The organism is Jiella sp. M17.18 (genome assembly GCF_041027365.1).
GTDB lineage: Bacteria > Pseudomonadota > Alphaproteobacteria > Rhizobiales > Rhizobiaceae > VKMB-3413.
The window spans coordinates 1-56,693 of record NZ_JBFTEH010000009.1 but is presented as its reverse complement, the minus strand read 5'-3'; the positions used below and the strand labels follow the sequence as shown (position 1 = coordinate 56,693).

At 68.4% G+C, this 56,693-nt stretch carries 45 protein-coding genes, 1 tRNA gene and 1 pseudogene (1 of these 47 running past the window's edge); 22 read left to right on the top strand and 25 right to left on the bottom strand.

Annotated features, from left to right (window positions below):
- Together AB5S17_RS16750 and AB5S17_RS16745 are read right to left on the bottom strand one after the other, a co-directional pair.
- Positions 1-1,531: the 5' portion of an ABC transporter permease gene (locus tag AB5S17_RS16750; protein WP_369241428.1), read on the bottom strand. It extends 176 nt beyond the left edge of the window; only the first 1,531 of its 1,707 coding nucleotides appear in the window; its start codon is at positions 1,529-1,531; its stop codon lies off the left edge, out of view.
- 10 nt (positions 1,532-1,541) lie between these two features.
- A complete protein-coding gene (locus AB5S17_RS16745) occupies positions 1,542-2,531 on the bottom strand; it encodes an ABC transporter substrate-binding protein (protein WP_369241426.1) in 990 nt (329 codons plus the stop codon).
- Positions 2,532-2,823: 292 nt separating this feature from the next.
- Here AB5S17_RS16745 and AB5S17_RS16740 point away from each other — a divergent pair, with 292 nt between their 5' ends.
- The 3 genes from AB5S17_RS16740 (at position 2,824) to AB5S17_RS16730 (ending at position 7,803) form a co-directional block, all read left to right on the top strand.
- The gene (locus AB5S17_RS16740) at positions 2,824-4,431 is read left to right on the top strand and encodes an EAL domain-containing protein (RefSeq protein WP_369241424.1); all 1,608 of its coding nucleotides are present in this window, start codon (positions 2,824-2,826) and stop codon (positions 4,429-4,431) included.
- A 261-nt stretch (positions 4,432-4,692) separates the two neighbouring features.
- On the top strand, positions 4,693-6,882 hold the full coding sequence (locus tag AB5S17_RS16735; protein ID WP_369241422.1) for an anthranilate synthase: 2,190 nt from the start codon (positions 4,693-4,695) through the stop codon (positions 6,880-6,882).
- 18 nt (positions 6,883-6,900) lie between these two features.
- The gene (locus AB5S17_RS16730; protein WP_369241420.1) at positions 6,901-7,803 is read left to right on the top strand and encodes a cation diffusion facilitator family transporter; all 903 of its coding nucleotides are present in this window, start codon (positions 6,901-6,903) and stop codon (positions 7,801-7,803) included.
- Between the two features lie 10 nt (positions 7,804-7,813).
- Here the strand turns inward: AB5S17_RS16730 and AB5S17_RS16725 are convergent, their stop codons facing one another.
- Positions 7,814-9,898 (bottom strand): diguanylate cyclase, encoded by a 2,085-nt coding sequence (locus tag AB5S17_RS16725; RefSeq protein WP_369241418.1) that lies wholly within the window; start codon positions 9,896-9,898, stop codon positions 7,814-7,816.
- 704 nt (positions 9,899-10,602) lie between these two features.
- Here AB5S17_RS16725 and leuA point away from each other — a divergent pair.
- The gene (gene leuA, locus AB5S17_RS16720; RefSeq protein WP_369241662.1) at positions 10,603-12,270 is read left to right on the top strand and encodes a 2-isopropylmalate synthase; all 1,668 of its coding nucleotides are present in this window, start codon (positions 10,603-10,605) and stop codon (positions 12,268-12,270) included.
- A 163-nt stretch (positions 12,271-12,433) separates the two neighbouring features.
- Complete coding sequence (locus tag AB5S17_RS16715; protein ID WP_369241416.1) at positions 12,434-13,054, top strand: hypothetical protein; 621 nt, start codon at positions 12,434-12,436, stop codon at positions 13,052-13,054.
- Positions 13,055-13,170: 116 nt separating this feature from the next.
- On the opposite strand, the gene AB5S17_RS16710 is transcribed toward AB5S17_RS16715, so the two are convergent.
- On the bottom strand, positions 13,171-14,133 hold the full coding sequence (locus tag AB5S17_RS16710; protein ID WP_369241414.1) for a metallophosphoesterase: 963 nt from the start codon (positions 14,131-14,133) through the stop codon (positions 13,171-13,173).
- 159 nt (positions 14,134-14,292) lie between these two features.
- On the opposite strand from AB5S17_RS16710, the gene AB5S17_RS16705 reads away from it, so the two are divergent.
- A complete protein-coding gene (locus AB5S17_RS16705) occupies positions 14,293-14,754 on the top strand; it encodes an NUDIX domain-containing protein (RefSeq protein ID WP_369241412.1) in 462 nt (153 codons plus the stop codon).
- Between the two features lie 515 nt (positions 14,755-15,269).
- Here AB5S17_RS16705 and AB5S17_RS16700 read toward each other — a convergent pair.
- Entirely contained in the window at positions 15,270-16,256 is a 987-nt protein-coding gene (locus AB5S17_RS16700) for a glutathione S-transferase family protein (protein WP_369241410.1), read from the bottom strand.
- 302 nt (positions 16,257-16,558) lie between these two features.
- Here AB5S17_RS16700 and AB5S17_RS16695 point away from each other — a divergent pair, with 302 nt between their 5' ends.
- The 3 genes from AB5S17_RS16695 to AB5S17_RS16685 all read left to right on the top strand — a co-directional run bounded on the left by AB5S17_RS16695 (position 16,559) and on the right by AB5S17_RS16685 (position 17,872).
- On the top strand, positions 16,559-17,074 hold the full coding sequence (locus AB5S17_RS16695; protein WP_369241408.1) for a GNAT family N-acetyltransferase: 516 nt from the start codon (positions 16,559-16,561) through the stop codon (positions 17,072-17,074).
- A gap of 123 nt (positions 17,075-17,197) precedes the next feature.
- Positions 17,198-17,443: a type II toxin-antitoxin system VapB family antitoxin gene (locus tag AB5S17_RS16690; protein ID WP_369241406.1), complete on the top strand. Its 246-nt coding sequence runs from the start codon at positions 17,198-17,200 to the stop codon at positions 17,441-17,443.
- Positions 17,444-17,872: a type II toxin-antitoxin system VapC family toxin gene (locus AB5S17_RS16685; RefSeq protein WP_369241404.1), complete on the top strand. Its 429-nt coding sequence runs from the start codon at positions 17,444-17,446 to the stop codon at positions 17,870-17,872.
- A gap of 5 nt (positions 17,873-17,877) precedes the next feature.
- Here AB5S17_RS16685 and AB5S17_RS16680 read toward each other — a convergent pair whose 3' ends face one another.
- Genes AB5S17_RS16680 through AB5S17_RS16665 form a run of 4 tightly spaced genes read right to left on the bottom strand, consistent with a single transcriptional unit; the run spans position 17,878 to position 24,779 of the window.
- Positions 17,878-19,959 carry a hypothetical protein gene (locus AB5S17_RS16680; RefSeq protein ID WP_369241402.1) on the bottom strand — a complete coding sequence of 694 codons (2,082 nt, stop codon included), beginning with the start codon at positions 19,957-19,959 and terminating at the stop codon, positions 17,878-17,880.
- Entirely contained in the window at positions 19,959-22,814 is a 2,856-nt protein-coding gene (locus AB5S17_RS16675; RefSeq protein ID WP_369241400.1) for a DUF4159 domain-containing protein, read from the bottom strand. The genes AB5S17_RS16680 and AB5S17_RS16675 overlap by 1 nt, the downstream gene beginning before the upstream one ends.
- On the bottom strand, positions 22,811-23,722 hold the full coding sequence (locus AB5S17_RS16670; RefSeq protein WP_369241399.1) for a DUF58 domain-containing protein: 912 nt from the start codon (positions 23,720-23,722) through the stop codon (positions 22,811-22,813). The genes AB5S17_RS16675 and AB5S17_RS16670 overlap by 4 nt, the downstream gene beginning before the upstream one ends.
- Before the next feature lie 46 nt (positions 23,723-23,768).
- Positions 23,769-24,779 (bottom strand): AAA family ATPase, encoded by a 1,011-nt coding sequence (locus AB5S17_RS16665; RefSeq protein ID WP_369241397.1) that lies wholly within the window; start codon positions 24,777-24,779, stop codon positions 23,769-23,771.
- A gap of 206 nt (positions 24,780-24,985) precedes the next feature.
- Between AB5S17_RS16665 and AB5S17_RS16660 the strand changes: the two genes are divergently transcribed.
- From AB5S17_RS16660 to AB5S17_RS16650, 3 genes are read left to right on the top strand one after another with little or no spacing between them, the layout of a single operon-like run.
- Positions 24,986-25,558 (top strand): DUF1285 domain-containing protein, encoded by a 573-nt coding sequence (locus tag AB5S17_RS16660; protein ID WP_369241395.1) that lies wholly within the window; start codon positions 24,986-24,988, stop codon positions 25,556-25,558.
- Between the two features lie 8 nt (positions 25,559-25,566).
- Entirely contained in the window at positions 25,567-26,196 is a 630-nt protein-coding gene (locus AB5S17_RS16655) for a CoA pyrophosphatase (RefSeq protein ID WP_369241393.1), read from the top strand.
- Positions 26,193-27,443, top strand: a complete 1,251-nt coding sequence (locus tag AB5S17_RS16650) for a CCA tRNA nucleotidyltransferase (RefSeq protein WP_369241391.1) — start codon at positions 26,193-26,195, stop codon at positions 27,441-27,443. The genes AB5S17_RS16655 and AB5S17_RS16650 overlap by 4 nt, the downstream gene beginning before the upstream one ends.
- A 124-nt stretch (positions 27,444-27,567) precedes the next feature.
- Here the strand turns inward: AB5S17_RS16650 and AB5S17_RS16645 are convergent, their stop codons facing one another.
- Both AB5S17_RS16645 and hemF read right to left on the bottom strand, forming a co-directional pair.
- Positions 27,568-27,747, bottom strand: coding sequence for a DUF1059 domain-containing protein (locus AB5S17_RS16645; RefSeq protein WP_369241389.1), 180 nt, complete (start codon positions 27,745-27,747; stop codon positions 27,568-27,570).
- 113 nt (positions 27,748-27,860) lie between these two features.
- Positions 27,861-28,769: an oxygen-dependent coproporphyrinogen oxidase gene (gene hemF, locus AB5S17_RS16640; protein ID WP_369241387.1), complete on the bottom strand. Its 909-nt coding sequence runs from the start codon at positions 28,767-28,769 to the stop codon at positions 27,861-27,863.
- Between the two features lie 288 nt (positions 28,770-29,057).
- Between hemF and AB5S17_RS16635 the strand changes: the two genes are divergently transcribed.
- Entirely contained in the window at positions 29,058-29,312 is a 255-nt protein-coding gene (locus tag AB5S17_RS16635; RefSeq protein WP_369241385.1) for a hypothetical protein, read from the top strand.
- Between the two features lie 225 nt (positions 29,313-29,537).
- The gene (locus tag AB5S17_RS16630; protein WP_369241383.1) at positions 29,538-30,260 is read left to right on the top strand and encodes a cytochrome c; all 723 of its coding nucleotides are present in this window, start codon (positions 29,538-29,540) and stop codon (positions 30,258-30,260) included.
- A gap of 67 nt (positions 30,261-30,327) precedes the next feature.
- Here the strand turns inward: AB5S17_RS16630 and AB5S17_RS16625 are convergent, their stop codons facing one another.
- The 6 genes from AB5S17_RS16625 to AB5S17_RS16600 form a co-directional block, all read right to left on the bottom strand.
- On the bottom strand, positions 30,328-30,828 hold the full coding sequence (locus AB5S17_RS16625) for a tRNA (cytidine(34)-2'-O)-methyltransferase (RefSeq protein ID WP_369241381.1): 501 nt from the start codon (positions 30,826-30,828) through the stop codon (positions 30,328-30,330).
- A 152-nt stretch (positions 30,829-30,980) separates the two neighbouring features.
- On the bottom strand, positions 30,981-32,900 hold the full coding sequence (locus tag AB5S17_RS16620) for a methyl-accepting chemotaxis protein (protein WP_369241379.1): 1,920 nt from the start codon (positions 32,898-32,900) through the stop codon (positions 30,981-30,983).
- A 446-nt stretch (positions 32,901-33,346) separates the two neighbouring features.
- Entirely contained in the window at positions 33,347-34,372 is a 1,026-nt protein-coding gene (locus AB5S17_RS16615) for a hypothetical protein (RefSeq protein WP_369241378.1), read from the bottom strand.
- A 238-nt stretch (positions 34,373-34,610) separates the two neighbouring features.
- Entirely contained in the window at positions 34,611-35,240 is a 630-nt protein-coding gene (locus AB5S17_RS16610) for a hypothetical protein (protein WP_369241376.1), read from the bottom strand.
- Positions 35,233-35,817 carry a DUF1214 domain-containing protein gene (locus AB5S17_RS16605; protein WP_369241374.1) on the bottom strand — a complete coding sequence of 195 codons (585 nt, stop codon included), beginning with the start codon at positions 35,815-35,817 and terminating at the stop codon, positions 35,233-35,235. The genes AB5S17_RS16610 and AB5S17_RS16605 overlap by 8 nt, the downstream gene beginning before the upstream one ends.
- 37 nt (positions 35,818-35,854) lie before the next feature.
- Complete coding sequence (locus tag AB5S17_RS16600; protein ID WP_369241372.1) at positions 35,855-38,011, bottom strand: transglycosylase domain-containing protein; 2,157 nt, start codon at positions 38,009-38,011, stop codon at positions 35,855-35,857.
- Positions 38,012-38,152: 141 nt separating this feature from the next.
- On the opposite strand from AB5S17_RS16600, the gene AB5S17_RS16595 reads away from it, so the two are divergent.
- Positions 38,153-38,650 carry a YcgN family cysteine cluster protein gene (locus AB5S17_RS16595; RefSeq protein ID WP_369241370.1) on the top strand — a complete coding sequence of 166 codons (498 nt, stop codon included), beginning with the start codon at positions 38,153-38,155 and terminating at the stop codon, positions 38,648-38,650.
- An 84-nt stretch (positions 38,651-38,734) separates the two neighbouring features.
- Positions 38,735-39,928, top strand: a complete 1,194-nt coding sequence (locus AB5S17_RS16590; RefSeq protein ID WP_369241368.1) for an imelysin family protein — start codon at positions 38,735-38,737, stop codon at positions 39,926-39,928.
- On the opposite strand, the gene AB5S17_RS16585 is transcribed toward AB5S17_RS16590, so the two are convergent.
- Positions 39,925-40,260 (bottom strand): hypothetical protein, encoded by a 336-nt coding sequence (locus AB5S17_RS16585; RefSeq protein ID WP_369241366.1) that lies wholly within the window; start codon positions 40,258-40,260, stop codon positions 39,925-39,927. The two genes, AB5S17_RS16590 and AB5S17_RS16585, sit on opposite strands and share 4 nt — an antisense overlap.
- A 124-nt stretch (positions 40,261-40,384) precedes the next feature.
- Between AB5S17_RS16585 and AB5S17_RS16580 the strand changes: the two genes are divergently transcribed.
- The 3 genes from AB5S17_RS16580 to AB5S17_RS16570 all read left to right on the top strand — a co-directional run bounded on the left by AB5S17_RS16580 (position 40,385) and on the right by AB5S17_RS16570 (position 45,380).
- Positions 40,385-41,827, top strand: coding sequence for an efflux RND transporter periplasmic adaptor subunit (locus AB5S17_RS16580; protein ID WP_369241364.1), 1,443 nt, complete (start codon positions 40,385-40,387; stop codon positions 41,825-41,827).
- Positions 41,824-44,949 carry an efflux RND transporter permease subunit gene (locus AB5S17_RS16575; RefSeq protein ID WP_369241362.1) on the top strand — a complete coding sequence of 1,042 codons (3,126 nt, stop codon included), beginning with the start codon at positions 41,824-41,826 and terminating at the stop codon, positions 44,947-44,949. The genes AB5S17_RS16580 and AB5S17_RS16575 overlap by 4 nt, the downstream gene beginning before the upstream one ends.
- Before the next feature lie 134 nt (positions 44,950-45,083).
- The gene (locus tag AB5S17_RS16570; protein ID WP_369241360.1) at positions 45,084-45,380 is read left to right on the top strand and encodes a hypothetical protein; all 297 of its coding nucleotides are present in this window, start codon (positions 45,084-45,086) and stop codon (positions 45,378-45,380) included.
- A gap of 62 nt (positions 45,381-45,442) precedes the next feature.
- On the opposite strand, the gene AB5S17_RS16565 is transcribed toward AB5S17_RS16570, so the two are convergent.
- The 6 genes from AB5S17_RS16565 to AB5S17_RS16540 all read right to left on the bottom strand — a co-directional run bounded on the left by AB5S17_RS16565 (position 45,443) and on the right by AB5S17_RS16540 (position 51,893).
- Entirely contained in the window at positions 45,443-46,288 is an 846-nt protein-coding gene (locus AB5S17_RS16565) for a delta-class carbonic anhydrase (protein WP_369241358.1), read from the bottom strand.
- A gap of 329 nt (positions 46,289-46,617) precedes the next feature.
- Positions 46,618-47,397, bottom strand: coding sequence for an ABC transporter ATP-binding protein (locus AB5S17_RS16560; RefSeq protein WP_369241356.1), 780 nt, complete (start codon positions 47,395-47,397; stop codon positions 46,618-46,620).
- Positions 47,394-48,149, bottom strand: a complete 756-nt coding sequence (locus AB5S17_RS16555) for an ABC transporter ATP-binding protein (protein ID WP_369241354.1) — start codon at positions 48,147-48,149, stop codon at positions 47,394-47,396. The genes AB5S17_RS16560 and AB5S17_RS16555 overlap by 4 nt, the downstream gene beginning before the upstream one ends.
- An 18-nt stretch (positions 48,150-48,167) precedes the next feature.
- Positions 48,168-49,412 carry a branched-chain amino acid ABC transporter permease gene (locus tag AB5S17_RS16550; protein ID WP_369241352.1) on the bottom strand — a complete coding sequence of 415 codons (1,245 nt, stop codon included), beginning with the start codon at positions 49,410-49,412 and terminating at the stop codon, positions 48,168-48,170.
- 4 nt (positions 49,413-49,416) lie between these two features.
- Positions 49,417-50,430 carry a branched-chain amino acid ABC transporter permease gene (locus AB5S17_RS16545; RefSeq protein ID WP_369241350.1) on the bottom strand — a complete coding sequence of 338 codons (1,014 nt, stop codon included), beginning with the start codon at positions 50,428-50,430 and terminating at the stop codon, positions 49,417-49,419.
- Positions 50,431-50,528: 98 nt separating this feature from the next.
- Positions 50,529-51,893, bottom strand: coding sequence for a substrate-binding protein (locus AB5S17_RS16540; protein WP_369241348.1), 1,365 nt, complete (start codon positions 51,891-51,893; stop codon positions 50,529-50,531).
- 638 nt (positions 51,894-52,531) lie between these two features.
- On the opposite strand from AB5S17_RS16540, the gene AB5S17_RS16535 reads away from it, so the two are divergent.
- Positions 52,532-52,608: transfer RNA gene (locus AB5S17_RS16535), tRNA-Pro, on the top strand.
- Between the two features lie 96 nt (positions 52,609-52,704).
- On the opposite strand, the pseudogene AB5S17_RS16530 reads toward AB5S17_RS16535, so the two are convergent.
- Positions 52,705-53,007: pseudogene (locus AB5S17_RS16530) on the bottom strand (transposase family protein); the annotation flags it as partial.
- A gap of 392 nt (positions 53,008-53,399) precedes the next feature.
- Between AB5S17_RS16530 and AB5S17_RS16525 the strand changes: the two are divergent.
- Positions 53,400-55,460 (top strand): hypothetical protein, encoded by a 2,061-nt coding sequence (locus AB5S17_RS16525; protein WP_369241346.1) that lies wholly within the window; start codon positions 53,400-53,402, stop codon positions 55,458-55,460.
- 43 nt (positions 55,461-55,503) lie between these two features.
- Complete coding sequence (gene galU / locus AB5S17_RS16520) at positions 55,504-56,406, top strand: UTP--glucose-1-phosphate uridylyltransferase GalU (RefSeq protein ID WP_369241344.1); 903 nt, start codon at positions 55,504-55,506, stop codon at positions 56,404-56,406.
- Positions 56,407-56,693: the final 287 nt, after the last annotated feature.

Here is a 56,693-nt window from a genome sequence, read left to right as displayed (position 1 = left end):
AGAGCAGCGCCGAGACCGTCAGCTCGTTGAAGCTCGTCATGAAGGTGAGGATCGCGCCGGCCGCGGCCGCCGGCGCCAGCAGCGGAAAGAGGATGGTGCGCAGCCGGAAGAGATAGCTGGCGCCGGTCATCCGCGCGGCCTCTTCCAGCGCCCTGTCGGTCTGCTGCACGGCGCCGACGACCGGGCGCAGCGACAGCGTCAGGAAGCGGGCGAGATAGGCGAAGAAGATGATCCAGATCGTGTTGTAGAGGCTGATCCCGAAGACGGGCAGCGGCCGGATGAAGATCAGGATCGCGGCGATGCCGAGGACGATGCCGGGCAGGGCGTAGGGCACTTCGGCGAGCGCCGCGAGACCGCGCAGCAGCCGGTTCGGCCGCCAGACGACGAAGGCCGCGAAGGGCACGGCGATGATCATCAGGAGGGCCGAGGCGCCGCAGGCGAGGAAGAAGGAGTTGCGGAAGGCCCGCACCGTCGCGTCCTGACGGAACAGCACCTCGGCATAGTTCGACAGCGTCACCGTCTTCTCCGACAGCGCGACGCCGTATGCGCTGACCAGCGATGTCGCGACGAGGGCGAGGAGCGGGACGACGAGGATCAGGACGATGATCGCCCAGGCTCCCGCCTCGACCAGCGGCCGGGCGCGGCCGAGCGGATAGCTGAGGGCCTGCGACGGTGCGCCGACGGTGCGATAGTCGCGCCGGCCGGTGATGAGCGACTGGACCGCGAAGCCGAGGACGGCGAGCACGCCGACGAGGATCGACAGCACCGCGACGTCGGAGATGATCGACGGCCCGAAGCTCGCCAGCCGCTCGTAGATCAGCGTCGGCAGGACCGTGTAGCCGGCCGGGATGCCGAGGAGGGCGGGAATGCCGAAATTGCCGACCGAGGAGACATAGGCGAGCGCCGCCCCGGCGACGAGCGGCGGCGTCATCATCGGCAGGACGATGGTGAAGAGGACGGAAAGGCGCCTGGCGCCGCAGGAGCGGGCCGCCTCGATCATCTCGCGCGGCAGCGACCGCAGGCCCGCCCGAACCGTCAGGAAGACCAGCGGCGCCTGCTGGATGCCCAGCAAGAGGATGATGCCCTCGCGGCTGTAGATCGGGTTCGGGCTCCCGAGCGGCGGGGCGAGGCCGAGGGTGATCAGGAGCGGGCTCGCCGGCCCGAAGAGCTGCGCCCAGGAGAGCGCCGTGACCTGCGGCGGGATCATCAGCGGCAACAGGAAGCAGAACACCAGCGCCGCCTTGCCGCGCATGTCGGTCAAGGCGACGAGGAGGGCGAAGAGCGTGCCGAGGACGAGCGAGATCGCCGTGCCGAAACCGGCGGTGACGAGGGAATGCCAGGCCGCGGTCCAGGTCGAGCCGGCCGACAGCACCGAGGCGATGACGGAAAGGTCGAACCGTCCCCCGGGCGCAAAGGCTTCGAGGATAAGCCGGCCGACGGGCAGGGCGCTGACGGCGGCGACGAAGACGAGGAGGACGGCGAGGGTCGCGCCCTCGCCGTCCAGCCGGATTCTGGAACGTGTTGCGGACAAGGGCGCGCGATCAGCCGCCGAAGATCTCGGCGAAGCGCTTCTTGTTGGCGTGCTCGTTCTTCAGGGCTTCGTCCGGATCGAACTTCATCAGCTTGATCTTGTCGCGCGAGGGGAAGCCGGCCGGCGGTGCGATGCCCTCGCGGGCCGGCAGATAGCCCATGTCGGAGGCGAGCTTCTGGCCGTCCTTGGACAGGAGGAAATCAACGAAGGCCTTGGCGGCTTCGACGTTCTTGGCGGTCTTCAGGATCGCCACCGGCTCGGTGACGGCCGAGACGCCCTCGGTCGGGAAGACGAAGTTCACCGGCGAGCCCTTGGCCGCCTCGCGGATCGGCAGATAGTCGACGACGACGCCGTAGGCCTTCTCGCCGCCCGCGACCGACTTGAAGACGGCGCCGTTGCCGCCGGACGCCGTCGCGCCGTTCTTCGCGAGCGCTTCGATGTAGTCCCAGCCGAAGTCCGGGTTCTGGACGAGGGTCGCGAGATGGACGAGGGCCGCACCGGAGGTCAGCGGGCTCGGCATCGTCACCTGGCCCTTGGCCTCGGGCTTGGTCAGATCCTTCCACGAGGTCGGCACCATCTGCGAACGGGTGTTGTTCATGATGCCGGTGGTGATCAGCTTGGTCGAGAACCAGGTCTTGTCCTTGTCGTAGAGACCCTTGTCGAAGCCGGTGGTGTCGGCCTTCTCGTAAGGCATCAGCCGGCCGTCGCGCTTCAGGCCGGCCATGGTCACGCTGTCGGCGATGAGCAGCACGTCGGGCTGCGGATTGCCCGCGGCGAACTCGGCCTGGAGCTTGGCCATGACCTTGGTCGTGCCGTCGCGCACCCATTCGACATGGACGTTCGGATAGGCCTTCTCGAAGGTGTCGACGGTCCGCTGCGCATCCGCGTTGGGCTGGCTGGTGTAGAGGACGAGCTTGCCGGAAGGCTGCGCCATGGCCGGAGCGGCAAGAAGCGCTGCGGCGAGGGAGGCGGCGGCGAACAGGCCGGAAGAGCGGATCATCGGGCATTCTCCTGCGTTTTTCGGACGTCTTCCGCGCCGGCGGCACGGAAGTCTCGCCGGGGACTAGCGGCTGGGCGATGACAGGACGATGACGCTCGCCGCGGCTGCCCTGCGGCGCGGAGGGTCCCCGAAAGGCCGCGCCGGTCGCCGCGCCGAAACTCTCGCATATCGAAGGCCCTCCGGTCGATCCGTTACCGCGGGCTGAACGATCCGGCCGGTTTCGCAGCCACCCACTTAATCAATCCTCAAAACGTTTCCGGTCTCACTGCCTTGCAATCGGCAAGAGCGTGGCATGGCAAAACTTGTCAGTCTTCTCATCTCCGCCCGACGGCAACGCGTCATCGAACTCGTGCTGGGCGTGGCGACCTTCCTGGTCCTCGTCTCTCTCGCTGCCTTCCTGGGCGTCGAGCACGTCAAGGACACGATGCGGCTGGAAGAGCGGGAACTGCTGCGGCCTTACGAGCAGATTTCTCGCAACCTGCGTTCGACCTTCGCCGCGATCGGCCGACAGGTCACCGCGGCTCCATGTTCGCCGGCGTTCCACCGACAGTTCCAGCGGGTGGCCTACCTGCCCGACGGCTTCAACGAGTTCGTCTATGCCCCCGGCGGAGTGATCCGATGCACCGCGCATGCGCCGACGCTCGCGCAGCCGGTCGATCTCGGGCCGCCCGACGTGGAGCGGGTGACGGCTCATTTCACCTCGCGGATGTGGATCGACAGCTACCTCAAGACCGGCGGGCTGGACGGGCTGATCGGCACGATCGTTCTCCACGACGACATCGGCATCGTCGTGCCGCGCGAGACCGAAAACGTTTCGCCGCCTGACTGGATGCGCTGGGAGACTTCCTTCATCGGCACGGCGGGGCAGACCTGGCACCGCGGCGGTCAGCTCGGCGTCGTCCGGCGCGGCCGTGCGCCCGGGGCCGGCCTCCGGATGTCCGATCTCACGATCCGCGACGTGACCTGCATCGAGGGCGACTATGTCTGCGCCGGCATGGCGGCATCACCGCTGGCGGTCGTGCTCGCCCACAAGCCGCATGTCGCGGGGGCCCTGGTCCTTGCGGCACTGCTGTCGATCTGCCTCGCCGGGCGCGGCCGCGCGCTGATCGTCCGCTACTGGTCGCTGGAAGCGCGGTTCCGGCGCCATCTCGACGCGGATTCGGTTGTCTGCGCCTATCAGCCGATCCTGGACGTGACGACCGGGCGGGTCGCGGCCTGCGAGGTGCTGGCGCGCTGGCGCGACGTCGACGACACGATCGTCTATCCCGACCGCTTCATCCCGCTGGTGGAGCGTCACGGGCTGACGCTGGCGTTCACGCGGATGGTGGTGCGGCGCGCCTTCGCGGAACTCTCGCAGGCGACGCCGGTCGACCATCCGCTGGCCGTCACCTTCAACATCTTTCCGCGCGATCTCGATTGCACGGCCTTGCAAGAAATCTTCGAGCCGTTCCTGGCCATGCCGGAACGCTTCTCCGTCATCATCGAACTGGTGGAGAGCGACGCGGTGGACGTGGACGAGGCGCAGCGCCAGATCCAGGCGCTTCGCGCCGTCGGTGTGCGCACCTATATCGACGACTTCGGCAGCGGCTATTCGAACATCCAGAACCTCGCCGCACTGTCGGTCGACGGCGTGAAGCTCGACCGCAGCTTCGCCATGGCGCCGGACGACAGCCTGATGGCGCGCATGCTGGTGCTGGCGATCGAGATGATCCACACCTCCGGCCGCGTCATCGTGGTGGAGGGGATCGAGACCGAGGCGCGGCTCGACATGCTGCGACAGGTCCAGCCACCCGTGGATTTCGTGCAAGGCTACCACATCTCGCGTCCGCTCGACATTGCGCGATTCGTGCAATTCCTGGAGAAGCGGCGGGCCGAAGACCGGCTGAGGCTCGCGGCCTGAGGCCGGCGACGATCGCCCGCGCTTGCTGCAGCCGGGCCCGGAGGCTGCGCTCCCTCGCTTTTGTCGTTGCCCTTCGCCGGCAGGTCCGCTATCGCTTTGGGCATGAGACACGCGACGATCGCAGCGAAGAATTGGTGGTGGACGCTCTGACAGCGGCCGTACCGTCACATCTGTGATCACGAACGAAGGCCGCCTCCATCATCCGGGCGGCCTTTTTGCATGGCGCGCCCGGAGGGGGCACTTTCCGACCCGGAGGGAACCATGGTGAGCGAACATCTGGACAGCGGGCGCGAGCGCTATGTCACGGCCGGCGGCGTCACCGTCACCCGGACCCGCCGGGCGGTGGCCTACGAGGGCGCCATCGAGCCCTATTTCGACCAGCTGGATACCCGGCGCGGCGCGATCCTGTTCTCCAACTACGAATATCCCGGCCGCTATACCCGGCAGGACGTCGCCTTCGTCGACCCGCCGCTGGTTGTCTCGTCCCGCGGGCGGGAGATGTGGATCGAGGCGCTGAACCCGCGAGGCGCTGTGCTCCTCGCCATCGTCGCCGATGCCCTCGACGGTCTCTCCGATCTCGAGCGGTTCGAGCGGCAAGGGGCGCGGCTCGACCTCGTCGTGAAGCAGCCGGGCGGCGCGGTGACGGAGGAGGAGCGCTCGCGCGTTCCCACCGTCTTCTCGGTGCTGCGGGCGATCGTCTCGCTGTTCCGCACCGATGAGGATCGCGACCTCGGGCTCTACGGCGCCTTCGGCTACGATCTCGCCTATCAATTCGACCCGGTGCCGGAGGTGCTGGAGCGCGATCCGCAGCGGCGCGACCTCGTGCTCTATCTGCCGGACGAGCTGCTGGAGGTCGACCACTACTCGGCCGCGGCCTTCGTCACCGCCTACGACTTCGAGGCGGGCGACCGCTCGACGGCCGGCCTCGCGGGCGGGGGCGCGCCGGCGCCCTTCGCCGCGGCGGACCGGATCCCGCCGCGCGGCGACCATCAGCCCGGCGAATATGCCGAGCTCGTGCGCGCCGCGAAGGAGAAGTTCGTCCGCGGCGACCTGTTCGAGGTCGTTCCCGGCCAGGTGTTCTACGAGCGCGCCGAGCATCGCCCGTCGGAGATCTCGCGACGGCTGAAGGCGGTGAACCCGTCGCCCTATTCCTTCTTCATCAATCTCGGGCAGAACGAGTTCCTGATCGGCGCCTCGCCTGAAATGTTCGTGCGGGTCAACGGCCGGCGGGTCGAGACCTGCCCGATCTCCGGCACGATCAAGCGCGGCGAGGACGCGATCTCGGACTCCGAGCAGATCCTGAAGCTTCTGAACTCCAAGAAGGACGAATCCGAGCTCACCATGTGTTCGGACGTCGACCGCAACGACAAGAGCCGGGTCTGCGATCCCGGCTCCGTCAGGGTGATCGGTCGGCGGCAGATCGAGATGTATTCGCGGCTGATCCACACGGTGGATCACATCGAGGGGCGCCTGCGCGACGGCATGGACGCCTTCGACGCCTTCCTTTCCCACGCCTGGGCGGTGACCGTGACCGGCGCGCCGAAGCTCTGGGCCATGCGCTTCATCGAGGGCCACGAGAAGAGCCCGCGCGCCTGGTACGGCGGCGCCGTCGGCATGGTGCACTTCAACGGCGACCTCAACACCGGCCTGACTCTCAGGACCATCCGGCTGAAGGACGGCATCGCGGAAGTGCGGGCCGGGGCGACCCTCCTCTATGATTCCAATCCTGAAGAAGAAGAGGCCGAGACCGAGCTGAAAGCCTCCGCTCTGCTCGGCGCGATCCGGGAGGCCGGCGTCTCCAACGCCGGCGCCGGCAAGCGCGCGGCGGCGCGGGTGGGCGAGGGTCTGCGGATCCTGCTCGTCGACCACGAGGACAGCTTCGTCCATACCCTCGCCAACTATTTCCGCCAGACCGGCGCGACGGTCTCGACGGTGCGCACGCCGGTTCCGGCGGAGATCTTCGAGCGGCTGGATCCGGACCTCGTCGTCCTGTCGCCGGGGCCGGGCAACCCGTCCGACTTCGACTGCAAGGGCACCATCGCCGCGGCCCGCAAGCATGGCGCGGCGATCTTCGGCGTGTGCCTCGGCCTGCAGGCGCTGGCGGAGGCCTATGGCGGAACGCTCCGCACGCTGCACGTGCCGGTCCACGGCAAGCCCTCGCGCATCCGCATCGCCAAGCCCGGCATCATCTTCTCCGGCCTGCCGGGCGAGGTGACGGTCGGGCGCTACCACTCGATCTTCGCCGATCCGGTGCGGCTGCCGAGGGATTTCGAGGTGACAGCCGAGACCGAGGACGGCATCGTCATGGCCTTCGAGCACCGCTCCGAGCCGGTCGCGGCCGTGCAGTTCCATCCGGAGAGCATCATGTCGCTCGGCGGCGAGGCCGGCATGCGGATGATCGAGAACATCGTCGCGCATCTGCCGCGGCGAGCCCGCGAGAAGGCCGCCTGACGGGCGGCCGCAGTGATCATGCCGGAGAACTCTGCGAACCTCGCCAAGCGGATCGCGGCGATGTCGATCGGCGTCGCCGTGGCGGTGCTTGCAATCAAGTACGTCGCCTATGAGCTGACGGGCTCCGTCGCGCTGTTCTCGGACGCGCTGGAATCGATCGTCAACGTGGTTGCCGGCGCGGTGGCGCTGTGGGCGGTGACGGTCAGCTACAAGCCGGCCGACAGCGACCATCCCTTCGGCCACACCAAGGCCGAGTATTTCTCGGCCGTCGTCGAGGGCGTGCTGATCGTCGTCGCGGCGCTCCTGATCCTGAAGGAGGCCTGGGACGCGTTCCTGGTGCCCCGGACGCTGGAGACGCCGCTGCTCGGCATCGCCGTCAACGGCATCGCGACCGTCATCAATTTCGCCTGGGGCTGGTTCCTGATCCGGCGCGGCCGCACGCACCGCTCGCCGGCGCTCGCGGCGGACGGGCGGCACATGATGGCGGACGTCGTCACCTCCGTCGGCGTGCTGATCGGCCTCGTCGTCGCCACCTGGACCGGCTGGGAGGTGCTCGACCCCGCCATGGCGGCGCTGGTCGCACTGAACATCCTGCGGGAGGGCTACAAGGTCGTCACCTCCTCGCTGTCCGGCCTGATGGATCAGGCGATCGACTCGCAGGAGGAAGCGCAGGTGCGCGACCTGATCTCGTCGAACGCCGACGGCGCGATCGAGGTGCACGACCTGAAGACGCGGCTGGCCGGCCGGGCGATGTTCATCGAGTTCCACCTCGTCGTCCCCGGCGAGATGAGCGTGGGTGCGGCGCACGACATCTGCGACCGGATCGAGGACGCGTTGCAGGAGGCCTTCGTCGGCGTCCGCGTGTCGATCCACGTGGAGCCCGAGGGCGAGGCCAAGCAGACCGGCGTACCGGTGCTCTGAAAGCCGAACGTCAGGCCGACGCGCTGCGCCTGGTCGCCGTCTCGATCTCGTCGTGGAAGGCCGCCCGTCCGCCGCCGTCGCGCTTGGCCGCGTACATGGCCGCGTCGGCCCGGTCGAGCAGCACCCCGATCGGCGTGACGGTGTTGTCGAGGAAGGCGATGCCGATGCTGGGCGTGACGGTGAGGCCGGTGCCGGCAAGGCTCTCCAGCGCGCGGCAGGCGGCCACCAGCCGCACCGCGAGAAGCGTCGCCGCCTCGCGGTCGGCGAGATCGCCGAGCGCCATGACGAACTCGTCGCCGCCGAGCCGGCAGAGCAGATCGTCGGGCTTCAGCAGAGCGCCGATGCGCCGGGCGATTTCCACGAGCAGCCGGTCGCCGACTTCGTGGCCGCACCGGTCGTTCACAGACTTGAAGCCGTCTAGGTCGACATAGAAGATCGCCAGCCTGCCGGGACTGGTCGCCGCCATCCGTATCTTGGTGCTGACCGCATCGAAGAATCCGTGCCGGTTGAGGGCGCCGGTCAGCGTGTCATGCGTTGCCGCATGGCGCAGCCGTTCCTGCGTCCGGCAGTTCTCGATGACGATTCCGGCAAGGCGCGCGGCGTCGCGCGCAAGCTCGATGTCGAACGGCTGGGCGGACGGACCGGCGACCGCCCGGATCGCCAGCAGCGCTTCGCCGCTCTCGCGCCCGAGCGGGATCGGCTCGAAGTGCATCTGCCCCGCCGGCACCACCGTCTCCTCGCCCCGAATGCGGAAGGCGTGCGCCGCACGCCGCTGCAGGGCCGCCACCGGCGAACGGCTCGGTGCCGATACGGCACCGTTGCGGAGCTGCTCCGGCAGGCGTGCGAAGGCTGCATCCTCGCGATTGCCGCCGAGAATGCACCATCCCCCCTCGGCCGTCGCCACCAGGATCGCCGCATCCCATGACGGCTGGGACCTGTGGAGTTCTTCCACCATGCTTTCGGCGATGTCGCCGAGGTCGCGGCCGGTGGCCAGCATCTCCATGATGACGCTGTGACCGCGAATGATGGCGGCGGTCCGCCGGCCGGCGGTGATCTCCGCCTGCAGCCGGCGGTTCGTCTTGTGAAGCTCCGCGGTGCGCTCCTCGATCAGCGTGTCGAGGCCGTCGACGAGAGCGCGGAGCTTGCCCTGCAAGGCCAGCCGCTCCGCATTGGCCGCCGCCAGCAGCAGGCCGGTCAGGCTGATCGCGATGATGAAGCCCTCGACGAGGAAGAGGCTCTGGGGCGGCGCTGCGGCGGTGGCGAAGGGACCATGGCCGGCGGCCGTCGCGGCGCAGACGGTGACGACGATCGCCGCGACGAGGCAGGCGGTCTCCAGCGGTCGCTGCCGCAGGCCGGACCACACGACGAGCGGAAACAGAACGAAGCCGACCGGCAGAATCGAGAAGCCGGTATGGCTCGCGACGTCCGAGAAGACGACCGCCGGAAGGAGGAAGCCGAGCGAAAGGACGAGGAAGGGTGACACCCCGGCTTCGCCCGGCGGAGCGGATCTTCCCTGAAGAGCGAGATGCAGCGGCGGCGTCACCACCAGGACGGCGGCAAGATCGGCCAACCCCCAGCGGCATGCGTCTTCGGCCCAGCCGGCGAGCGTCACCGCGTTGCCTGCGAAGGCAAGGACCATCCCGCCGATCGGCGCGCTGAACAGACAGATGACGGCGAGCGATGCGGTGACGAAGCGGAACGCGTCCGCCGGTTTGACGAACAGGTCGGCCGGCTTCAGGCCGCCGCGCTTCAGCAGCCAGAGGATCAGGAGCGGCTCGCCGGCGTGGACGGTGGCGACGAGGAAGCTCGACGGCCCGAACAGCCCCATCGACAGGTCGGCCGCCACCGACCCGATCCAGGCGCCGGGAAGGATGGCCGCGCCGTAGCGCAGGCTGAGGCCGAGCGCGATACCGGCCGGAAACCAGATCGGAACCCACCATGCCCATTGCGCGTCCGGCGGCATCAGCAGGGTGAAGCCGAACGCGGCCCGGAACGCGAGGAAGTAGGAGAGACAGCACAAGAGATTGCGCGCGAGCAGCCGAACGAGGCCGCGCCGAGGCGTCGGCTGCCCTGCTCGCGTCTCCCCCTCGGCCATTCCTGTCCCCGATTCCGCCCTTACGTTAGGGGAGTATGTTGCGGGATCAGCCGTAAAGCCCGCGTAAATGCCAGAGGCTTCAGAGTGTTTGGAGAGACTGCCCGTGACAGTTGTGAAGCCGGGCAAGCTTTTTCGTCCGGGGTTCCGTGAAGTCCTTGATCAGCAACGGGAATAGTCGCGTGAGCTTATCGTTGCGGACCCGGAAGAGGACGCATCACAAGGCGGTGATGCGCCGGTGAACCGTGGTCTCCTACCGAAGTTTCCGGCTCGGACCGCCCGCGGAGGCAACGTCGCGAAGATCCTGCCGGCCCAGGCTTGCATTACGCGCGTGATCGGCTACCCTCGCGCTCATGAAGACGGAAGCCACCTTCTCGACGACCGCGATGCGCGCAAGCTGCGCCACGCCGTCGCTCGGTCTGCTTCCGCTCCTTACGCTTCTTAGCGGCGGCCGTCGGACCCGTTGATCGAGGGGGCGTCCGGCGGTCGAGCCGGCGCGGTCCCGAACTTGCTCCGCCCACTGCCCCGTCGAACCTCACAATCTTCCGTATGCATTCGGACGCGTTCGATCTAGAAGGCGGCACCAAGGCCCCTCGCGCACCCGTCCCGAGCGATCAAGGTTCACACCGATGTCAGTCAGTCCCGCCACGCCGTCCGCCGACCAAGCCGCGCGCGCCGAAGCCGCCGGCCGCCCCGTACCGCGCACCATGCCGATGGCAGCACGCAAGTACCAGCCCTACGGACAGGTCGACCTTCCCGACCGGACCTGGCCGGGCAAGACGATCGACGCTCCGCCGATCTGGTGTTCGGTCGACCTCCGGGACGGCAACCAGGCGCTGGTCGATCCGATGGGGCACGAGCGCAAGGAGCGCTTCTTCAAGCTGCTGCTCGCGATGAACTTCAAGGAGATCGAGATCGGCTTCCCCTCGGCCTCGCAGACCGATTTCGACTTCGCCCGCTGGTGCATCGAGCATGGCGGCACGCCGGACGACGTCTCGCTGCAGGTGCTGGTGCAGTGCCGGCCGGAGCTGATCCAGAAGACGTTCGAATCCCTCGAGGGCTCGGTCCGGCCGATCGTCCACTTCTACAATTCCACCAGCGAACTGCAGCGGCGCGTCGTGTTCCAGAAGGACCGGGCGGGGATCAAGCAGATCGCGGTCGACGCGGCGAAGATGATCACCGACATGGCGGCCAAAGCCGGCGGCGGCTACCGCTTCGAATACTCGCCCGAGAGCTTCACCGGCACCGAACTCGAATTCGCCGCCGAGATCTGCAATGCGGTCGCGGAGATCGTCCGGCCGACGCCGGACAACAAGCTCATCGTCAATCTGCCGGCCACCGTCGAGATGTCGACGCCGAACGTCCATGCCGACCAGATCGAATGGATGTGCCGCAATCTCGACAACCGTGAGAACCTGATCGTCTCGCTGCATCCGCACAACGACCGCGGCACGGCGGTCGCGGCGACCGAGCTCGGCCTGATGGCCGGCGCCGACCGCGTCGAGGGCACGCTCTTCGGCAATGGCGAGCGCACCGGCAATGTCGATCTCGTCACCCTGGCGCTGAACATGTTCACGCAAGGGATCGATCCCGGCCTCGACGTCTCCGACATCAACCGGATCAAGGACGTCTACGAATACTGCAACAAGCTCGTCATCCCGGAGCGCCACCCTTATGTCGGCGAACTCGTCTACACCGCCTTTTCCGGCTCGCACCAGGACGCGATCAACAAGGGCATGAAGGCGGTCCGCGCGGCAAACAAGGAACTTTGGGAAGTCCCGTATCTGCCGATCGATCCGAAGGATGTCGGGCGCAGCTACGAAGCGATCATCCGGATCAACTCGCAGTCCGGCAAGGGCGGCATCGCCTATGTCCTGCAGGCCGATTACGGGCTCAACCTGCCGCGCAACCTGCAGATCGAGTTCCGCGAGGACATCCAGAAGATCACCGACGAAGAGGGCGTGGAGCTTCCGGCGAGGCGCATCTACGAGCGCTTCCTCGAATGCTATGTCGAGCAGCCGGGCGGCCGGTTCAAATATGTGGAGCACACGACGCGGCCGAACCCGACGATCAAGGGCGAGCGCATCGTCGAGGCGACGGTTCTCGACAATGGTGAAGAAGTGGCGGTCCAGGGCCTCGGCACAGGCCCGATCGACGGCTTCGTCGACGCGTTGCGCCGGCACATCGGCATCGACGTCTCGGTCTTCGACTACTCCGAGCATTCGCTGGGGGCGGGCTCCGACGCCCGCGCGATCTCCTACGTGGAGATGCAGCATCCGGGCGGCCGGCTGTTCGGCGCCGGCATCGACAAGAACGTCACGGCCGCCTCGCTGGAGGCGATCGTTTCGGCGGTGAACCGGATCGTCGCCGGCTGACGCCTGACCGCATCTCCGATCGGCGGCGCGAAACGTTGCCGATCGGACGCATCTGCGGGCAAGCTTCGCCCCCACGGGCAACTTCAGGTCCGACAGTTTATTCCGGCCGGCGACCCGCTATGGTAAAGCGATTCTGAAGGACATGGTGCGAGGCAGCGAATCGATGGGCGAAGGCAAGGACAATGTCGCATCCCTGATGGGGACGAAGCGTCTCGCCGATGCCGTGCGGCAGGCCAAGATCGCGGCGGCGCAGCGCTCGGACGTCATCGTCGACATCCGCGAGGCGGACCGTGCTCGCCTGGAGATCCTCGCCGAGGAGCTGCAGCCGGTCATCGACGACCTGCCGGCGGGCGACGACTTCTTCGACTTCACGATCACCGGCGGCATTCATCCGCGGCTGTGGATCGACGGCACTGCCAACGTCCTGATGGCGCGCGACCGGCGCACCTACCGCTTCGTGCGCGAGACGCGGCTCGGCCGGCTGACGCTCGCCGAATCCACCGAGCCACGCCAGATCGCCGATCACGTGACCGACTATGTCGCCGAGCGGATCGTCGAGCGCGAGCGCGCCTTCGCCGCCGAGGACATGGTCGAGGCGCGCGGTGTCGTCGCCCCGCGGCAGAAGGCGGTGAAGGATGCCGATGCGGAGCCGCTGCGCGAGCCGGAGCGCCGCTCCAAGGGCGCGGATTTCGTCATCGCCCTCGTCTGGCTGATGATCGGGGCGGTGCTCGGGGCCGGCCTGCTCCTCGCCATCGCCTCCTATCAGGGCGTCGCCGTCGGCTGAGCCGGCGCGCGCCGTAAGATCGCGGTGGCGCCTCTCCCCCGATCGTCCGCGACCCGAAAGCGGCCGGCCCGGCTGCCGCAGCGCGAACGCCATGCGCCCTCGGCATGCTCGTGCCGTTACTTCGGAACCTCCTCGGCGGGACGCGCATCCTCGCGCGGGCGGGCGTCGATCGCTCGTCCGTCCGCCAGAAGCTCGCGCTCACGGATCCAGTCGACGCCCGGAGCGTGCTCGCGCGCGCCCCGTTCGCGCTGGATCAGCGTCCATTTGCCCGGCCCGCCCTCGATCTCGAAGAGGTTGTAGCGCGAGGCGGGCGTCTCGCCGCCCGGCGCCTGGCTGGCCGACGGCACGCCGACGACCGGAATCTGCTTGTCCGGTCCGTTCAGCCAGTGCAGCGTGTCGAGATGGGTATGGCCGTGCAGCACGAGTTCGGCGCCGACCTCCCGCATCACCTTGGAGAAGAACTGCTTGCCGATCAGCCGCTTGTGCCACGAGGTAGCGCCGGAGATCGGCGGGTGGTGGATCAGGACGACGCGGAACAGGCCGAGCGCGCGCGTGGTCTCCAGCAGCCGCGCCAGCCGCAAGGCCTGGCCCCGCTTGAAGGTTCCGGTGGCGAAGAAGGGCGCCGTCGCCTCCGCCGTCGACACGCCGAGGATCGCCACCGGCCCGCGCACCCTGAGATAGGGAAAGGCGCTGCCGTCGGAGTTGAGCGGGTCGTCGCCGGTCATGTACGGGAACCACTCGCGATAGGACCGCTTCAGCGCGCCGGGCACGTAGGCGTCGTGATTTCCGGGCACGAGCGAGACGCTCTGCGGCGTGCCGAGATCGCGCAGCCAGAGCCCCGAGGCCACCGTCTCCTTCTTGGTGGCGAGATTGACGAGATCGCCGGTGACCGCGATGTGGTCGGGGTCTTCCGTCTTCAGGTCCTGGACCAGATCGCTCAGCGTGTCGCCGAACATCGCCCGGCGCCGGTTGCGCTGCCAGTTGTACCAGCCGGTCACCCGCTTCGAGGCGAGCTCGCGCAGCGAGAGCTGCGGCAGCGGACCGAGATGGACATCCGACAGATGGGCGAGGCGAAACATCGACGACTTCCTGTTAGAGCACGAGATCCGATTCCGGAGATCGGGTCTCGTGCCCCAAGATCTGGATCGCATCGGACGGCCCGAAGAGCGGGTCTCACGTGTCCGTCCGATGCTCTAAAGCCCTTGGGATTGTAGGCCGCGGGCAGGCGAGAGGAACCGATGCGCTTCGAGAAATTGCTGATCCGCGCCATGCACGGCGTGCATCTCGTCGCCCGGCCGGTGACGCTCGGCGTGCGCGCCGCGGTGTTCGACGGGGACGGCCGGATCTTCCTCGTGCGCCACACCTACGTCTCCGGCTGGTACATGCCCGGCGGCGGCGTCGACCCCGGCGAGAGCGCCGAGGCGGCGATCCGCCGGGAACTCGTCGAGGAGGCGAACATCGAACTCGAAGACCCTCCGGCTCTCTTCGCCGTCTACTTCAACCGCAAGGCCTCGGACCGCGACCACGTGCTGCTCTATCGCTGCGGCGCATTCCACCAGAGCACGCCGAAACAGCCGGACCGGGAGATCGCCGAGACCGGCTTCTTCCCGGTCGACGCGCTGCCCGGCGGAACGACGGACGCTACCCGCCGGCGGATCGCGGAACTCGCCGGCGAGCGCGCGCCGGACCCCGATTGGTGAACTTCGGTCAAGCAAGCGCCGGCAGCTGGCATTCTCGCATATATTCAGCTGTTTACAACGATGTTCCCTTAGGTCAATTTGGGGATGGAAGCGGGCGAGCTAATGCTTCCTCTGAGGGAAGACGCCATGCAGCAGCGCAGCCGGATCCCCAACACCATGCTCTTGCGAGGCGGAGTTCTGTCGGCCGTCGTTGCAGGTTTCACCCTGTTCGGCGGCCCTCGCCGAAGCCGGCGCACGCAGCCGTCTACTGCAAGACCGTTGGCGTTCCCATAGGATGTGTCGCACGGCCGAAGGTGGTCTATTGCACCGGAGTCGGCGTCCCCCACGGATGCGTCGCCCGTGCGCCGGCAAAGGTCGGCCTCGGAGCCCCCGGCGTCGGCATCCGCGCGGGAACCCCGATGAATCGCGGCGGCCCGGTAAACCGGATCGGCCGCCGCTGAGGGAAAGCCCCCGGCCTTCGATTTGGCGCGGGGCACGGCCTGTACCGAGGGCCACCTCGCGAGACGGGCCCGTACTCAGGCCTTCAGCCGGTCGCGGTTGTGCGGGCGCGTCAGGTCCTGGTCGGGCCCGAGCGGCACGATGCCGGTCGGGTTGATGGTCTTGTGGCTCGAATAGTAGTGGCCCTTGATGTGCTCGAAGTTCACCGTCTCGGCGACGCCCGGCCACTGGTAGAGTTCCAGCATATAGCCGAAGAGGTTGGGATAGTCGGCGATCTGCCTGAGATTGCACTTGAAATGGCCGTGATAGACGGCGTCGAAGCGGATCAGCGTGGTGAAGAGGCGCCAGTCCGCCTCGGTCGGGGCGGAGGAGGGGACGAGATAGCGCTGCGCCGACAGCCGCTCCTCCAGGTCGTCCAGCGTCTCGAACAGCGGGTGGAACGCCGCCTCGTAGGCCCGCTGCGTCGTCGCGAAGCCGGCCTTGTAGACGCCGTTGTTGACGGTGTCGTAGATGCGCACGTTGATCGCGTCGATCTTCGGGAGCAGCGCCTCCGGCGTTACGTCGACGGACGCATCGCCGAAGGCGTTGAAGCCCGTGTTGAGGATGCGGATGATCTCGGCCGACTCGTTGTTGACGATCGTGCCGGTCTCCTTGTCCCAGAGGACGGGCACGGTGACGCGGCCGGTGTAGTGCGGGTCGGCTTCGAGATAGACCTCGTAGAGCCGCTTCTTGCCGAGGACGCTGTCGGGGATCGCGCCGGGCCGCTCGGAGAAGACCCAGCCTTCCTCGCCCATGTGATAGTCGACGATCGAGAGCGAGATCGCGTCCTCCAGCCTCTTCAGCTTGCGGGTGATCAGCGTGCGGTGAGCCCACGGGCAGGCGAGCGAGACATAGAGGTGGTATCGTCCCGCTTCGGCCGGATAGGCCTTCCGCCCGTCCGGTCCCGGCGCGCCGTCCGCCGTGATCCAGTCTCGGAAGGTCGTCGTGCTGCGCTTGAACTTTCCGCCGGTGGAAGCGGTGTCGTACCACTTGTCCTGCCACTTGCCGTCGACCAGCAGTCCCATCGTCTCGCTCCTGTGCTTTGCCCGTCTCGCCCGATGCTAACAGGAGATGGTGACGCCCGTTCCGCCGGGCAGGGCGACGGAGCGTCAATCGCGGCGAGCCGTCCGCGCATGCGGCGCTTTACGCCCGCCCGCAGGGGTGCTACCGGGCGGAACCCGAGATGGAGCCCTGCCGGATGATCCAGCGCCGACGACGAATGGAAGGCCGCGCCGAACGGCGCTGACCCTCGTCGCCCCGTCCTTTGCCCGACCCCGGCAAAGGACCGGCGCCTTTGCTCCTGCACGATCGTCCGGAAACTTCCCCGATGTTCTCTCTCGCCGATGTCCGGTTCCTGCCGGAACAGCCGCATCATGCCGCCGCGATCGAAGCGATCGCCGACGAGGCCTTCGGGCCCGGCCGCTTTTCCCGCGCCGCCGAGCGGGTGCGCGAGATGGCGCCGCACGACCCTTCGCTCTCCTTCGTCGCCGAACTGGAGGGCGTGGTGATCGGCTCGGTCCGCCTGACGCCGATCCGGATCGGGACGACGCCGGCGCTGATGCTGGGGCCGCTCGCGGTCCGGCCGGCCTACAAGAACAAGGGCGCCGGCAAGGCGCTGATGCGGCTCGCGGCCGACGCCGCGCGGGACACGGGCGAGCGGCTGATCGTCCTCGTCGGCGACCCGCCCTATTACGCCCCCCTCGGCTACCGCTCGCTGCCGCCGGGGAGCGTGATCATGCCGGGACCGGTCGACCCGCGGCGGCTGCTCGGGCTGGAGCTTCAGGAGGGCGCGCTCGAAGGTATCGGCGGAGCGGTGAAAGCGCGGCGGCGAGGCTTGCCTTAGCCTTCAGCCGTTTCCGTCTCTTGGGGAGTGCCCGAACCGTTGCAACGACTCCGTGACGAACAAAGGTGGAATCCACGCCGAGTTCGCGCTTGTGCTATAGCGATATCCGAAGGAGGATGTCGGATGGCGCTGATTATCCGTGATGCCGCGGTCGACGCCTTGGCGGAAGAGGTCCGTCGGCTGATCAAGGCGAAGACGAAGACGCAAGCGGTGCGCTTGGCGCTCGAGCGGCAGATCGATGAAGTGCGGAAGATGCGTCCGCTCGAGGATCGGCTCGCGCGGTCCATGGCGCTCGCCGATGCGATGGGACCGAACGATCCCGATTTCGACATGAAGGCCTTCGCCGACGCGATGTGGGACGGCGCGTAGATGTTCGTCGATGCGTCCGCCATCGTTGCGATCCTCGGCCGCGAGGCCGGCCACGAGGCGATCCAGCTGCAGATGGCGACTGCCGCGGGACCCTTCTTCGTCTCGCCGCTGGCGGTCTTCGAAGCCGTTCTTGCTCTGGCGCGAAAGAAGGCACCGGCGACACGTGGAGGCGACCGCCCCTCGCCCGATCTCGTGCGGCAGGCGCAGGCCGCCGTCCAAGCCTTCGTCGAAGACATCGGCGCCACGAACCTTTTGGTCACGCCCGACATTGGCCAGCGAGCACTTGAGACCGCGGCCACCTACGGCAAGATCGTCGGCCATCCCGCCGATCTCAACTTCGGCGACTGCTTCGCTTACGCCTGTGCAAAGGCGAGTGGCGTGCCCCCACTCTACAAGGGCGACGACTTCAGCCAGACCGATCTCGGCTGAACCTCTCAACGCCCTTCGCGGTACCAGGTCGCCGAGAGCACCAGGAGCAGGACGGCGAGGCCGAGGAAGCCGGCGAAGAGCGGGGTGCGGTCGACGCCGCGCAGCACCGTCTCGTCGGTCGTCTTCAGCCCGATCCAGTCGCGCCCGTCGGCGTTCGCCCGGCCGCTGACCGGCACGATCCGCGGGATGTCGAGCGTTCCGGAGGCGTCGGCTATGCGGCGGACGCTGCCGTGCGTGGCGTCGGCGATCGGCTGCAGCTTGGCCGTCGTCGAGATCGCCTCGCGGTATTCCCGCGGGTTGACCGGTCCGACATTGGCGAGCGCCCGGAGATCGCCGTTGGCCGCCTGGAAGAGCCCGAGCTCGTCGGTCTTCAGCGTGCCCTGCCAGCGGCCGGCATCGACCTTCTTCAGCGGCAGGGTGACCGCCTTGCCGGATGGGGTCAGCACCGTCGCCGGGCCGGGATCGTCGCCGATCGTCTGGCGGGTCACGGTGAGGTCGGAGCCGTGCGCCTCGGCATCCAGCGCTTCCTCCTCGAGGTCCGGCTCCTTCATCAGCCAGTGCGCGAGGCGCCGGAACAGGGCGACATGCGGGCCGCCGCCCTCGAAGCCGCGCGACCACAGCCATTCCTGGTCCGACAAGAGGAGAGCGATGCGGCCGTCGCCGACCCGGTTGAGGACGAGGAGCGGGCGCTTGTCGGCGCCGGTCATCACCGTCTCGCCCTCGGTCTTGCCGACCTCGATGGTGCGGAACCACTGGCTCCAGTTCGGCGGCTCGGTCTTCGAGCCCGGCAGGTCGCGCGTCACCGGATGCTTGGCGCCGAGGGCTGAGATCTGCGGGAAGAACGGCTTCTCGTCGACTTGGCCGGTCGGCAAAGCCGGCAGGATCTGCTGCAGCGGCGTCATCGCGATGCTCTCGTCGCCGGCATATTCGGGCCCGGCCGCCACCAGCATTGCGCCGCCCTGCTTCACGTACTGGGCGATGTAGTCGAAATAGAGCGAGGGCAGCACGCCGCGCTCCTGATAGCGGTCGAAGATGATCAGGTCGAAGTCCTTGATCTTCTCGACGAACAGCTCGCGTGTCGGGAAGGCGATCAGCGACAGCTCGTTGATCGGCGTGCCGTCCTGCTTTTCCGGCGGCCGCAGGATGGTGAAGTGGACGAGGTCGACCGAGGCGTCGGACTTCAACAGGTTGCGCCAGGTGCGCTCGCCGGCATGCGGCTCGCCGGAGACGAGGAGCACGCGCAGGTTCTCGCGGATGCCGTCGACGATGGCGATGGCGCGGTTGTTGACCGCGGTGATCTCGCGGCCGTCGTGGGCAACGGAGAGCTGGACGATGTTCTTGCCGGCCCGCGGCAGGTGGAACGTGACCGAGGCGTCGCTGCCGGGACGGGCCTGTTGCCGCGCGATCAGGTCGCCGTTGAGGAAGACCTGCACCTCGACCGGGTCGGTGGAGGCGCCCTTGCCCTGCTCGATCACCCGGTAGTTGATCGTCTGGTCGTCCTTGACGAGGCCGAAGCGGGGGGCGGTGGTGATCTCGATACGGCGGTCGAACTCGTCGGGACGCCCGGTGATCAGGCCGTGGACCGGCGCGTCGAAGCCGAGCGCCTCGGCCTTGGCCGGAATGTCGTGCACCTGCCCGTCGGTGAGCATAATGGCGCCGGCGACGCGGCCGGGCGAGACGTCCTTCAGCGCGCCGGACAGCGCGCCGAAGAGGGCGGTCGTCGCGTCGTCGCCGGGCGAGCCGGAGGTCTTCGCCTCGACCGTGCGCACCTCGAACTGCGGGAAGCGGGCGAGGCTCTTCTTCAGCGCTGCCTCGGCTTCGTCCGTCTGCTTCGTGCGGTCGCCGATGGTCTGGCTCTGGCTGCGGTCGACGACGAGGGCGACGACGCTCTTCAGGGGGTCGCGCTGTTCGCGCAGCACCACCGGGTTCATCAGGGCGAGCAGCAGGGCGGCGATGGCGACGATGCGGATCGCCGCGCCGCGGGTGCGCGCGGCGAAGAGCGCCAGCGACAGCAGGACCGCCGGCACGGCGAGGATGGCGATGACCGTCCAGGAGAAGAACGGCGCGAAGTCGACCGACCAGGTCATTATTGTCCGAGCCTTTCGAGCAGCGCCGGCACGTGCACCTGGTCGGCCTTGTAGTTGCCGGTGAGCACGTACATCACGATGTTCACGCCGGCGCGGTAGGCGTTCTCGCGCTGCGCCGGGTCGCTGGAGTCGGTCGGGTAGAGGAACATGCCCTGGTCGTCGACGGCCCAGGCGCCGGCGAAGTCGTTCGAGGTGATCATGATCGAGGAGACGCCGTCACCGCCGCGGGCCGGTCGCCGCGCGCCCGAGGCGTCCGGCACCAGCGACTCCACCCACAGGTCGGAGCCGGTGTGCAGGCCGGGGAAGTCGTTCATCAGGTAGAAGGCCTTGGTCAGCACGTGGTCGTGCGGAACCGGCTCCAGCGGCGGTATGTCGAGGTTCGCAAGGATGGCGCGCAGGCGGCGCTGGCCCGGCGAGACGTTTCCGGACAGCAAGGAGAGCGTGTCGTCGGCGACGTCGAAGAGGACGGTGCCGCCTTCCTTCATATAGGCGTCGATGCGGCTGATCGCGTCCGCGCTCGGCATCTTGTCCTCGGCATGGATCGGCCAGTAGAGGATCGGGTAGAAGGCGAGCTCGTCCTTGGCGATGTCGACGCCCATCGGATCACCGGGCTCCAGCGCCGTCTTCGCCGCGATGTACTGCGACAGGCCCTTGAGCCCCGCGCGCGACCGGTCGTCCACCGCCTGGTCGCCGGTCTCGACATAGGCGAGATGGGTGGCGCTGGTCGCCTCCATCGCCTTCTGCATGTCGATCGTCTTGGCGATGCGCGCCGCCTCCGACTGGGCGAAGGCGGGATGCGGCGTGGCGACGGCCAGCGCGAGGCCGAGGCCGAGGCCGAGGAGGGCGATCGCCGGAACGGCCGACGAGCGGCCGCGGCCGAACGCGCCGCCGAGCCGCGCGAACGTGCCGCCGAGCCAGAGAAGCGCCAGCGCGTCGAGCGCGAAGAGGATCAGCGCCGCGGCGAAGAGCCAGGGCCGCAGATCGACGGAGTCCTTGTTGCCATAGGACCGCGTCTCGACCGTCGTGCCGAGGTCGAGCGCGGGAAGCGGCTTCAGCGTGGTTCCCGCCGGCAGGAGATTGTGCGCGACATAGCCCTCCTGCGTGCCGTAGAGGCCGGGCGGATTGGCGCGCGTCACCGGGCGCGGGGCCGGCTTCGTCAGGTCGAGCGGCTGCACGTCCGCCCCCGCGCCCGTCAGGCGGCCGCTGCCGTCGAGGACGCGGTAGGGCGGCAGGCTGTCGGCGCTCGTGCGCCCGTCCGGGGCAGCGGCATTGGCGCGCGACAGCGTCACGACCCGCCGCAGCATGTCGACGAAGGCGCCGGAGATCGGCAGGTTCGACCAGGTTGCCTCGGCGGTCACGTGGAACAGCACGATCGTGCCGGCGCCGCGCTTCTCGGCGGTGACGAGCGGCGTGCCGTCGGCAAGGCTCGCCCAGGTCTTGCTGGCGAGATCGGCCGAGGGTTCGGCGAGGATCTGGCGCGACACCGTGATGTCGTCCGGCACCTTGATACCGGCGAACGGGCTGTCCTTGGCCATCGGCGCGATCTTCTGCGGTTCCGACCAGGACATCGCGCCGCCGAGCTGGCGTTCGCCCTGGCGCAGCCGCACCGGGACGAGCGGGTCCTCGCCCGTGGCCGCAGCCAGACGCGGACCGGCAAAGCGCACGAGATAGCCGCCGTCCTGAACGAATTTCTCCAGCGCCGTGCGCGCCTCGTCCGGCAGGTTGCCGATATCCGCGAGCACCATGACCGAGGGCTTCTCCCGCAGGAGTTCCGGGATCGCCTTCGAGAGGTCGGCGCTGTCCGGCCGCACGAGATCGGCAAAGGGCTGCAGCGCCCGGCTGATGTAGTAGAGCGGCGAGAGCAGCGGCTGGGCGAGGTCCGAGGATTCGCCGGAGACGAGCGCCACCCGCCGGCGCCGGAAGGAATCGTCGAGCAGGCGGACGCCGCCGGCGTTCCGCGCGTTCTCCACCTCGATGCGGGCGATGTCGTTGCGCAGCTCGACCGGGATGGCGAAGCGCGCCTCGCCGGTGCCGCCGCTAAAGCTCATCGGGGTGCGGCCGACCTCGCGGCTCTGCTGGTCGAGCGCGACGAGCGTCGTGGCGCCGGACGCGCCGGCGCCGGCCGCGCGCACCCCCTTGACCACCAGCGCGTCGGTGGAATTGTCCGCGCCGGTGAGGCCGACGAGCCCGGTGACGTCCGGAGCGTAGACGATCGCCTGCGACGGGGACAGCGCCGCGAGCCGCTTCGCCGCAGCCTGTGCGTCGGCGCTGTCGAGGCCGTCGGAGAGGAAGACCAGCGAGCCCGGGGTCTGGCCGGCGAGCCCGTTGGCGAGGCGTTCGGCGGCGCCCGCGCGGTCGGTCGGGATCGGCTGGGGCGAGGCGGCCGCGAGCCGGTCCAGCGCCGTCGTCGCCTCGACCGGAGCCGCGTCGTTCGCGGCGCCGTCGGCCGTGAAGGCGAGGGCGACCGGCCGCCCGGCATCGCCCGCCCGGCGGATCAGCGTCTCGGCCGCCGAGCGTCGCTGCTCCCAGTCGCCGCCGCTCGCCCAGCCGTTGTCGACGAGCAGCGCCAGCGGACCGGAGCCCGACAGCACGCTCTGGCTCGGATTGAGCGTCGGAGCGGCGAGTGCGAAGATCACCAGCGCGGCGAGCAGCAGGCGCAGCAGCGTCAGCCACCACGGGCTCTTCGCCGGCGTCTCCTCGCTCTTCAGGACGCGCTGCAGGATGCGCAGCGGCGGGAAGGTCTCGGTCTGCGGGCGCGGCGGCGTCAGCTTCAGGAGCCACCAGATCACCGGCAGGGCGAGAAGGCCGACGAGGACGAAGGGCGCGCCGAAGGAGAGGGCGAGGCCGCCGATCATGAACGGGGTCCGAGGGATTGCGGCACGCCGGACAGGCGGCCATGGATGGCGACGAGCGCCTCGGAGGCGAGATGGTCGGTGCGATGCACTACGAAGCTCCAGCCGAGCCGCCGGCAATGCTCGCCGATGACGTCGCGACGTGCGGCGTAGAGCCTGCGATACTCCTCGCGCAGCGTCTCGGCACGACCGGCCGTCAGCTTGGCACCGGTCTCCGGATCGCGGAACTCGGTGCGCCCGGCATAGGGGAAGGCCTCTTCGGCCGGATCGGCGATCATGATGAGATGGCCGCGGATGCCGCGCCGGCCGATGCGATCGATGCGTGCGACGATGTCGTCGACATCGTCCAGAAAATCGCTGACGAGAACGAGCTCGGAGAAGCGCTTCAGCTTTTCGTCCGGCGGAAAGCCGTGATCGGGCCGCCCGCCGAGCAGAGCGGCGGCGATCCGTTCGGCGGCATTGCGCGAGGAGACGGGGTCGAGCACGCCGGGATAGCCGATCCGTTCGCCGGATCGCGACAGGATCTCGGCGAGCGCCAGCACCAGGACGAGCGCGCGCGACTCCTTCGAGACCGGCGCGGCCTTCGACTGGAAGCGCATCGAGGGCGACGGATCGGCCCAGAGCCAGACGGTGTGCGCCGCCTCCCACTCCCGATCCCTCAGATAGAGGTGATCGTCGCGGGCCGAGCGGCGCCAGTCGATGCGCGAGACCTGCTCGCCCTCGACGAAGGGGCGGAACTGCCAGAAGTTCTCGCCGACGCCGCGGCGGCGGCGTCCGTGCCAGCCGGCGATGACGGTCGCGACGACGCGCCGTGCCTCGACCAGGAGGTCCGGCATCAGCGCCGCGCGCTGCCGCGCCCGGACGAGGGCGTCCGGAGCGGATGTGAGTTCGACGGACGAACCGATCGGCATCAGGCGGTCTCTGGCGTCATCGCGGGGCGCCGCATCGCGTGCGGCCTCAAGCGGCGCTGCGCTTCAGCGCGGCGATCACGTCGCGCACGCTGATGCCTTCGGCCCGCGCGGCGAAATTGAGCGCCATGCGGTGCTGCAGGATCGGCTCGGCGAGCGCCATGACGTCGTCCACCGAGGGGGCCAGGCGCCCGTCATAGAGCGCGCGGGCGCGCACGCAGGTCATCAGCGCCTGGCTGGCGCGGGGCCCCGGGCCCCAGGCGATGTGGGTGTCGGCCTCGCTGTGGCCGTTGCCCGGGCGGGCCGAGCGCACCAGCGTCAGGATCGCCTCGACGACGCTTTCGGCGACCGGCATGCGGCGCACCAGCGCCTGGATCTCGCGCAGCCGCTCCGCGGTCATCACCGGCGTCGCCCTCTGCTCGGTTCCGCCGGTGGTCTCGAGCAGGATGCGCCGCTCGGCCGCGAGATCGGGATAGGCGACGTCGACCTGCATCAGGAAGCGGTCGAGCTGCGCCTCGGGCAGGGGATAGGTGCCCTCCTGCTCCAGCGGGTTCTGCGTCGCCAGCACGTGGAACGGCTTCGGCAGGTCGTGGCGCTCGCCGGCGACGGTGACGTGGTACTCCTGCATCGACTGGAGCAGCGCCGACTGCGTGCGCGGCGAGGCGCGGTTGATCTCGTCGGCCATCAGCAGCTGGGCGAAGACCGGACCGCGGACGTAGCGGAACGAGCGCCGGCCGTGCTCGTCCTGGTCCATCACTTCGGTGCCGATGATGTCGGAGGGCATCAGGTCCGGCGTGAACTGGATGCGCCGCGCGTCGAGGCCGAGCGCGATGCCGAGCGTGTCGACGAGCTTGGTCTTGGCAAGGCCCGGCACGCCGACGAGCAGGGCGTGGCCGCCGGCGAGGATGGCGATCATCGTCTGCTCGACCACATCCTCCTGGCCGAAGATGACCGTGCCGACCGAGCGCCTCACCTCGGCGATGTCGGCCAGCGCCGACTCCGCCATGCCGACGATCGCGTCATCGCTGAGCGTTGCCTCTTTCGGCGCGAGCATCGTCATCGAGGATTCTCCGTAGAAAAGGCGGTCGTCCCGCATCGCAACAAGGAGCGCGCCCGGCTGCGGCCTTGTCAATTGCCCGGCGCCGAGGGTGGCACGGCTGGCAGGCACTCGCCATACCACTATTTCGTGACCTCGAAGGCGGGCCAAAATAAGACAGGGCGGCGGTCCGCAGCCTGCGCAGCCTTCAACAATCCGCGCGAGGATGTATGGAGATTCAACAAGATAACGTGAGCCCCGACCTCGCGGCGCTGATCGCGCGGGCCGAGCGTGCTGGCCGGGGCACGCCGCCGGTGGAGCGCTGGGAGCCGCCCTTCTGCGGCGATATCGATATGACGATTCGGGCCGACGGCAGCTGGACCTATCAGGGAACGCCCATCGCCCGCCCGGCGCTGAAGCGGCTGTTCTCGACGGTGCTGCGCAAGGACGCGGACGGGCGCACCTATCTCGTGACGCCGGTCGAGAAGCTCGGGATCGCCGTCGAGGACGCGCATTTCCAGGCGGTGGAGATGGTGCGGGAGATCCGCGGCGGCGAACCCGTCCTGTCCTTCCGCACCGATGTCGGCGACGTGGTGGCGGCGGGGCCGGAGCATCCCTTGTGCTTTGCCGCGGATCCCGAGGCCGGCTTCCGGCCCTATCTCCTGGTGCGCGGGCGGCTGGAGGCGCGGCTGACGCGCCCGCTCGCCTTCGATCTCGCCGGCCTGATCGAGCCCGACGGCGAGCGCCACGTCGTGCGCTCGAACGGCGCGGCTTTCGCCATTCCGGCCGAACTTCTGTCGTGAGGGAGGGCATGGACGAGATCTTCCCCCGCCTCACCGCGGCCGATCTTCGCGCGCGCATCGCCGCCGACCGCACAGGCGAGGAGACGCGCGAATACGGCGATCATCTGCTCAACCCGGACTTCGTCCAGCTGATGGAGCGGCGGGAGGCGCGCGCCGCGGCCGTGCTGGTGCCGGTCGTGGACCGGGCGGAGGGCGCCTCGGTCATCCTGACGACGCGCTCCAGCGGCCTGCGCAAGCATTCCGGCCAGATCGCCTTCCCCGGCGGCTCGATCGATCCCGAGGACGCCTCGCCCGAGGCGGCGGCGCTGCGGGAAGCGGAGGAGGAGATCGCGCTCGATCCCGCCCATGTCGAGCCGATCGGACGGCTGCCGCGCTACATGACCGGGACAGGCTTCCGGATCACGCCGGTGGTCGCGGTCGTGCGTCCGGGCTTCGAGCTCGCGCCCAATCCCGCCGAGGTCGAGGACGTCTTCGAGGTGCCGCTCGGCTTCCTGATGCGCGAGGAGAACCACCGCCGGGAAAGCCGGGAGTGGCAAGGGGCGCTGCGGCATTACTATGTGATGCCCTTCGGCGAGCGCTTCATCTGGGGCGTCACGGCCGGCATCATCCGCACGCTGTATGAAAGGTTCTATGCATGACGACGATCGACGCCGACTGGCTGGGGGCTCCCTCGCTCCAGGCGCTGCTCGCCGCCCTGTCGGAGGGCGGAGAGGAGGCGCGCGTCGTCGGCGGCGCGGTCCGCAACACGATCCTCGGACATCCGGTGACAGACGTCGACATCGCGACGACGACGGTGCCGCAGGAGACCGTGCGGCGGGTCGAGGCGGCCGGGTTCAAGGCGGTGCCGACCGGCTTCGAGCACGGCACGATTACGGTCGTGACGCCGGAGCGGCCATTCGAGGTGACGACGCTGCGCGAGGATGTTGAGACCAACGGCCGCCATGCGGTCGTCCGCTTCGGACGCGACTGGCGGGCGGACGCTTCGCGGCGCGACTTCACCATCAACGCGCTCTACGCGACGGCGGCTGGCGAGGTGGTCGACCTTGTCGGCGGCATCGCCGACATCGAGAGCCGGACGCTGCGCTTCATCGGCGATGCCGAGACGCGCATCCGCGAGGACTATCTGAGGATCCTCCGCTTCTTCCGCTTCTTCGCCTGGTATGGCGCCGGGCGTCCGGATGCTGCCGGGATCCGCGCCGCGGCGCGGCTGAAGGACGGCATGTCCGGCCTTTCCGCGGAACGGGTGTGGGCGGAGCTGAAGAAGCTGCTGGCCGCCCCCGATCCGTCGCGGGCGCTGCTCTGGATGCGGCAGACCGGGGTCCTCACGCAGGTGCTGCCGGAGTCGGAGCGCTGGGGCATCGACAGCATCCATCCGCTGGTCGCCGCCGAGGTCGCCTTCGGCTGGCCGGCGGACCCGCTGCTGCGGCTGATGGCGATCACGCCGCCCGACGCCCCCCGCATGGCGGACCTCGCCCGGCGGCTGCGCCTCTCCAACGCGGATCGCGACCGCCTGCTCGCGCATGCCCATGCCGAGCCGGTGGCTGCGACGGAGCGCGAGGCCGAGCTGAATGCGCGGCTCTATTTCGGTGATCGGCAGGCCATCGTCGACCGGCTGCGGCTGGCCGTCGCCACCGCACGGGCGAAGGCGGAAGGCGGCATAGAGGCGATGGCCGTGCTCGCCAGCCTCACCCGGCAGCTGGAGGCCGCGGAGGCGTTCGATCCGCCGGCCTTCCCGATCTCCGGCGAGGACCTGCGGCAGGCCGGCATCGCGCCCGGCCCCGGGATGGGCCGCGCGCTCGAGCAGCTGAAGCGCAGCTGGGCGGAGAGCGGCTTCCGGCAGACGCGCGAGCAACTGCTCGCGGCCATCTCCCCGTCCGGTTCATGAGGCGCAGCATCCGGGCTGGACGGCGCTCGCCGCGCAAGGCGTGACACCCGTTTGCCCGGCGCATCAAAAAAGGGCGGACCTTCCGGACCGCCCTTCGGACGACACGCTCGTCGAGCGTCTTATCTTATCCGTTGGCCAGTTCCCGGGTCTTCTGCCGGAACGCGTCCAGCATCAGGAGCGGAATCCGCTCGACCCCGAGCTGTTTGGCCTGGGCGACGGCGCGCCGCACGACCTCGGCCTGGGTTTCCGCGCGGATCACGCGCTCACATCCCGGGATGATGCCGGCACAGTCAAGCTCGTACATGATTTCGACCTCCCTTCAGGTTTACCCCCTTATAGGAAGTCCAAATGGGGATTTCGTTATAATGGTTCAATCACTTCTTCGAAATCCGAAATGTCCGCAACAGTGATTTATTGTCACGGCCACTTCACCACCGGCGGCATCGAAGAGAGGATCGAGGCGACATTGCCGCCCGTCTTGAGACCGAACAGCGTTCCGCGATCGTAGAGAAGGTTGTACTCGACATAGCGGCCACGCCGGACCAGTTGCTCTTCGCGGTCCTCCTGCGTGTAGGGCAGGACGACGTTCTGCTTGACGATGTGCGGATAGACCACGAGGAAGGCCTTGCCGACGTCGCGGGTGAAGGCGAAGTCGGCGTCCCAGCCGCCCTGCTCTTCGGACGAGTGCAGCCAGTCGTAGAAGATGCCGCCGACCCCGCGCGCCTCGTTTCGATGCGGCAGGAAGAAGTACTCGTCGCACCAGGCCTTCAGTGCCTCGTAGTCCGCAACGCCCTGATGGCGGTCGCAGACGAACTTCAGCGCCTTGTGGAAGGCGCGCGTGTCGGGATCGTCCGGGCTGCGGCGGCGCTCCAGCGTCGGCGTGAGATCGGCGCCGCCGCCGAACCACTGCCGCGTCGTGACCACCATCCGCGTGTTCATGTGGACCGCCGGAACATTCGGATTGCGCAGGTGCGCGATCAGCGAGATCCCGGAGGCCCAGAACGTCGGATCCTCTTCGGCGCCGGGGATCTGCTTGCGGAATTCCGGCGAGAAATCGCCGTGGACGGTCGAGGTGTGTACCCCGACCTTCTCGAAGATGCGGCCGTGCATCATCGACATGAGGCCGCCGCCGCCGGAATTTTCCCGCTCCCAGGGCGTCTGCTCGAACCGGCCGGGGGCGAGGCCGGTCTCCTCGCCGAACTCGTCCTCCAGCGCCTCGAACGACGCGCAGATCCGGTCGCGCAGCGCCTCGAACCAGGCCTGCGCCGTCGCCTTCTTGGTCTCGATGTCGTCGGGCAGGCCCTCTGGCAGGTTCGGCTGTCGCATCGAAGGTATCGCCCCCTTTTGCCCGGCCGCGCCGGGTCGTCCGCTCGCCCCGCACGCGTTAGCCGCCATCCGGCCGGCCCGTTCGCGCGCAGGGTCCCTCTCCCTGGATGGCATGGCATCTGGGATGACCGCGCGCAATGCCAAGCGAGGCGGAGCATGGCGGCGCGGTCCGGCGCAAGGCGGCAATCGCGCCGGGTCCGGCGAAGCGCGGCAGGATTCGCCATCGCCCGGCCCGGACGCTATCTTGGCGCGAGCGCCCGAGAGGCCGCCTGCGTGGAGTTGGTCCTCATGTCCCGGATCGTCCGCCCGCCGCTGGACGGGCTTCGTAGCCAGCTGGAAAAGTCGCGCCGGGCACGCTCGTCCGGCGGCGACAGCTTCGTGCGCGAGACCTTCACGCTGCCGCGCGATGCGGCGCGGGTGAAGGCGCGCGAGTGGTTCGAGCGCTATCCCAAGGCCGCCTATTGGACGCAGGTCGAAAGCTGGCGCGAACTTCCCGCCGGCGAGATCGAGTTCACCATGCGCAGACTGCCGACCGCCGATTGATGTTCGTGCGGCGCCGCCCCTCCCTCGGGAGAAGGCTCGGCGCGCACCCTCGATGCCGGCTGCAACAGTTGGCTGTCGAACGACTTCCTCGCACGCCTCCCGGGTGTCGACGGTATTTGGACAGGTTCGCTGGGGCAAGTCCCTGGGCGATCATGCTCTGTCTCTGCCGCCCTGCCGGATGGCGTTGCGAAGGAGCCATCGAACGCAGACCCGGGAGGTCAATCCATGCGGTTTCTGGGAGCCATCGGCGCGCTGGCGATCCTCATCGCCGTCGCCGGCGCCATCTATTTCTTCGGCGGCTATTACAACGTGGCCGCGGTGGGCGGCGGTAACGCCGTGGTCGAATGGGCGCTGCGCAGCGTTCGCGAAGCCTCCGTCGACCAGCACGCCGTCGCGCCGCCGAAGCCCGACTGGTTCGGCACGCCGCAGGCTGTCGAGGCCGGTGCCAAGGAATTCGCCAAGGGTGCCTGCATCAACTGTCACGGCGGACCCGGCGTCGAGCCGGCGAAATTCGCACAGGGCATGGACCCGAACCCGCCAGACCTCGGCCATGTCGGCGAGGAGGAGGATCCGACGGCGATCTTCTGGGTGATCAAGAACGGTATCCGGATGACCGGCATGCCCGGCTTCGGCATGCATGCCAAGGACGAGCAGATCTGGCGCCTCGTCTCCTTCATCAAGGAGATGAAGAACGTCTCGCCGGAGAAGTTCAAGGCATGGACGCCGGCCGGCGGATCGCAGTCGGCCGAGGCGAAGGGCGGCGAGGGCAAGGCGGCTTCGAATGGCGGTGCCGCCGGGTCCAATGCGAACGGCTCGTCGGGTTCCGGTTCGAACGGCTCCTCGTCCCAGCCGGCGCCCGCGTCCGGCCAGGGCGGCGGATCGGCGCCGGCCGGAAATTCGGGCGGGACGCCGCCGGGCGTTGCCGCGCCGGGACCGGCCAACCAGTAGACGCGCCGACCGGGCGCGAAGCGGGCGGTCGGGCTCACGCCGGCGCTCGCTTCGGCCGTTCGGGCCGTCAGGCCAGCGGGTGGCCGGTCGCCGTGACGCCCGGCGCCTCGCTGCCCCATCCGACCTGACGCAACGCTTCGCCCGCCGCCATTCCCGCCGAGACAGCGAGATTCAGCGAGCGCGCGCCGGCGACCATCGGAATGGTGACGCGCAGATCCGCCAGGGCATGCACCGCGTCCGGCACGCCGGCGCTCTCCCGGCCGAACAGCAGCACGTCGTCCGGCCGGAAGCTGCAATCGGTGTAGCGGGTCCGCGCTCTCGTGGTGAAGAGGACGAGGCGCCGCCCGGCGCTGAGCCGTGCTGCCTCGAACGCGTCGAAATCGACGTGCCGCACCAGCCGCGACATTGCGACATAATCCATGCCGGCGCGCTTCAGGGCGCGGTCCGAGAGGTCGAAGCCGGCCGGCTCGATGACCTCGACCGCAAGGCCGAGGCAGGCGCCGAGGCGCAGGATCGTGCCGGTATTGCCGGCGATGTCCGGCTGGAAGAGGGCGATCGAAAGCGGCATCGCCGCTCCTTACGCCACAGCGTCCCGGCTGGCGAGAGCCGCCGCCGCGACCGGCGGTACCGGCTCTGACGAACACAGCCCGCCGGACGGGCCGGCGGGCTGAGGAAGGCTCTGCGCCTGCGGCCGGGTTTCGGACCGCCGCCGCGCAGGTCTCAGAACTCTTCCCAGCTCTGCTCCTGCGCCCTCGGCGCCGCCTTCAGGGCCGCATTGCCCGCGGTCGGATAGGCCGCGCGCTGGCGGGCGGGGGCCGGACGCCTGGTTGCCGCCGGAGAAGGCTTTGCGGGCGAAGCGGCATCACCGGCGGCGACGTCGAAGCGGGCGATCAGGCGCCCGAGTTCGCCGGTCTCGCGGGCGAGATGCTGGCAGGCGGCGGTCGATTCCTCGGCCATGGCGGCATTCTGCTGGGTCACCTGGTCCATCTGGCCGACGGCGGTGTTCACCTCACCGAGATTGGTCGCCTGCTCGCGGGCGGAGGACGAGATCTCGGAGACGATCGCGTTGATCTGGCTGACCTGCTCGGCGATCGCCTTCAGCGCCTCGCCGGTGCGGCCGACGAGCTCGACGCCGGTCTCCACCTGGTCGGCCGAGGCGCTGATCAGTTCCTTGATCTCCTTGGCGGCTTCCGCCGAGCGCTGGGCGAGGCCGCGCACCTCCTGGGCGACCACGGCAAAACCCTTGCCGGCTTCGCCGGCCCGCGCCGCCTCGACGCCGGCGTTCAGCGCCAGAAGGTTGGTCTGGAAGGCGATCTCGTCGATCACGCCAACGATCTGCGAAATCTGCTTCGAGGACGTCTCGATGCCGCCCATCGCCGCCACGGCATCGTCCACGATCCGGCCCGAGGTCTCGGCCCGGCCCTTCGCCTCGTCGACGACGCTCTGGGCGTGCTTGGCGGACTCCGCCGTGCGCCGCACCGCCGCTGTGATCTGGTCGAGCGCGGCGGCCGTCTGCTCGAGCGTCGCCGCCTGCTGCTCGGTCCGGCGCGACATGTCGTCGGACGAGGTGCTGATCTCGGTCGTGCCGGCGCCGATCGCCCCGGCAGCCTCGGCGATCGTCGCCATGGTGCCGCCGAGCGAGGCCATCACCTGGTTGAAGTCGTCCTTCAGCTTGGCATAGGCGGCAGGGAAGGACGCGGTGATGCGATAGGAGAGGGCGCCGGCGGCGAGCTTTTCGAGACCGCGGCTGATCTCGCCGACGACGACGTCCTGCTCCCTGACGGTGCTCGCCTGCCGTTCGCTGGACTGCCGGCGCTCCACCTCGACCTCGTCGCGGCGCTGGGTCGCTTCGGCCTCGATGCGCTCCTTTTCGGCCGCGCCCTCCTTCAGCCGGGCGATTGAGCGGGCCATGCCGCCGATGTCGTCGGCGCGCTCGACGCTCGGGATGGCGACGGCGGTATCGCCGGCGGCCAGGCGGTCGATCGCGGCGGCGAGGTTCTGCAGCGGGGAGAACATCCTGCGGCTGAGGACCGTGACCGCCAGCGCGATCATGACCAGGATCGCCAGGCTGATCGCCGCGATGCGCCATTCGACGCGATCGGTCGAGGCGAAGAATTCCGCCTTGGGAATGCCGACATAGAGGACGCCGATGGTCTTGCCGCTCGCGTCCTTGATCGGGTCGTAGGCGGTGTAGAAGGCGGTGCCGAGAATATCGGCCTCGCCGCGATAGGGCACGCCGCGGCCGAGCACGGCGTCGTAGACGGGGCCCTTGGCGAGCTTGGTGCCGACCGCGCGCGAGCCGTCCGGCTTCTTCACATTGGTGGCGACGCGGGTGTCGCCGGAGAATACCGTGGCCGTGCCGCCGACGAGCTCCTTGACGCGGTCGACCGGCGCGTAGAAGCCGTCGATCTTGGTATTGCCGGCATAGAAGGCGCCGTCCTTCAGGCTGAAGTCCTTGCCGTATTGGCGCATGACGTCCCAGGCGACGCGCATGTTCGCTTCCTGGCGCTCGGTGGCGCGCCGCGCGGCGTCCTCGCTGAGGGTCAGCGAGGTCACGAAGACGATGGCAGCGCTGAGCACGACGAGGCTGCCAAGGACCATCAGCGAGATCTTGGCAGGAAGCGAGAGGTGGATCTTCATCAATATCTATCCGGTCGACGAACGGTTTCGGGAGGAACTGTCTAGCCGGCTAACGGGCCCGGATCCGAAACTGCACGGCAATGCTTCCGAAAGCGTAAAAATGGCCGATGTTCTGCAACTATAAGGTAGGCCGGTGGAATGGCCGGAAGGCCCGTGATCCGCGCCAGCGCCGCCGACGGCTTGCAGGCAACGGTGTCAGCCGCTTCCGCTTCTGCGAACCGTCGCGGCTTCGCGAGCGGTACACGTACAGGTGCAGATCGCCGGCAGGGCCGGAATCGCGGGGCGGATCGGGCCGCGGTGGCGCCTCGTCCCCGGTCGGCTCCCGCCAAGGCGATGCGAGCCGCGCCGCCAGCCGATTGGCGGCGGATGAACCGGGTGGCCGACGGCGGGGTCATGCCGCCCGAGGCGCGTCCGGCGGTGCTTCCCGCGCGGCCGACTCGGGATCTCTATCCGGCCTTGGGCGTCGCGATGCGCTGGGGCGTCGCCCGGCGACGTCCGAAGGCAGCGCGCGCGGTGCCGGCGGGTATCCGCCGGTCGAGATCTACGGTCTGCGGCTGGAGCGGTGGCGCGGCAGTGCGCCGGTCCGGCGAGGCGGAAAGGCCGAAGCGGCCGCGGCAGTCGGCGCGCGACACGTCTCGGAAGAAGCCCTTCAATTCGTCGAACGCGTTCATGTTCAGCCCGACGCGCGGCTTCAGCAGGATGACGACCGTCAGCGCGTCGCTGGCGCCGGCATCGAGCGCCTTCAGCGCCATCGCCAGCGTCTCGCCCTTATGGTCCGCCGCGAGTTCGGCGGCGAGTTCGTCGCCGCGGCCGAGCATGGCCGCGATGCCGGCATAGGCTGAGGCTGCCTCGCCGCAGCGCGCCGCCGCGAGGATTTCGCCGATCGTCGCCGGCGTGCGGCTGCGTCCCGCTTCGGCCCTGGGCGCGACGCCGGCCGAAACCAGCCGCCGCAGAGTGGAGCGCGCTTCGTCGGCGCTGCCGGGGCCCACAGTGCCGGCCGCCCTGTCGCCGGCCGCGCCCGCTGGCTCGGCCGGTACCGGTCCCCGTCCCAAGAGATCGTGCGAGGCGTTCTGGAAACCCTTCCGCCGCTCCGGCGCGGCGACCGCTTCGGGAGGAGACTGGCGATGCGGCGCCTTCGCCGGCGGCACCGGCGCCCGCGCGCCCACTTGGCCGCCTGCGTTCGCGAGGAGATAAGGCGCGCAGATGTCGACCGGCTCGGCGAGAAGCTTCGCCACCACCTCGCGCGGAACTGCGGGGGCAGCTGCAAGCGATGCCGCGAGCGCGCGCTTGGTGTCCGGGCCGATCTTCTGCCACAGCGGGATCACCAGCCGGGCGAACTCGTCCTGATGCTTCTGGCTCGGGCGGCGCAGAGCCGTGAAGGCGGCGACGGCCGCCGAGACGATGGTGTCGAATCGGTCGCGGCCGGTCTCTTTCTCCAGAGTGCGAAAGATGCGCGGCTGCGGGTCCGTCATGACGCTCCAACAGAGTTAAGTGTTGGTTTCGAGGAGCGCGACAATGCCGAGCGAGTCCTTAGCAAGGGATTAACCCCGGCCGGCCGGGGACCGATCCGCCGGCACTGTGGCAATTCGGTCGAAGCCGATGCATCGCGCGCTGAGGCCGCGCCGACGGGGACCCGCGCCGGCTGCGGCTCAGGCCGTTCGTCGATGTTCCGAAAGGGGAAGCATTCCCCGGTCGATCCGGCTGCCCGGCTCAGCCCTGCCGGACGGTGGTCGCCTGCGCGCTGTCGGTATCGACCGGCTCGCATTTCAGCGAGCGGATGAAGGCGTCGACCTCGGGCCGCTTGCTCTCCTCGTCGACCAGGGCGCGGATCGTCATGTAGCCCTCGCCGAGGTCGAGTTCGACCGGAATGGTCGTATCGTCCGCTTCGCTCTGCGGGTCGGAATTGGCCTTGAGGTCGATGATCTCGTCGCGCGTGCCGACCAGCAGGTCGAAGGTGTCGTCGACGGCCGCCCGGTCGTTGATGCTGTAGAGATTGTCGCCCTGGCTGTCGTAGATCGAGGCGGACCAGAAGGTCGCGCTGCGCTGCTCGGCGGACAGCTGCACCGGGCCCTTGGCGAGCGAGAAGCGGCAGCTCGCCGTGATGAAGGCGGGATCGACGAAGGCGAAGGTCCCCTGCTGCAGCGGGGTTCCGGCCGCGGCGGCGCTGCGGCCTTCGGTGGCGAGCGGCTGGACGCGCACGACGTCGTACATCTTGCCGAGCTCGGACAGCCGCTCCCAGGCGTTGTTGCTCGCCACCTGCGGCATGGCCTGGATGACCGCGATGTGCACGAGGACGGCGCCGACCAGGCCGATCGCCAGCGCGAGGAGAAGCTTACCCACGGCTGCATCCTTCGAGCGTGATTCCGGGCAGGACCAGGCTGGCGACGCCGCTCGAAGCGGCCGCCGGCGTGTCGTAGAGCGCCAGAGCCAGGATGAGGGGGCCGTGGCCGGAGGTCGCCAGCCAGTTTCCGGCGTGGGCCTGCGGCCCGATGCCGATCCGGAACGAATTGTCCTCGTGACGCATCAGATTGTTGGAGGTGAGCCAGCCCGGCCGGCCGACCGCCGGCTCGATCAGCGCGCCGTTCGGCGTGTAGGGAACGAGCGAGAACACCCGGGCCGGAGGCGTCGTGCCGGCGATTGCGTAATTGCATTCGCGCCTGAGCGGCCGGCCGCTGTCGTCGACCTCGGCCCGGAACAGGATCCCCTCGCCGATGCCGAGCGTCAGATTGCCGACCTTGGCGAGGCGGGCGCGCGAATAGGGATCGGCGTCGGGCGCCCCGGCGAAGGGATTGGCGACCCAGGGGCCGACGGTGACGGTGCCGACGTCGGCCGATTGCTCGACCGCCCAGCGCGCCGACCAGCCGCCGAGGCTGAGCGCGACGGCGATGGCGAGGGCGACGAGAAGCGTGAGGCGCATGGGCGTGACTTCGTTGGACGACCGGGTGACCGGCCGCTCAGGGCTGGGCCGCGTCGGGCATATCGCCCGCCGGGCGCGCCGACGCCAGATGCTCGAGCTGCATCGGGGGCAGATTCTCGAGCTTCTGGGCGATGTCGGCGAGGACGTCCTGCGCCGGCTTCTTCAGCATGTCGGGCGTGCGCACCGGCTCGCTGCCGTCCGCCGCGGAGGCGACGTCGGCGCCGCCCGACTTGAACGGATTGTCGATATACGGGATCGGCTTCAGGTCGACGGTCTTCTCCGCCGCCTCCATGTAGCGCTGCCACGTCATCGCCGGGAGCGTGCCGCCGGTCATCCGGTTGGTCGGCTTGAAGCTGTCGTTGCCGAACCAGACCGCCGTCGAGAAGTTTCCGGTGAAGCCGCAGAACCAGCCGTCGCGATAGTCCTGCGTCGTGCCGGTCTTGCCGCCGTTGCGGACCATGGAGAGCTGCGAGCGCCGGCCGGTGCCGTGTTCGGCGACGCCGACGAGCATCTCGTTCATCGACTTCGCCGCCTCGACCGGCAGCACGCGGTGCGGCGGCGGCATGTCGCGGCGCGCGTCCCAGAGCACCTTCCCGTTGGCGTCGCTCAGCTGCATGATCGAATGGCGATGCGGGTCCATGCCGCCATTGGCGAAGACGGTGTAGGCCGTCGCCTGGTCCAGGACCGTCACCTCGCTGGTGCCGAGCGCCATGGTCTTGTCGCCGCGCAGCTTCGACTCGACACCCATCGACTTCGCCGTCTCGACCGTGTTCTTGAAGCCCACCTTCATGTAGAGCTTCACCGCCGGCACGTTCAGCGAATGCGCCAGCGCGTAGGCCAGGGTGATGCGGCCCGCGAAGCTGTGCTCGTAGTTCTGCGGCGACCAGTTGCCGATGGTGATCGGGCTGTCGACGATCGTGTCGCTCGGCTTCATGCCCTGCTTCATCGCCGTCGCGTAGACATAGACCTTGAAGGACGAGCCTGGCTGGCGCAGCGCCCGCGTCGCGCGATTGAACTGCGACTCGCCATAGTCGCGCCCGCCGACCATGGCGCGCACGCTGCCGTCGTCGGCGATCGAGACCATGGCCGCCTGGCCGACATGGTAGGTCGAGCCGTACTGCCGCAGATTGTACTCGATGGCCTCGTCCGCGAGCTTCTGCAGGTTCATGTCGATCGTGGTGCGGGCGACGAGGTTGTGCTGCTTGATGCCGTTCTCGCGGGCGATCTTCTGCACCTCGTCGAAGGCGTAGTCGAGGAAGTAGTCGGGCGACTGGATGGTGGTGCGGTCGACGGCCGTCGCCGGATGGCGCCGCGCCTCGATCACCTGGCCCTCGGTGAGGAAATGCGCCTGCACCATGTTGGTGAGGACCTCGTTGGCCCTCGCCCGGGCGGCCGGCAGGTTGACGTGCGGGGCGTATTTCGTCGGGGCCTTGAACAGGCCCGCCAGCATCGCCGCCTCGGCCAGGGAGACGTCGCGGATGTTCTTGCCGAAGTAGAACTCGGCCGCGGCCGCCGCGCCGAAGGTGCCGCCGCCCATATAGGCGCGGTCGAGATACATCGACAGGATCTGGCGCTTGGTCAGATGCGTCTCCAGCCAGAGCGCCAGGAAGGCTTCCTTGATCTTGCGGTCGAGCGAGCGCTCGTTTGTGAGGAAGAGGTTCTTGGCGAGCTGCTGGGTGAGGGTCGAGCCGCCCTGGACGACGCCGCCGGCCTGCGCATTGACCACCATGGCGCGGATCAGGCCCCAGAAGTCGATGCCGAAATGGTCGAAGAAGCGCCGGTCCTCGGTGGCGAGAAGCGCCTTGATGAACTGGTCGGGCATCTCGTCGATCGGCACGGCGGCGGAGCGCAGCACGCCGCGCCGGCCGATCTCCTCGCCGTGCCGGTCGAGGAACAGGACGGAATAGTCGGTCTCCTGCGGCAGGCCGTGCGCCGTCGCCTTGATCGAGGGCTGGGCGAGCGCGAAGAGCAGGATGATGCCGGCGAGACCGAGCGTCAGCGCCTCGCAGGCGAGTTCGACGAGGATGCGGTTGAAGCCGCGCGCCCGGAACTTGCGCGAGACGACGGTGACGCTTTCCCACCAGGCGGCGAAGGCGTGGAAGAAGCGCCACAGGCTGCTGTCGATCCAGGCGTCGACCTCGATCAGCCACGATGGCTGCCGACGCTTTTTCGGATGTTCGGAATCGTTCTGCACGTTATGCCTGTCACCATTGGCCGGAGCGGAGGAAACGCCACCGCGCCGCATTCTGGCCGCCAATGTCCTCCACCAGCCTATCTATTCCCGCTATACGACGGCAACATGGAAAAGTCCTGAAGGCGCAACCACATTTCCCGAATGCGTGATCCAGCCTCTCCTCCCGGTCCTGATCTAGCCCAGCGGCCGTTTTGGCAAGCCAAGACGCTGGAGGAAATGTCGCCCGCCGAATGGGAGTCGCTGTGCGACGGCTGCGGGCGGTGCTGCCTGAACAAGCTGGAGGACTGGGACACCGGCGAGATCGCCTGGACCAATGTCGGCTGCCAGCTGCTCGACGGCCATTCCTGCCGCTGCTCGGACTATGAGGATCGCCAGGCGAGCGTGCCCGACTGCGTGGCGCTCGATCCCGCCACCGTGCGCAGCCTCACCTGGCTGCCGCCGACCTGCGCCTATCGCCTGCTGGCGGAGGGGCGCGATCTCTACTGGTGGCACCACCTTCTCTCCGGCGATCCGGAGACGGTCCACCAGGCCGGCATTTCCGTGCGTGACCGGACGGTGAGCGAGGTCGGGCTGGAACTCGAGGACTACGAGGATCACCTCGCGGCCTGGCCCGGCGAGGATCCCGCCCGGCAAGGCTGACCGGCCGGTCCAGCTTCCGGCGAGGATCGCGGTGCTATCGCGGAGGCCGACCACCTGTCGCCGCCGCAAGCCTGACGATCGAAGATGCCGAAACCCGACGCGCCGCGCCGCCCGTTCAACGCCAGCCGACGCCGGCTGCAGATCGCGGCCGCGGCCGTCTTTCTCCTCGCGGTCGCCGCGCTGGCGATCCTCTATGCGGCGGGCGTCATCGCAGGGGGCCCCGAGGTGCCGGACGATGCGATTCCCTTCGCGCTTGCCGCCGACGGCGGCTGCGAACCGGACGAAGTCTCCGCGGCCGCCGGCCGGCAGGATTTTGCCGTCGTCAGCCGGGCGCGCCAGGCGCGAAGCTGGCGGCTATCGGCCGGCGGCCTCGTCGTCGCCGAGGCGGCGGATGTCGCGCCGGGCGAGACGCGGGTGGTCTCGCTCACCCTCTGGCCCGGCGACTACGGCCTCGCCTGCGAGGCATCCGGCAAGGCGGGGATCCTCCATGCCGTTGCCCCGAAGGCCTCGGGTGACCGACCGGCCGAAGCCGGGATCGAAAGCGCCTTCGCCGGATCCCTCGCCGCATACCGGACCTATCTCGACCGCGAGGGCGCGTCCCTTTCGCGGGAGCTCGAAAAGCTCCGCCGGGCCGTGGTGGCGGGAAACCTCGCCGACGCGCGGACCGTGTTCCTCGCCGCGCGGCTGCCCTATGACCGCCTGGAGCCGCTGGCGCTGCGCTTTCCCGAACTGACGGCCCGGATCGATGCGGAGGCCGAGGCCTTCGACAGGCACGCTGCCGATCCGCATTTCTCCGGCTTCCACCGCATCGAATACGGCCTGTTCGCCCGGAACGGCACCGAGGGGCTCGCGCCCGTCGTGGCGGCGCTGGAAGGCGACGTCAAGGCGCTGCGCGCGAAACTGAAGGCGCTGCCACTCGATCCGGGCATGCTGGTGAAGAGCGCCGCGCGCATCTGCGACCGACTGGCCGCCGGTCAGGTCGTGATGGGGCGGGACCTCTACTCCAAGACCGATCTCGCGGACATCCGCGGGAATGTCGACGGCATCGACGCCATCCTCAGCGCCCTGAAGCCGGCGGAGACCCTCGCACCTAAGCGGATGCGCGACGCGGAGGCCAAGCGCGCGGCCGTCGATGCCGCGATCGCGGACCTCGAGGCCAACGGACGCTTCATCTCCTACGACACGGTGGAGTATCAGGACCGCGGCGAGCTGTCGTTTCACTTCAACGCCCTGGCGGCGCCGCTGGACCGGCTGGAGCCGGTGCTGCAGGGCCGCTAGCGGCGCACCGGCAGCGGACGTCCTTTCCATCCGGTGCCCGGCTGGAGCCATGCGTTCACGGATATCTGTTCAGGGCCGCGGCCGACAATATCGTCGCGGAAGATCGGCCGCGTCCCAAGGATTTCCGCATCCCGCTCCCTCGATGCGATCGGCGCGCGGCAGCCTGCGATGATCTTCGCCGCACATCCCGTCGGGCGCCTCCGGCCGAAGCTGCCGGGCAGGCGCGAATTGCCATGACCGACGGGCCGCCGTCGTTGGCAATAAAGGCGCGATCTGGATTTATATTTTTGATCACCAATTTTTACGTATGATCTCCTCGTATAGATCGACAAGGCGACGAGATTTGCTTTTAAAGTTGGATGTAAAGAATTGTATCTCGTCTTGATGGCGGCCGCGAATTCCACTTAATCGCAGTGCAGCACTGCCCTCTGGGCTTTTCCGGACCGATCCGAACAGATGAAACGCATCCTGCTTGTCCTCCTCTGCGCGGCGGCGATTGCCGCCTATGTCGAGCGCGATCGTCTGACGCCCTATCTGCCGCAGCAGGTCGCCGGCCTCGTCGGCGCGGAGAAATCCGGCCAGGGCGCCGGCACCGCCGCCGGGCAGGGCGACGGATCGCAGGCGGCCTCGAGAGGCGGCGGCTCGCATGGGCGCGGCCACGGCCAGGGGCCGACGGCGGTGACGGTCGCCGAGGCGAAGCCGGGCAGCCTGCCGATCACCTTCGACACCATCGGCAGCGTCGTCCCGGTCGCCTCGACGACGCTGAACAGCCAGTCGGTCGGCATCGTCGCCTCGATCGCCGTCAGGAACGGCCAGCGCGTCAAGGCCGGCGATCTCATCGTGCAGCTCGACGACCGCGCCGCGAAGGCGGCGATGGCAAAGGACCAGGCGGCGCTCGACCGCGACCAGGCGATCCTCGAGAACGATCAGGCCTCGCTCGATCGCATCGCCCGGCTGGTGAAGTCGGGCGCTTCCACCAAGCAGTCCGGCGACGACGCCGCCGCCGCTGTCAAGCAGGCGCAGGCGAGCGTCGGCGTCGACCGCGCCGCCATCGCGGCGGACGCGGTGACGTTGTCGAATACCGCGATCCGCGCGCCCTTCGACGGGCGGCTGGGAGCGGTGTCGGTCTCGCGCGGTGCGCTGGTCCAGCCGGGCACGGCGATCGTCACCGTCACCGAGATGCAGCCGGTCTACGCCCAGTTCAGCTTGCCCGAGACTATGCTTCCGACCGCGCGCGCGGCGTATCGCGCCCGCACGCTCATGGTGAACGTCGTCCCTCCGCTCGCATCGTCGGACGAGCCGTCCGGCGCCGTGGCCTCGGCCGACGATCCCGACGCAGGTTCGGCTGCGGCGGCCGGCGACGGTGCCTCGCTCGTCGCCAGCGCCGGCCCCGCCGCGCCAGGCGCGGCGTCGGATGCGGCCCCGGCGGACGCTGCGGATCCGGTCGGCAAGGTGACCTTCATCGACAATGCCGTCGATGCGCAGTCCGCGACCTTCCGGCTGCGCGCCGAGATCGCCAACGTGGACGAGGCGCTGCTGCCGGGTCAGTCGCTCAACGTCCACGTCCATCTCGGAGACCGCACCGGCCTCGTGCTGGTGCCGAGCGTCGCGGTGGCGCCGCGCGAGAACGGCTCCATGGTCTATGTCGTCAAGCCGGACAACACGGTCGAGATGCGCGGCGTGACCGTCGCGATGCGGTCCGGCGGTGTCGCCGGCCTGTCGGCCGGCCTGAAGCCCGGCGAGAGGGTCGTCACCGAGGGTCAGGCCGACCTGTCGAACGGCTCGCAGGTGAAGGTGGTGGAGCCCGGCGCGGGCGGCGGAAGCGGACCGGCCACCGCGCCGGGACACAAGCGCAAGACGGCGTCGAACAAGCTGGCCGAGAACGGCGGTCGGTCGTGACCATATCCGAGATCTTCATCCGCCGGCCGGTCGCGACCATCCTTCTCGCCGTCGGCGTGATCCTCGCCGGCGTCTTCGCCTATCGGCTCCTGCCGGTCGCGGCGCTGCCCGAGGCGGACTTCCCGACGATCAACGTCTCGGCCCAGCTCGCCGGCGCCTCGCCGGACACGATGGCGAGCGCCGTCGCGACGCCGCTGATCAAGCAGTTCGAGACCATCGACGGCGTCGACACGATCACCGCCAGCTCCTCGCTCGGCAGCACGAACATCACCATCCAGTTCGTCCTGTCGCGCAATATCGACGCGGCGGCCGCGGATGTGCAGGCCGCGATCGCGAGGGCGACCCGGCAGCTGCCGGACAATCTGACGACGCCGCCGAGCTACCGCAAGACCAACCCGGCCGACGCGCCGGTGGCACTCCTCGCCATGACGACCGACTCGGTGCCGCTGACCAAGCTCGACGACATCGCCGAGAACGTCGTCGCGCCGGCGCTGTCCACGATCTCCGGCGTCGCGCAGGCGCAGGTCTTCGGCTCCAAGACCTATGCGGTGCGGGTGGACGTCGATCCGAACAAGCTGGCGAGTCGCGGACTGACGCTCGCGACCGTCTCCTCGGCGCTGTCGGCCGCCAACAACCAGACACCGGTCGGTACGCTGCAGAACGGCAGTCAGGCGCTGACGATCAACGCACCGACCCAGCGCACCGACGCCGACGCCTTCAAGACGCTGGTGATCGCCCGGCCGAACGGTAACGTCGTGCGGCTGGAGGACGTCGCCAATGTCCGCGACAGCATCGACAACCTGAACCAGGGGGCCTGGCTGGACGGCACGCCGGCCATCGTCCTCGCGGTCCAGCGCCAGCCCGGCGCCAACACCGTCGACGTCGTCGACGCGATCCGGGCGAAGCTGCCGGAAATCCAGGCGGACCTTCCCGGCGGCACGCATATCACGGTGATGAACGACGCCTCCGGCCCGATCAAGGCGGCCGTCGCGGACGTCGAGGAGACGCTGGCGATCACCGTCGGCCTCGTCATCCTCGTCATCTATCTGTTCCTGGCGCGGCTGACCGCGACGGCGATTCCGACGGTCGCGGTGCCGCTGTCGCTGATCGCGACCTTCGGCGCGATGTACGTCCTCGGCTATTCCATCGACAACATCTCGCTGCTCGGCCTGACGCTGTCGGTCGGCCTCGTCGTCGACGACGCGATCGTCATGCTGGAGAACATCGTCCGGCATGTGGAAGAGGGTGTCCCGCCCTTCGAGGCGGCGCTGATCGGCAGCCGCGAGGTCTCGGGCACCATCGTGTCGATGTCGGTTTCGCTCGTCGCGGTGTTCCTGCCGATCCTCCTGATGGGCGGCGTCGTCGGCCGGGTCCTGAATGAGTTCGGCGTGGTGGTGACGCTGGCGATCCTGTCCTCGGCGATCGTGTCGCTGACCGTGACGCCGATGATGGCGGCGCGCCTGCCGCATTCGCAGGCCTCCACGCGGGGCATCGCCGGGGCGTTCACGCGGGCCTTCGACTGGGTGACGCGCGGCTATGATCGCAGCGTCGGCTGGTGCCTGAACCACAGGTTCTGGATCTTCCTCGTCTTCCTTGCCTCGGTCGTCGGCTCGGCCTGGCTGTTCGAGACCCTGCCGAAGAGCTTCTTCCCGCAGGAGGACATCGGGAACCTGATGGTCGGCACGCAGGCGCGCCAGGACATTTCCTTCGACGCCATGAAGACGCTGCAGGCCGAGGCCGCGGCGATCGTCAGGGCCAATCCCGCCATCGCGCACGTGACGTCGACGCTCGGCTCCGGCCCCGGGGGCGCCTCGTTCAATTCCGGCCGCATGTTCGTGCAGATGAAGCCGAAGGCCGAGCGGCCGCCGCTCGAGGTGACGCTCGGCCAGCTGCGCCGTGCGCTCGGCAACGTGCCGGGGCTGAAGAGCTTCATCACGCCGCAGCAGAGCCTCCGGTTCGGCGGCCGCTCGACGCAGAGCCAGTACCAGCTCGTCGTCCAGTCGCTCGACGCCGGCGCGGCGCGGCAATGGTCGACCAAGATCCAGGACGCCATGCGCGCCGACCCGTCGCACTTCGTCGACGTCGCCTCCGACCTGCAGGAGAACGGCCTGCAGGCGACGGTGAACATCGACCGGCAGAAGGCGGACGCGATGGGGATCTCCGCGCAGTCGATCCGCTCGGCGCTGGAAGCCGGCTTCGGCACCTATGTCGCGACGCAGATCCAGTCGACCGGCAACAGCTACGACGTGATCCTGGAGTACAATCCGAACTTCGACTGGACCGAGAACTCGCTCGCTTCGATCCACGTCCCGACCGCGAACGGCACGCTGGTGCCGCTGGCGGCGATCGCCGACATCACCCGCACCGCCGGCCCGGTGACGGTGAACCAGACGGGGCAGCTGACCTCGGTCACGGCTTCGTTCAACCTGCCGGCCGGCGTCTCGCTGGGGACCGCCACCGCCGCCGTCGACGCGATCGAGCGCCGGATCGACCTGCCGGCGAACGTCACGACCAGCTATGGCGGCACGGCGCAGGTGTTCCAGCAGGCGACGGGCAACACGCCGCTCCTCATCGGCGCGGCGATCCTGACCATCTACGTGGTGCTCGGGGTCCTCTACGAGAGCTTCGCCCACCCGCTGACGATCCTCTCCGGCCTGCCGGCGGCGGCCTTCGGCGCGCTGTTCTCGCTGAAGATCCTCGGCTTCGACCTGTCGATCATCGCGCTGATCGGCCTGTTGATGCTGATCGGCATCGTCAAGAAGAACGCCATCATGATGATCGACGTGGCGCTGCAGCTGCAGCGCGGCGAGGGACTGCCGCCGGTGCAAGCCATCCACCAGGCGGCGGTGCGGCGCTTCCGGCCGATCATGATGACCACCTTCTGCGCCCTGCTCGGCGCCCTGCCGGTGGCGATGGGAACGGGGTCCAGCTCGGAACTGCGCCAGCCGCTCGGCGTCGCCGTCGTCGGCGGCCTGATCGTCAGCCAGGTGCTGACGCTGTTCATCACCCCGGTGATCTACATCGGCATCGAGAAGATCAGCCGGAGCGTCTCCCGCTTCGGGCGGCGCCTCGGCTTCGGGCGCGGCGAACCGGCGCCCGGCCATCCGGCGCCGGCGGAATGACCGTCGGAGACGCCAGGGGCATTCTTGCCGTCTGTCGCGCAGACGTCGCGCCGGCCGCTTGATCGAGCGCAAGGCCGGCGGCCGGCGCCTGCCGCAAGCTTCGCGGACCCCATGCAGGACCGGGAGAGCGAACCATGGCCGAAACCAGACCGGAGCACATTTTCCAGCGCCTCGAGGACCTCGGGTCGCGCATCAGGGCGGCGGTCGAGGCGTTGCGGGAGAATGGCAGCTTCACCAGCGCCGACGACGCCCTGCTCGAGGACGTCCGGGATCGCGAACGGGCGGCGCGCGACAAGCTTGCGGCCAATGTCCGGGAAGGGCGGCTGATGGCCGCAGCGCGGGCCGAGATCGAGATGGATGTCGACGCCATCGTCGAAGGCCTGACGCACTGGGAGGACCGGCTGGACAGGATGGCTATGAAGCAGCCCTGACGTCTGGCTCCCTGGCAGCCGCCGACAGCGTCGAGGCATGCGGGGGCGTCGCCGCCGGATGATCAGTTGACCGGCAGCGGCAGGTCCCAGCGCATTTCGGCGACGTCCTTCGGGATTTCCGACAGCAGCGCGGGCGACTTCACCAGGGCGCGCACGCCATGCGCGCGATCCTCCTGAAAGACGTTGCCGTAGCGCGCCCATTTGTCGAGCGACTCGATGTCCAGCTTCTCACATTGCGGACGCACGCTCCAGGTCGCCTGGAGCGGCGAACAGATCGCCTCCGAATATTGCGGCCCGGTCATCGAGCCGGCGTAGACCACGGGCTTGCCGGTGCCGGACGGCAGGGCGCGGGGCTGGGCGAGCCCCCGCGCCATATGCCCCTGATAGACGTAGTCGAGGAAGTTCGTCGCCTTCGGGTCGTTGACCAGCAGGAAGACCTGCGACTCGACGCGCAGCGTAGGATTGCTGCAGGTGGCGTTCCAGCAGGCGCCGAGACCTCGGCCCGGCTTGACGGCGCAGGAGGTGTAGACCCAGTGCACCTCGATCGTGTCGCCGGGCTTCACGCCCTGGAAGGAGCCGTGGCCGGCTTCCGGGTCCTTCAGCTCCGCCGGTGTCAGCTGGTCGAAGCCGTTGCACTTGAAGCCGGGACGATCGCCCTTGCCGGCGGCGATCGAAAAACCGGGGCCTCGGTGCTCGGCGCTCGTCACCACGTTGATGTTGCAAAGGTTCATCGTCTCGGCCGGCGGAGCCGCACCCGCCGCGTGCGTGTTCAGCCCGGACAGGCTCGAGATGTCGCGCGGCGACTGCGGCCCGAAGCCCTGGCAGATATCGGCAGCGGCCGCCGGCAGGGCCGACCCGGCCAGCAGCGCCAGGGCCATCGCAGAGGAGAGATACCGTTTGCCCGTCATTCAGCCCTCGCGGATGCGGCGCAGGTTGGTCCCTCGACGAAGACCCGGTCGGGCGTAGGAGGACCGCCGCCTGTCGGCTCGCGAAGACGCGGCATCAACCGCGCCAAGCAGTGTCCTTAGCGCGAAGGGCTTTTAGAAACGGTGAACACGACGCGAGAAAACTCGTCAGTCTGCCAATGATTCCCGTGGGATAGGGAGCGTGGTGCGCTCTTCCCCGCAAGTCGTCTCCCCTGAGGCCGTGCCGGGAATGCGACGCGGGCAGCCGGCCGGATGGCCTTCCGGTCGTACGGCGGAAGTCACTCCCTCTCGCCGGCCGGCCTGGAGCTGCGTCAGACCGCGAGGTACTGCATGCGCAGTTCCTTGTTGTCGATGATCTCCCGCGCGGTGCCGTCGAAGACGACTTCGCCCATGTCGAGGATCACCGCCCGGTCGGCGAGGTGGAGCGCGGCGATGGCGTTCTGCTCGACCAGGATCGTGGTGATGCCGATCTCCTTGATCTCCTCGAGGATCCGCTCGATCTCGTGGACGATGACCGGCGCGAGGCCCTCATAGGGCTCGTCGAGGAGGAGCAGCTTGACCTCACGGGCGAGTGCGCGGGCGACGGCCAGCATCTGCTGCTCGCCGCCGGACATGGTGACGCCTTCCTGGTTGCGGCGTTCGGCGAGCCGGGGGAAATGCTCGTAGATCCGGGCGATCTCCCAGCCCTTCGGCGGCTCGATCTGGGCGAGCTTCAGGTTCTCCTCGACGGTGAGGCCGGGGATGATCCGCCGGTCCTCGGGCACGAGCTGCAGCCCGGCGCGCGCTGCCTGGTAGGACTGCATCTCGTGCAAGGGATGGCCGTCGAGCCAGATCTCGCCGCGTTTCAGCTCGGGCGAGCCGGCACGGGCGATGGTGCGCAGGGTCGAGGTCTTGCCGGCGCCGTTGCGGCCGAGCAGCGCCAGGATCTCCCCCTCGCGCACCTCGAAGGAGACGCCCTGCACGATATAGCTCTCGCCGTAATAGGCGTGGAGGTCGCGCGCGGCGAAGAAGGGCGCGGCGGCATCCGTTCCTGCCACGGAGGCCGGCTTTGTCGCGGATGCGGCCGGGTGCCGGACGATCGTCTCGCTCATAGATGGGCTCCGCCGAGATAGGCTTCCTGGACCTTGGGATTGGCCTTGATCTCGGCCGGCGTCCCTTCCGCGATCACCGTCCCCTGCGCCATGACGCTGACGGTGTCGGCGAGCGAGAAGACCACGTGCATGTCGTGTTCGATGATCACCTTGCTGATGCCGCGCTCGGCGATCTTCTGCAGCAGCTCGACCGTGTTGTTGGTGTCAGCGCGCGACATGCCGGCGGTCGGCTCGTCGAGCAGCAGGAGCTTCGGATGCTGGACGAGGCACATGGCGAGCTCCAGCCGGCGCTTGTCGCCGCGCGACATCGAATTCACCACCTGGTCGCGCTGATCCCAGAGGTTCAGGTCGTCGAGGATGTGCTCGGCCTCCTCGCGCACCGCGTGGCGGTCGCTGGCGCGCTTCCAGACATTGATGCGGAAGGCGCCGTCGGTCCTGGCGAAGGCGGGGATCATGACGTTCTCGAGGACGGTCAGTTCGCCGAAGATCTCCGGCGTCTGGAAGACCCGGGCGATCCCGGCCTGGTTGATCTCGTGCGGCTTGCGGCCGAGCAGAGACCGACCGTCGAAGCCGACGGTCCCCTGGTCCGGCGTGATGCGGCCGACGAGGCAGTTGAGGAGGGTCGACTTGCCCGCCCCGTTCGGCCCGATGATCGCGTGGACCGTGCCCTTGCGGACGTTGAGGTTGACGTTGTCGAGCGCCTTCAGGCCGCCGAAGCGCTTGCCGACGCCGGAGATCGAGAGAATGTCCATCTTGATGCTCTCTGCTCCTCACTTGGCGCCGGTGCGGGCGGGGTGAGGCCTGTCCGGCATCTGCTTCTCGCCGGCGAGTTTCGGCCGGCGTGCGATCGCGCCGATGCGGTGCACGCCTTCCATGATGCCGCCGGGCAGGAAGATGACGACGATCATGAACATCAGGCCGAGGGTCAGCTGCCAGCCCTCGCCGACGAAGGGGCTGGTGATCGCTACCATGAAGTCCTGCAGCGAATGCGGCAGGAAGTCGAAGGCGCGGGCGAGGACATGTTCGTTGAAGGACGAGAAGATCTGCTCGAGATACTTCATCACCGCCGCGCCGATGACCGGGCCGAGCAGCGTTCCGACGCCGCCGAGGATGGTCATCAGCACCACCTCGCCCGAGGCCGTCCACTGCATGCGGTCGGCGCCCGCGAGCGGGTCGGTGATCGCCAGGAGGCCGCCGGCGAGACCTGCATACATGCCGGAGACGACGAAGGCGGCGAGCAGGTAGGGCCGCGTCGAGAAGCCGGTGAAGGCCATGCGGTTCTGGTTCGACTTGATGGCGAGCAGCATCATGCCGAAGGTCGAGTGCTTGATCCGCACCGCCAGGAAGAAGGCGAGGATCAGGATGACGGCGCAGAAGTAGAAGCCCGGCCAGCCCTGCAGTTCCATGCCGAAGAAGTTCGGCGCCGGCAGCGCGTCGCCGGCCGTGCCGAAGGCGCGGTCGACGATGCGCGGATCGGCCCGCGAGATCTGCAGGCCGGTCTCGCCGTTGGTGATCGGCGTCAGCACCGAATAGGCGAGGTTGTAGGACATCTGCGCGAAGGCGAGCGTCAGGATCGAGAAGTAGATGCCGGAGCGCCGCAGGCTGACGAAGCCGATGACGAGCGAGAAGGCGGCGGCGATCAGGATCGCGAAGAGCACTGCCGGAATGGCGTTCATCGACAACAGCTTGAACATCCAGACCGCGGCGTAGGAGCCGGCGCCGAGGAAGGCGGCATGGCCGAAGGAGAGGTAGCCGGAGAAGCCGAACAGGATGTTGAAGCCGATCGCGAAGATCCCGTAGATCGCGAACTTCTGCAGGATGTCGGGATAGCCGGCGCCGATCGGGGCGAGCCAGATCGGCATCGACAGGATCGCCAGCGCGAAGATTGCGGTGAAGAGAAGGTCGCCGCCGGTCGAGGCGGCAAGACCGCCGCGGCCGGAAGCGGCCTTCGGCCCGGCCGAGGCCGGCGCCAGGTCGCGCGGCGCCGTCTCGGATTGCGGAAGCGCTCGGCTCATCGGGTCAGGCCTCCATGACGCCGCGTCGGCCCATCAGCCCGCGCGGGCGCACGAGCAGGACGACGACGGCGACGAGATAGATGATGATCTGGTCGATGCCCGGCACGATCGCCTTCACCTCGGTCATCGAGGCGAAGGACTGCAGGATGCCGAGCAGGAAGCCGGCGAAGACCGCGCCGGGCAGCGAGCCCATGCCGCCGACGACGACGACCACGAAGGACAGGACCAGGAATTCCATGCCGAGATGGTAGTTCGGCGCGAGGATCGGCGTGTACATCACTCCCGCGAGGCCGGCGACGGTCGCCGCGATCGCGAAGACGATGGTGAACTTGCGCGAGATGTGGATGCCGAGGAGGCCGACCGTCTCCCGGTCCGCCATGCCGGCGCGCACGACCATGCCGAAGGTCGTCAGCTGCAGGAAGGCGAACACGCCGGCGATGACGACGAGCGAGAACAGGAAATAGATGATCCGCCACAGCGGATAGGAGATCCCGGTCAGGCCGAACCACTGCCCGAGGTCGACGCTGCCGGTCAGCGCCGGCGGCGCCGTCAGCGGGATCGGGTTGGCGCCGAAGAAGTACTTGACGATCTCCTGCAGCACGATGGCGAGGCCGAAGGTGACGAGGATCTGCTCGGCATGGCTGCGCTTGTAGAAGAAGCGGATCAGCCCCCGCTCCATGACGAAGCCGGCGATCAGCATGACGGGGATCGCCAGGAGGATCGACAGCGGCACGGCCCAGTCGACGATCGCCTGGCCGGTGTCGCCGTACCAGATCGTCAAATAGGGCACTTCCTTGTAGGCCTCGAAGAAGGTGACGCTCGGATCACGCACCCGCTCCGACAGGGTCAGGATCCGCTCGAAGGTGACGGCGCAGAAGGCGCCGAGCATGAACAGCGCGCCATGGGCGAAGTTCACCACGCCGAGCGTGCCGAAGATCAGGGTCAGGCCGAGGGCGATCAGCGCATAGGCGCCGCCCTTGTCGAGGCCGTTGAGGACCTGGAGGATGATCGCATCCATGGAGGTGTCGTGTCGCTCCCGCCGAAGCCTGTCTTGAAGGTGCGGGCGGGCGGCATCGCTGCCGTCCGCCCGCGCCGGATCGGGTTACGGCCGCCGCGTCAGGCCGCGCAGCCCTTGACCTCGTAGGGGCCGAGTTCGCCGCCGAAGATCGAGGGATCGTAGGTGACGGTGTCGCGCGGCACGATCTTGACGACTTCCAGCAGATCGAACTGGTTCGTCGGCTTCTCCTTGCCCTTCACGACCAGCACGTCCTTGAAGCACTGGTGATCGGCGGCGCGGTAGAGCGTCGGGCCGTTGCCGAGGCCGTCGAACTCGAAGCCTTCGAGCGCCTTGATCATCTCCGGCGGATAGAAGGTGCCGGCCTTCTCGACCGCATTGGCGTAGAGCAGCGTCTGCGCGTAGCAGGTCTGGGCGGCCTGCGAGGGCGGGCGGCCATAGGCCTCGCCGAAGGACTTGGTCAGCGTCTTCGACGCCTCGTTGTCGAGCTTCCAGTCCCAGTTGGCGGTGCCGAGGATGCCCTTGATCGCGTCGCCCGCGCCTTCCGCCATCAATTCGGAGATCAGCGGCACGACGATCTGGAACTGCTTGCCGTTCACCTGCTTGTTGCGCAGGTCGAACTGCGTCACCGCCTGGCGCAGCGAGTTGACCATGTCGCCGCCGTAGTGGTTGAGGATCAGGACGTCCGCGCCGGAATTGAGCACCGGGGTCAGGTACTGCGAGAAGTCGCCGGCGCCGAGCGGCGTGCGGACCGCCTGAACGGTCTTCCAGCCTTCCTTCTCGGTGGCGTTCTTCATCGACTCCTCCTGGGTCCAGCCCCAGGTGTAGTCGGCGGTCAGGTGATAGGCCTTGCGGTCCTTGCCGTACTGCTCGGCGAGTACCGGCCCCAGGGCGACGCCCGACATGTAGGCGTTGAAGAAGTGGCGGAAGCCGTAGCGCCGCTTGTCCTTGCCGGTGGTGTCGTTGGAATGGGTGAGGCCGCACATGTAGACGACGCCGGCATCCTGGCACAGCGACTGCACCGCCACCGCGACGCCGGAGGACGAGCCGCCGGAGATCATGATGACCTTGTCGGCCTCGATCATCTTCTTCGCTGCGGCGCGGGCGGCGTCGGACTTGGTCTGCGTGTCGCCGGTGACGAAGGCGACCTTCTTGCCGAGAATGCCGTTGCCCTTCAGGCTGGAGGGCTTCAGGAGCGGGATGAGGCCGCCGTCGCCCTCGCCGTTGAGGTGCTTGACCGCCAGCTGGAAGGCCCGCAGCTCGTCCGCGCCCTCGTCGGCATAGGGGCCGGACTGCGGGACGTTGAAGCCGAGCGTGACGGTGCTTCCCGTCGGATTGTTGCAGAAGGCCTTGTCCTGCGCCCACGCGCCGCGCACGAAGGAATAGGGCAGGGCGAGGCCCGCGCCGGCTGCGGCGCCGGTCTTCAGAAGACGTCGACGGGACCACCCCGTGGTGTCGATCGGCATTGCAAATCCTCCCAGATCTCACAGCCTGTCGGCTGTCCGGCGGGCGTCTCCTCCAGCCCGTCCGGCAGCACAACCAGCGGCATCGTCTACGAGCTGCCGTGCTTTCGCTATAATACTTTCGAATCAAGTTTCCCGACGCGGCTGAAGTTGCTGCGGAGCAGCAAGAACATCGCCGGATCTTCTTGCGCTGCAAGAGAAGCAATGCCAGGCTTATCGTCGGTCGTCGGTCGTCGGTCGTCGGTCGTCGGTCGTCGGTCGTCGGTCGTCGGTCGTCGGTCGCCGGTCGTCCGGCGGCGATGGCGGCCGCCCCCGCATCCATCGGGGATGCGGGGGAGGGGATGCGGGGGATAAGACGAGCCACCATCCGTCCAGTCCGGTCGTGCCTCTCCAGCGGTCCGGCCGTCGGCTTCTGTCCGCCGGCGTCCATTGCCCTCGTGGCAGCTGCCGCAGGCGATCTTGGCGGGGGCGCCGAGCGGCCCTTGCGCTTGGCCAGGAAGACCGACTTCAGCGGCTCGATGTAGTTGGTGTTGAGTCGCGGGCCATGCGGATGCCCCAGAAGGCGATCCAGCGATAGGTTTTCGTCAGGAATCGCTTGCGGCCTCTCCCCCGGCCCGTTATATACCGCGCCGCAATGGTCACGGAGTGTAGCGCAGTCTGGTAGCGCACCTCGTTCGGGACGAGGGGGTCGCAGGTTCAAATCCTGCCACTCCGACCAGCTTTTGCAGGGGTTTCCGATAACCCTCTTCCTCACGGCGACAGGTGCGGCGACAGGTGTTGGTCGTCATAGAGCAGCGGAAGCGACATCATCCTGGCGCCGGACGACCCGGAGCAGCGTGTCGTTGCTGACCGGCATCATCAGTCGCTCGGCGAAGCTGGCGGCCGGACGACCGCCGAGCGCCAGCCCGAGATGATGGACGATGCACTCCATCCGGCCCGTGCGTCGCGCCCGTTCCGGGACAGCGTCACCAAAGCGCTCGGCGAAGATCTTGCGCCGGCAGGTGCGAACGTCGCACCGAAACCGGCGCGTGATCAACCTCAGCCGCACCGGCCTTCCTGCCGACGGAAGGTCCGCCACACGCCGAACGTACCGACTGTGCACCCTCCGTGCGGGCGATGGCCACGTCAGGGACGCCGCTTCCTACACCACCTCGCGGGACACGACCGTGGCTTCAAATTGCTCGACCGTAAGCCCGGCCGGAATCAGCGACGACAGAGAAATGACGTTGGACATGGCGACCTCCCTCGGGAATCGCCAATTCGCTCCTCAACTGCATCAGTTGTGATGGTGTGGAACGGCCTTCGAAGCGGCATCGAAGGTGCCCATCGTGGTGATGCTTGTCATTCGGCTCCGCGCGATGACTCCACTCGCTCGAACATGATCAGTGGCTTACCGTGCCGATCGGCGTCGGGACCCCACTCCGATGCACACCCGTTCGAGCCCACCGCTTATTACGGCAGCACGCTGCACATCCTCAGCTTCATGGCCCTTGCCGAGAGGTACCCAACATGCTTCTGACGACAACCCGCGCCCTTATCACCGTCGCCTGCTTCTCCACCACGCTGGCATGGGCAGGCGAAGCGGGCGCATGGCAGGACCAGTCTCCGCTCTTTGGATCGGTTTTGCGCGAGGCTTCCATGCCCTCGCCTGGTGCGGCGGGCTTGTCTCCAGCCGCGCCCAGCGCGGCGCAAGCCGTGGTTCAGAGTCTTTATCCGGATATTGGGCGCTTGCCGGCATCGCCGACGGCACCAGACGTCAGCGCATCGGCCCCCGCGGCGGCGAATCCTTTCCAACTACCTCCGGCACAGGCAGTCCCGACTGTGGCTCAGCCGCAGGCGTCCAACCCGTTCGTATCCGCGGCGCCGACTCCGTCCGCGGCGAGACCGCAGGGGAGCGACGCCACGCCCTTCGCCCTCGACCGCCACGGCGAAGGTGAGGCCAACCAGAGCAAGGGCGGCGCTGTCGACGAAAGTGCGCTTCGCTACTACGCATCCCAGCGCAATCTGGAGCGCGTCGGAGCGGAAATCCGCCGGCTGAAGGCGCTCTATCCCGCCTGGAACCCGCCGGCGGACCTCTTCTCGCCGAAGAGCACGGTCGACGAACAGCCACTGTGGGATCTCTACACGGCAGGACGGCTGGATGAAGCAAAGCGGCGCATCGCCGAACTGCAGAAGACCGATTCGAACTACCGTCCCTCCGCCGACCTTCAGACAAAGCTGGACGACGGCATCGCTCGGGCATCCATCAAGGCGGCTTCGGATCGGCGCGACTGGCAGGCGACGCTGGCTGCAGCGCATGCGCGCCCGACGCTTCTCGTCTGTTCGGAGATGGATATTCTGTGGCGGGTCGGCGAAGCCTTCGCCCGGACCAACGACTTCGCCCAGGCTTTCGACCTCTATCGCTACATCCTGACCAACTGCCCGAATCCTGCCGAGAGGAAGGCGACGATGGAGAAGGCGGCGGCGCTCCTGCCGCAGAAGGGCATCGATGCCCTGATCGCTCTCGGCCACCCCGACGCATCGGGGGGCAACGAATTTTCCTCCATGCGCTTCGAGAAGCTGCGGGCGGCGATCGGCGAGGTCCTGTCCGGCAAAGGCGGCTTGCAGGTCGTCGATCCCAACGAGATGACGGTGTTCGAGCGATTCGTGCAGGCAAACCGGGCCGCCGGGGACGCAGCTCTGCTCGGCTGGTTCTACTACAACCGGGAAGACTACAAGAACGCGCAGACTTGGTTCCAACTCGCCTCGCAGAGCGATCAGAATCCCAAATATCTGGAAGGCTACATCCTGGCCGTCCGCAATTCCGGCAATCTCGCCGACGCAGAGGATCTCGCCTTTCGCAACCGCAGCCGGTCGGACGGCATCGCGAAAATCTATGTCGACCTCGTCGCCGATCGGCTGAATGATTCGGAAGCAGCCAAGCAGATGGCGCCCGCAGACCTCGACCGGTTCACTGCCGTCGTCGATCAAATCCGCTCCGCCGTCGGTGCGCAGACCTTCGGCTGGTATCTTCTCGACAAGGAGCAGCCGGCCGAAGCTCGCAAGTGGTTCCAGAAGTCCGTCGACTGGAAGGTGAGCGAGGAAGGTGTCGTCGGCCTCGCCGTGGTGGCGGCGCGTACCCGCGACCGGAGCGCGCTGAAGGACATCAAGGCGAAGTACGGCGACCGTTTCGCGGCGCTCTCAGACTTCAAGGCCTACGAGCCGCCGGCGCGCGTCTCTCACCGCGTGGCTTCGCGATCCGCTGGCGCTTCGCGTAGGCGTGGGTCGAACGGCGGGGACAAGTTGATGCAGGAGGCGAACCGGCAGTTCCAGGCAGGCGACTATCGCGGCGCACTCGCGACGCTCGATCGGCGCGAGGCGCGTTCGGGCAAGACCTACGGAGCTGAGATTCTGCGCGGCTGGACCAATCTCAAGCTCGGTCAGTACGACGAGGCCGATCGCGTCTTCCGCGCACAGGATGCCAAACGTTCGACGAAGGACACCCGCTTCGGGATCGGGGCAGTTGCCAACGACCGCTACCTGATGTGGCCCGACCAGCGCAACAATTGCACAATTCGCTGGAAGTGCTGACAAAACCATCATTCCATCGTTTGTGTTCAGAAGGGACACGACCATGAAGCCAATCAGAAAAGCCGTCTTCCCCGTCGCCGGCCTCGGGACCCGCTTCCTGCCGGCCACCAAGGCAATCCCGAAGGAGATGCTGACGGTCGTCGACCGGCCGGTGATCCAGTACGTGGTTGACGAGGCGCGCGAGGCCGGGATCGAGCACCTGATCTTCGTGACCGGCCGCAACAAGGGCGTCATCGAGGACTATTTCGACATCCAGGTCGAGCTGTCGGACACGCTGGCCGAGCGCGGCAAGACGGCCGAGCTGGCGCTGCTCGAAGAGCTGCAGCCGACCCCTGGCACGGCAAGCTTCACCCGTCAGCAGGCGCCGCTCGGCCTCGGCCATGCGGTCTGGTGCGCCAGAGACCTCGTCGGCAACGAGCCCTTCGCGCTGCTCCTGCCGGACATGATCATGCAGGCCGAGCGCGGCTGCCTCGCCGAAATGGTCAAGCTCTACGAGAGCGCCGGCGGCAACGTCATCTCGGTCGAGACCTGCGATCCGAACGAGACTCACAAATACGGCATCGTCGGCAAGGGCGAGGACGTCGCCAACGGCTTCAAGGTCACCGGCATGGTGGAGAAGCCGCAGCCGAAGGACGCGCCGTCGAACTTCTACATCTCGGGCCGCTACATCCTGCAGCCGGAGATCTTCGACATCCTGTCGACGCAGGAGAAGGGCGCCGGCAACGAGATCCAGCTGACCGACGGCATGTTCAAGCTCATGCAGAACCAGGACTTCGCGGCCTATCCCTTCCATGGCCGCACCTTCGACTGCGGCTCCAAGGAAGGCTTCATCGAGGCCAACGTTGCCTTCGCCCTGTGGCGGCCGGACATCCGCGAGAAGGTCATCGGCAACATGGAGCGGCTGATGAAGACGGTCGAGCCGACGGGACGGCGGGTTGCTGCTTGAGCCCTTCTGTCACAGGGCGTTCTACGGTCAACCCCGCTCGGCCCATTGAGGTCAAAGGGTCGGCGCACCGATCTGCGCCATGGTCCCTCGCCAATCAACACCATCGGCGAGGTGGAACAACGACCCTTCATGTGGCCGACGTCTGGCGGAGGCTTGAAGCAAAAGGATAATACCTGTTTAGTCCCGGTATGTGATGGGTCGGATCGTTTGTGAATCGTTCGGGCTCTTCTGTCCAGCATCGGACGACATGCTCGAACGGCGTGAGGCCTCTTAGGGTCTTCAGTCGT

What these genes read in the sequence shown, in the direction of transcription:
- AB5S17_RS16745 (WP_369241426.1), bottom strand. Translation starts at nt 2,531, where the DNA reads ATGATCCGCTCTTCCGGCCTGTTCGCCGCCGCCTCCCTCGCCGCAGCG.
- AB5S17_RS16740 (WP_369241424.1), top strand. Translation starts at nt 2,824, where the DNA reads ATGGCAAAACTTGTCAGTCTTCTCATCTCCGCCCGACGGCAACGCGTC.
- AB5S17_RS16735 (WP_369241422.1), top strand. Translation starts at nt 4,693, where the DNA reads ATGGTGAGCGAACATCTGGACAGCGGGCGCGAGCGCTATGTCACGGCC.
- AB5S17_RS16730 (WP_369241420.1), top strand. Translation starts at nt 6,901, where the DNA reads ATGCCGGAGAACTCTGCGAACCTCGCCAAGCGGATCGCGGCGATGTCG.
- AB5S17_RS16725 (WP_369241418.1), bottom strand. Translation starts at nt 9,898, where the DNA reads ATGGCCGAGGGGGAGACGCGAGCAGGGCAGCCGACGCCTCGGCGCGGC.
- leuA (WP_369241662.1), top strand. Translation starts at nt 10,603, where the DNA reads ATGCCGATGGCAGCACGCAAGTACCAGCCCTACGGACAGGTCGACCTT.
- AB5S17_RS16715 (WP_369241416.1), top strand. Translation starts at nt 12,434, where the DNA reads ATGGGCGAAGGCAAGGACAATGTCGCATCCCTGATGGGGACGAAGCGT.
- AB5S17_RS16710 (WP_369241414.1), bottom strand. Translation starts at nt 14,133, where the DNA reads ATGTTTCGCCTCGCCCATCTGTCGGATGTCCATCTCGGTCCGCTGCCG.
- AB5S17_RS16705 (WP_369241412.1), top strand. Translation starts at nt 14,293, where the DNA reads ATGCGCTTCGAGAAATTGCTGATCCGCGCCATGCACGGCGTGCATCTC.
- AB5S17_RS16700 (WP_369241410.1), bottom strand. Translation starts at nt 16,256, where the DNA reads ATGGGACTGCTGGTCGACGGCAAGTGGCAGGACAAGTGGTACGACACC.
- AB5S17_RS16695 (WP_369241408.1), top strand. Translation starts at nt 16,559, where the DNA reads ATGTTCTCTCTCGCCGATGTCCGGTTCCTGCCGGAACAGCCGCATCAT.
- AB5S17_RS16690 (WP_369241406.1), top strand. Translation starts at nt 17,198, where the DNA reads ATGGCGCTGATTATCCGTGATGCCGCGGTCGACGCCTTGGCGGAAGAG.
- AB5S17_RS16685 (WP_369241404.1), top strand. Translation starts at nt 17,444, where the DNA reads ATGTTCGTCGATGCGTCCGCCATCGTTGCGATCCTCGGCCGCGAGGCC.
- AB5S17_RS16680 (WP_369241402.1), bottom strand. Translation starts at nt 19,959, where the DNA reads ATGACCTGGTCGGTCGACTTCGCGCCGTTCTTCTCCTGGACGGTCATC.
- AB5S17_RS16675 (WP_369241400.1), bottom strand. Translation starts at nt 22,814, where the DNA reads ATGATCGGCGGCCTCGCCCTCTCCTTCGGCGCGCCCTTCGTCCTCGTC.
- AB5S17_RS16670 (WP_369241399.1), bottom strand. Translation starts at nt 23,722, where the DNA reads ATGCCGATCGGTTCGTCCGTCGAACTCACATCCGCTCCGGACGCCCTC.
- AB5S17_RS16665 (WP_369241397.1), bottom strand. Translation starts at nt 24,779, where the DNA reads ATGACGATGCTCGCGCCGAAAGAGGCAACGCTCAGCGATGACGCGATC.
- AB5S17_RS16660 (WP_369241395.1), top strand. Translation starts at nt 24,986, where the DNA reads ATGGAGATTCAACAAGATAACGTGAGCCCCGACCTCGCGGCGCTGATC.
- AB5S17_RS16655 (WP_369241393.1), top strand. Translation starts at nt 25,567, where the DNA reads ATGGACGAGATCTTCCCCCGCCTCACCGCGGCCGATCTTCGCGCGCGC.
- AB5S17_RS16650 (WP_369241391.1), top strand. Translation starts at nt 26,193, where the DNA reads ATGACGACGATCGACGCCGACTGGCTGGGGGCTCCCTCGCTCCAGGCG.
- AB5S17_RS16645 (WP_369241389.1), bottom strand. Translation starts at nt 27,747, where the DNA reads ATGTACGAGCTTGACTGTGCCGGCATCATCCCGGGATGTGAGCGCGTG.
- hemF (WP_369241387.1), bottom strand. Translation starts at nt 28,769, where the DNA reads ATGCGACAGCCGAACCTGCCAGAGGGCCTGCCCGACGACATCGAGACC.
- AB5S17_RS16635 (WP_369241385.1), top strand. Translation starts at nt 29,058, where the DNA reads ATGTCCCGGATCGTCCGCCCGCCGCTGGACGGGCTTCGTAGCCAGCTG.
- AB5S17_RS16630 (WP_369241383.1), top strand. Translation starts at nt 29,538, where the DNA reads ATGCGGTTTCTGGGAGCCATCGGCGCGCTGGCGATCCTCATCGCCGTC.
- AB5S17_RS16625 (WP_369241381.1), bottom strand. Translation starts at nt 30,828, where the DNA reads ATGCCGCTTTCGATCGCCCTCTTCCAGCCGGACATCGCCGGCAATACC.
- AB5S17_RS16620 (WP_369241379.1), bottom strand. Translation starts at nt 32,900, where the DNA reads ATGAAGATCCACCTCTCGCTTCCTGCCAAGATCTCGCTGATGGTCCTT.
- AB5S17_RS16615 (WP_369241378.1), bottom strand. Translation starts at nt 34,372, where the DNA reads ATGACGGACCCGCAGCCGCGCATCTTTCGCACTCTGGAGAAAGAGACC.
- AB5S17_RS16605 (WP_369241374.1), bottom strand. Translation starts at nt 35,817, where the DNA reads ATGCGCCTCACGCTTCTCGTCGCCCTCGCCATCGCCGTCGCGCTCAGC.
- AB5S17_RS16595 (WP_369241370.1), top strand. Translation starts at nt 38,153, where the DNA reads ATGCGTGATCCAGCCTCTCCTCCCGGTCCTGATCTAGCCCAGCGGCCG.
- AB5S17_RS16590 (WP_369241368.1), top strand. Translation starts at nt 38,735, where the DNA reads ATGCCGAAACCCGACGCGCCGCGCCGCCCGTTCAACGCCAGCCGACGC.
- AB5S17_RS16580 (WP_369241364.1), top strand. Translation starts at nt 40,385, where the DNA reads ATGAAACGCATCCTGCTTGTCCTCCTCTGCGCGGCGGCGATTGCCGCC.
- AB5S17_RS16570 (WP_369241360.1), top strand. Translation starts at nt 45,084, where the DNA reads ATGGCCGAAACCAGACCGGAGCACATTTTCCAGCGCCTCGAGGACCTC.
- AB5S17_RS16565 (WP_369241358.1), bottom strand. Translation starts at nt 46,288, where the DNA reads ATGACGGGCAAACGGTATCTCTCCTCTGCGATGGCCCTGGCGCTGCTG.
- AB5S17_RS16560 (WP_369241356.1), bottom strand. Translation starts at nt 47,397, where the DNA reads ATGAGCGAGACGATCGTCCGGCACCCGGCCGCATCCGCGACAAAGCCG.
- AB5S17_RS16555 (WP_369241354.1), bottom strand. Translation starts at nt 48,149, where the DNA reads ATGGACATTCTCTCGATCTCCGGCGTCGGCAAGCGCTTCGGCGGCCTG.
- AB5S17_RS16550 (WP_369241352.1), bottom strand. Translation starts at nt 49,412, where the DNA reads ATGAGCCGAGCGCTTCCGCAATCCGAGACGGCGCCGCGCGACCTGGCG.
- AB5S17_RS16545 (WP_369241350.1), bottom strand. Translation starts at nt 50,430, where the DNA reads ATGGATGCGATCATCCTCCAGGTCCTCAACGGCCTCGACAAGGGCGGC.
- AB5S17_RS16540 (WP_369241348.1), bottom strand. Translation starts at nt 51,893, where the DNA reads ATGCCGATCGACACCACGGGGTGGTCCCGTCGACGTCTTCTGAAGACC.
- AB5S17_RS16525 (WP_369241346.1), top strand. Translation starts at nt 53,400, where the DNA reads ATGCTTCTGACGACAACCCGCGCCCTTATCACCGTCGCCTGCTTCTCC.
- galU (WP_369241344.1), top strand. Translation starts at nt 55,504, where the DNA reads ATGAAGCCAATCAGAAAAGCCGTCTTCCCCGTCGCCGGCCTCGGGACC.